At 64.2% G+C, this 57,070-nt stretch carries 51 protein-coding genes and 2 pseudogenes (1 of these 53 cut by a window edge); 35 read left to right on the top strand and 18 right to left on the bottom strand.

Going from position 1 to position 57,070, the window contains the following annotated elements; translation table 11 throughout:
- Window positions 1-360: the beginning of a zinc-binding alcohol dehydrogenase family protein gene (locus tag FOY91_RS00255; RefSeq protein WP_075800947.1), read on the bottom strand. Its footprint begins 657 nt before the window's first position; 360 of the gene's 1,017 nt are visible here — the first part of the coding sequence; it begins with the start codon at window positions 358-360; its stop codon lies off the left edge, out of view.
- Between the two features lie 84 nt (window positions 361-444).
- Complete coding sequence (locus tag FOY91_RS00250; RefSeq protein WP_132884494.1) at window positions 445-1,380, bottom strand: LysR family transcriptional regulator; 936 nt, start codon at window positions 1,378-1,380, stop codon at window positions 445-447.
- A gap of 113 nt (window positions 1,381-1,493) precedes the next feature.
- On the opposite strand from FOY91_RS00250, the gene FOY91_RS00245 reads away from it, so the two are divergent.
- The 6 genes from FOY91_RS00245 (at window position 1,494) to FOY91_RS00220 (ending at window position 4,641) form a co-directional block, all read left to right on the top strand.
- The gene (locus FOY91_RS00245) at window positions 1,494-2,288 is read left to right on the top strand and encodes a type 1 glutamine amidotransferase domain-containing protein (protein WP_145147043.1); all 795 of its coding nucleotides are present in this window, start codon (window positions 1,494-1,496) and stop codon (window positions 2,286-2,288) included.
- Window positions 2,289-2,359: 71 nt separating this feature from the next.
- Complete coding sequence (locus tag FOY91_RS00240) at window positions 2,360-2,656, top strand: putative quinol monooxygenase (protein ID WP_132884492.1); 297 nt, start codon at window positions 2,360-2,362, stop codon at window positions 2,654-2,656.
- 10 nt (window positions 2,657-2,666) lie between these two features.
- Complete coding sequence (locus FOY91_RS00235) at window positions 2,667-2,846, top strand: hypothetical protein (RefSeq protein WP_066781563.1); 180 nt, start codon at window positions 2,667-2,669, stop codon at window positions 2,844-2,846.
- 18 nt (window positions 2,847-2,864) lie between these two features.
- On the top strand, window positions 2,865-3,605 hold the full coding sequence (locus tag FOY91_RS00230) for an SDR family oxidoreductase (RefSeq protein WP_037528221.1): 741 nt from the start codon (window positions 2,865-2,867) through the stop codon (window positions 3,603-3,605).
- A gap of 102 nt (window positions 3,606-3,707) precedes the next feature.
- On the top strand, window positions 3,708-4,337 hold the full coding sequence (locus FOY91_RS22730) for a cupin domain-containing protein (RefSeq protein WP_420822845.1): 630 nt from the start codon (window positions 3,708-3,710) through the stop codon (window positions 4,335-4,337).
- 10 nt (window positions 4,338-4,347) lie between these two features.
- The gene (locus tag FOY91_RS00220; RefSeq protein ID WP_037528225.1) at window positions 4,348-4,641 is read left to right on the top strand and encodes a putative quinol monooxygenase; all 294 of its coding nucleotides are present in this window, start codon (window positions 4,348-4,350) and stop codon (window positions 4,639-4,641) included.
- Window positions 4,642-4,856: 215 nt separating this feature from the next.
- On the opposite strand, the pseudogene FOY91_RS22170 reads toward FOY91_RS00220, so the two are convergent.
- The 4 genes and pseudogenes from FOY91_RS22170 to FOY91_RS00200 form a co-directional block, all read right to left on the bottom strand.
- Window positions 4,857-5,096, bottom strand: a pseudogene (locus tag FOY91_RS22170) (integrase core domain-containing protein); the annotation flags it as partial.
- A gap of 11 nt (window positions 5,097-5,107) precedes the next feature.
- Window positions 5,108-6,217, bottom strand: a complete 1,110-nt coding sequence (locus FOY91_RS00210; protein WP_145147039.1) for an S-(hydroxymethyl)glutathione dehydrogenase/class III alcohol dehydrogenase — start codon at window positions 6,215-6,217, stop codon at window positions 5,108-5,110.
- 418 nt (window positions 6,218-6,635) lie between these two features.
- The gene (locus FOY91_RS00205; RefSeq protein WP_145147037.1) at window positions 6,636-6,926 is read right to left on the bottom strand and encodes a metal/formaldehyde-sensitive transcriptional repressor; all 291 of its coding nucleotides are present in this window, start codon (window positions 6,924-6,926) and stop codon (window positions 6,636-6,638) included.
- 284 nt (window positions 6,927-7,210) lie between these two features.
- Entirely contained in the window at window positions 7,211-8,200 is a 990-nt protein-coding gene (locus FOY91_RS00200) for a zinc-dependent alcohol dehydrogenase family protein (RefSeq protein WP_145147035.1), read from the bottom strand.
- Between the two features lie 96 nt (window positions 8,201-8,296).
- Here FOY91_RS00200 and FOY91_RS00195 point away from each other — a divergent pair, with 96 nt between their 5' ends.
- The 3 genes and pseudogenes from FOY91_RS00195 to FOY91_RS00185 all read left to right on the top strand — a co-directional run bounded on the left by FOY91_RS00195 (window position 8,297) and on the right by FOY91_RS00185 (window position 10,553).
- On the top strand, window positions 8,297-8,917 hold the full coding sequence (locus tag FOY91_RS00195; RefSeq protein ID WP_145147033.1) for a TetR/AcrR family transcriptional regulator: 621 nt from the start codon (window positions 8,297-8,299) through the stop codon (window positions 8,915-8,917).
- A 151-nt stretch (window positions 8,918-9,068) separates the two neighbouring features.
- Window positions 9,069-9,899, top strand: a pseudogene (locus FOY91_RS00190) (aldo/keto reductase).
- 6 nt (window positions 9,900-9,905) lie between these two features.
- Entirely contained in the window at window positions 9,906-10,553 is a 648-nt protein-coding gene (locus FOY91_RS00185) for a TMEM175 family protein (protein WP_145147031.1), read from the top strand.
- Between the two features lie 43 nt (window positions 10,554-10,596).
- Here FOY91_RS00185 and FOY91_RS00180 read toward each other — a convergent pair whose 3' ends face one another.
- From FOY91_RS00180 to FOY91_RS00160, 5 genes are read right to left on the bottom strand one after another with little or no spacing between them, the layout of a single operon-like run.
- Window positions 10,597-12,843 carry a xanthine dehydrogenase family protein molybdopterin-binding subunit gene (locus FOY91_RS00180; protein ID WP_145147029.1) on the bottom strand — a complete coding sequence of 749 codons (2,247 nt, stop codon included), beginning with the start codon at window positions 12,841-12,843 and terminating at the stop codon, window positions 10,597-10,599.
- Between the two features lie 12 nt (window positions 12,844-12,855).
- Window positions 12,856-13,869, bottom strand: coding sequence for an FAD binding domain-containing protein (locus FOY91_RS00175; RefSeq protein ID WP_145147027.1), 1,014 nt, complete (start codon window positions 13,867-13,869; stop codon window positions 12,856-12,858).
- Window positions 13,866-14,378, bottom strand: coding sequence for a (2Fe-2S)-binding protein (locus tag FOY91_RS00170; protein ID WP_145147025.1), 513 nt, complete (start codon window positions 14,376-14,378; stop codon window positions 13,866-13,868). Before FOY91_RS00170 ends, FOY91_RS00175 begins: the two co-directional genes overlap by 4 nt.
- A gap of 23 nt (window positions 14,379-14,401) precedes the next feature.
- Window positions 14,402-15,484, bottom strand: coding sequence for a catalase family protein (locus tag FOY91_RS00165; protein ID WP_145147023.1), 1,083 nt, complete (start codon window positions 15,482-15,484; stop codon window positions 14,402-14,404).
- 8 nt (window positions 15,485-15,492) lie between these two features.
- Complete coding sequence (locus tag FOY91_RS00160) at window positions 15,493-16,599, bottom strand: L-dopachrome tautomerase-related protein (RefSeq protein WP_145147021.1); 1,107 nt, start codon at window positions 16,597-16,599, stop codon at window positions 15,493-15,495.
- 225 nt (window positions 16,600-16,824) lie between these two features.
- Between FOY91_RS00160 and FOY91_RS00155 the strand changes: the two genes are divergently transcribed.
- Window positions 16,825-17,598 (top strand): alpha/beta fold hydrolase, encoded by a 774-nt coding sequence (locus FOY91_RS00155; protein WP_145147019.1) that lies wholly within the window; start codon window positions 16,825-16,827, stop codon window positions 17,596-17,598.
- Between the two features lie 420 nt (window positions 17,599-18,018).
- Here FOY91_RS00155 and FOY91_RS00150 read toward each other — a convergent pair whose 3' ends face one another.
- Both FOY91_RS00150 and FOY91_RS00145 read right to left on the bottom strand, forming a co-directional pair.
- Window positions 18,019-18,231: a helix-turn-helix transcriptional regulator gene (locus tag FOY91_RS00150; protein WP_145147017.1), complete on the bottom strand. Its 213-nt coding sequence runs from the start codon at window positions 18,229-18,231 to the stop codon at window positions 18,019-18,021.
- Between the two features lie 58 nt (window positions 18,232-18,289).
- Window positions 18,290-18,766 (bottom strand): helix-turn-helix domain-containing protein, encoded by a 477-nt coding sequence (locus FOY91_RS00145; protein WP_145147015.1) that lies wholly within the window; start codon window positions 18,764-18,766, stop codon window positions 18,290-18,292.
- A 398-nt stretch (window positions 18,767-19,164) separates the two neighbouring features.
- Here FOY91_RS00145 and FOY91_RS00140 point away from each other — a divergent pair, with 398 nt between their 5' ends.
- From FOY91_RS00140 to FOY91_RS00060, 18 genes are all read left to right on the top strand, one after another.
- Complete coding sequence (locus FOY91_RS00140) at window positions 19,165-19,488, top strand: TrbC/VirB2 family protein (RefSeq protein WP_145147013.1); 324 nt, start codon at window positions 19,165-19,167, stop codon at window positions 19,486-19,488.
- Window positions 19,489-19,517: 29 nt separating this feature from the next.
- Window positions 19,518-19,805, top strand: a complete 288-nt coding sequence (gene traL / locus FOY91_RS00135; RefSeq protein WP_145147011.1) for a type IV conjugative transfer system protein TraL — start codon at window positions 19,518-19,520, stop codon at window positions 19,803-19,805.
- Window positions 19,806-19,816: 11 nt separating this feature from the next.
- Window positions 19,817-20,383 carry a type IV conjugative transfer system protein TraE gene (locus FOY91_RS00130; protein ID WP_145147009.1) on the top strand — a complete coding sequence of 189 codons (567 nt, stop codon included), beginning with the start codon at window positions 19,817-19,819 and terminating at the stop codon, window positions 20,381-20,383.
- Window positions 20,380-21,195 carry a type-F conjugative transfer system secretin TraK gene (locus tag FOY91_RS00125; RefSeq protein ID WP_238995140.1) on the top strand — a complete coding sequence of 272 codons (816 nt, stop codon included), beginning with the start codon at window positions 20,380-20,382 and terminating at the stop codon, window positions 21,193-21,195. Before FOY91_RS00130 ends, FOY91_RS00125 begins: the two co-directional genes overlap by 4 nt.
- Window positions 21,189-22,553 (top strand): TraB/TrbI/VirB10 family type IV secretion system protein, encoded by a 1,365-nt coding sequence (locus FOY91_RS00120; RefSeq protein WP_145147007.1) that lies wholly within the window; start codon window positions 21,189-21,191, stop codon window positions 22,551-22,553. Before FOY91_RS00125 ends, FOY91_RS00120 begins: the two co-directional genes overlap by 7 nt.
- A 71-nt stretch (window positions 22,554-22,624) precedes the next feature.
- The gene (locus tag FOY91_RS00115) at window positions 22,625-23,446 is read left to right on the top strand and encodes a DsbC family protein (RefSeq protein WP_145147088.1); all 822 of its coding nucleotides are present in this window, start codon (window positions 22,625-22,627) and stop codon (window positions 23,444-23,446) included.
- Window positions 23,443-24,360: a hypothetical protein gene (locus FOY91_RS00110; RefSeq protein ID WP_145147004.1), complete on the top strand. Its 918-nt coding sequence runs from the start codon at window positions 23,443-23,445 to the stop codon at window positions 24,358-24,360. Before FOY91_RS00115 ends, FOY91_RS00110 begins: the two co-directional genes overlap by 4 nt.
- A complete protein-coding gene (gene traC / locus FOY91_RS00105; protein WP_145147002.1) occupies window positions 24,357-26,942 on the top strand; it encodes a type IV secretion system protein TraC in 2,586 nt (861 codons plus the stop codon). The genes FOY91_RS00110 and traC overlap by 4 nt, the downstream gene beginning before the upstream one ends.
- On the top strand, window positions 26,929-27,288 hold the full coding sequence (locus FOY91_RS21495; protein WP_162527085.1) for a hypothetical protein: 360 nt from the start codon (window positions 26,929-26,931) through the stop codon (window positions 27,286-27,288). The genes traC and FOY91_RS21495 overlap by 14 nt, the downstream gene beginning before the upstream one ends.
- Window positions 27,285-27,689, top strand: a complete 405-nt coding sequence (locus FOY91_RS21490) for a TrbI F-type domain-containing protein (RefSeq protein ID WP_162527084.1) — start codon at window positions 27,285-27,287, stop codon at window positions 27,687-27,689. The genes FOY91_RS21495 and FOY91_RS21490 overlap by 4 nt, the downstream gene beginning before the upstream one ends.
- Entirely contained in the window at window positions 27,676-28,215 is a 540-nt protein-coding gene (locus FOY91_RS00095) for a S26 family signal peptidase (protein ID WP_145146998.1), read from the top strand. The genes FOY91_RS21490 and FOY91_RS00095 overlap by 14 nt, the downstream gene beginning before the upstream one ends.
- 26 nt (window positions 28,216-28,241) lie before the next feature.
- Entirely contained in the window at window positions 28,242-28,856 is a 615-nt protein-coding gene (gene traW / locus FOY91_RS00090) for a type-F conjugative transfer system protein TraW (RefSeq protein ID WP_238995139.1), read from the top strand.
- Between the two features lie 77 nt (window positions 28,857-28,933).
- Window positions 28,934-29,947 carry a conjugal transfer pilus assembly protein TraU gene (gene traU, locus FOY91_RS00085; RefSeq protein ID WP_203234446.1) on the top strand — a complete coding sequence of 338 codons (1,014 nt, stop codon included), beginning with the start codon at window positions 28,934-28,936 and terminating at the stop codon, window positions 29,945-29,947.
- Window positions 29,947-30,705 (top strand): type-F conjugative transfer system pilin assembly protein TrbC, encoded by a 759-nt coding sequence (gene trbC / locus FOY91_RS00080; RefSeq protein ID WP_145146993.1) that lies wholly within the window; start codon window positions 29,947-29,949, stop codon window positions 30,703-30,705. The genes traU and trbC overlap by 1 nt, the downstream gene beginning before the upstream one ends.
- Window positions 30,702-32,462: a conjugal transfer protein TraN gene (locus FOY91_RS00075; RefSeq protein ID WP_238995138.1), complete on the top strand. Its 1,761-nt coding sequence runs from the start codon at window positions 30,702-30,704 to the stop codon at window positions 32,460-32,462. The genes trbC and FOY91_RS00075 overlap by 4 nt, the downstream gene beginning before the upstream one ends.
- On the top strand, window positions 32,462-33,289 hold the full coding sequence (locus FOY91_RS00070) for a conjugal transfer protein TraF (protein ID WP_145146991.1): 828 nt from the start codon (window positions 32,462-32,464) through the stop codon (window positions 33,287-33,289). Before FOY91_RS00075 ends, FOY91_RS00070 begins: the two co-directional genes overlap by 1 nt.
- A 133-nt stretch (window positions 33,290-33,422) precedes the next feature.
- Entirely contained in the window at window positions 33,423-34,817 is a 1,395-nt protein-coding gene (locus tag FOY91_RS00065; RefSeq protein ID WP_145147081.1) for a conjugal transfer protein TraH, read from the top strand.
- A gap of 64 nt (window positions 34,818-34,881) precedes the next feature.
- Complete coding sequence (locus FOY91_RS00060; protein WP_145146989.1) at window positions 34,882-37,680, top strand: conjugal transfer protein TraG N-terminal domain-containing protein; 2,799 nt, start codon at window positions 34,882-34,884, stop codon at window positions 37,678-37,680.
- A 1-nt stretch (window position 37,681) separates the two neighbouring features.
- Here the strand turns inward: FOY91_RS00060 and FOY91_RS00055 are convergent, their stop codons facing one another.
- Entirely contained in the window at window positions 37,682-37,942 is a 261-nt protein-coding gene (locus tag FOY91_RS00055; protein ID WP_145146987.1) for a hypothetical protein, read from the bottom strand.
- Window positions 37,943-38,313: 371 nt separating this feature from the next.
- Here FOY91_RS00055 and FOY91_RS00050 point away from each other — a divergent pair, with 371 nt between their 5' ends.
- From FOY91_RS00050 to FOY91_RS00020, 7 genes are all read left to right on the top strand, one after another.
- Entirely contained in the window at window positions 38,314-39,423 is a 1,110-nt protein-coding gene (locus FOY91_RS00050; protein WP_145146985.1) for a metallophosphoesterase family protein, read from the top strand.
- A complete protein-coding gene (locus tag FOY91_RS00045) occupies window positions 39,420-42,050 on the top strand; it encodes an AAA family ATPase (protein ID WP_145146983.1) in 2,631 nt (876 codons plus the stop codon). The genes FOY91_RS00050 and FOY91_RS00045 overlap by 4 nt, the downstream gene beginning before the upstream one ends.
- A gap of 46 nt (window positions 42,051-42,096) precedes the next feature.
- A complete protein-coding gene (locus tag FOY91_RS00040) occupies window positions 42,097-43,326 on the top strand; it encodes a hypothetical protein (protein WP_145146981.1) in 1,230 nt (409 codons plus the stop codon).
- Window positions 43,319-45,154 (top strand): ATP-binding protein, encoded by a 1,836-nt coding sequence (locus FOY91_RS00035; protein ID WP_145146979.1) that lies wholly within the window; start codon window positions 43,319-43,321, stop codon window positions 45,152-45,154. Before FOY91_RS00040 ends, FOY91_RS00035 begins: the two co-directional genes overlap by 8 nt.
- 159 nt (window positions 45,155-45,313) lie before the next feature.
- Window positions 45,314-48,739: a DEAD/DEAH box helicase gene (locus FOY91_RS00030; RefSeq protein WP_145146977.1), complete on the top strand. Its 3,426-nt coding sequence runs from the start codon at window positions 45,314-45,316 to the stop codon at window positions 48,737-48,739.
- Entirely contained in the window at window positions 48,736-50,481 is a 1,746-nt protein-coding gene (locus FOY91_RS00025; protein ID WP_203234443.1) for a MarR family transcriptional regulator, read from the top strand. The genes FOY91_RS00030 and FOY91_RS00025 overlap by 4 nt, the downstream gene beginning before the upstream one ends.
- Window positions 50,482-50,776: 295 nt before the next feature.
- Window positions 50,777-51,649 carry a GIY-YIG nuclease family protein gene (locus FOY91_RS00020; RefSeq protein ID WP_203234442.1) on the top strand — a complete coding sequence of 291 codons (873 nt, stop codon included), beginning with the start codon at window positions 50,777-50,779 and terminating at the stop codon, window positions 51,647-51,649.
- Window positions 51,650-51,925: 276 nt separating this feature from the next.
- Here the strand turns inward: FOY91_RS00020 and FOY91_RS00015 are convergent, their stop codons facing one another.
- From FOY91_RS00015 to FOY91_RS21485, 4 genes are all read right to left on the bottom strand, one after another.
- A complete protein-coding gene (locus FOY91_RS00015) occupies window positions 51,926-52,987 on the bottom strand; it encodes a hypothetical protein (protein WP_145146975.1) in 1,062 nt (353 codons plus the stop codon).
- Window positions 52,988-53,276: 289 nt separating this feature from the next.
- Window positions 53,277-53,540 carry a hypothetical protein gene (locus FOY91_RS00010; protein ID WP_145146973.1) on the bottom strand — a complete coding sequence of 88 codons (264 nt, stop codon included), beginning with the start codon at window positions 53,538-53,540 and terminating at the stop codon, window positions 53,277-53,279.
- A 67-nt stretch (window positions 53,541-53,607) separates the two neighbouring features.
- Window positions 53,608-56,754, bottom strand: a complete 3,147-nt coding sequence (locus FOY91_RS00005; protein WP_145146971.1) for a DEAD/DEAH box helicase — start codon at window positions 56,752-56,754, stop codon at window positions 53,608-53,610.
- 71 nt (window positions 56,755-56,825) lie between these two features.
- On the bottom strand, window positions 56,826-57,070 hold a 245-nt coding region (locus FOY91_RS21485; RefSeq protein ID WP_203234441.1), incomplete at its 5' end, for a hypothetical protein.

Raw genomic sequence — 57,070 nt, 5'->3', positions numbered from 1 at the left:
TGCCCAATCGAGGCTGGCCGGCTTCTTCCCGACAATGCGCTCGTCGACCAAGTGCAACTCGGCGTTGGTCCCATCACGGCCGATGCTGCCCGCGTAGAACACCTCGTCGCCCGGTTCGAAGCCGCGCACTTCAGGGCCAACAGCGCGAACGACACCGGCGGCATCCCAACCCAGGACACGCCAATCACCGTGGATCGAACCCGAGCCAGCGCGCACCTTCGTGTCAACCGGGTTTACCGAGACAGCCTTGACCTCGACGAGGAGATCACGGCCGGTAGCGTTGGGATCGGGAAGTTCGATATCGACGAGAGCTTCCGTGCGATCGATCGTTCCGGGCTGCTGGTAGCCGATTGCGCGCATGATAAATCCTATTGTCAGGGGCTGTATAGCGAACTTTGTCGTGTACGGGATACGCACAAGCGACGTCGCGGTTCGGCATCGTCGTCAGGCTGGCGACGGCGTGGCTGCCGCTGCCGTCTTCCCCGTGAGGTCGGTGATGACCGCGCCGATCAGCGCCCGTAGCCAGCGGTGTGCGGGATCATGCCGATAGCGGACGTGCCAAGCCATTTCCACGGGAAAGCTGCCAAGGTCGACCGGAGCCGGCAGGATCTTCAGCCGGGGGTCGTGCATCAGCCGCCTGCAGATGAGCGAGGGCAAGGTGGCGCAATAGTCGGTCACCGCCACCATCTCGGCTACCGCGAAGAAGTTTGTCACGGAGATTGCGACGTCACGCTTCAGCTGCTGCTGCGCCAGCGCCTGGAACAGCCCGGCGCGCATCCGTCCGGGCGGCACGATGTTGACGTGCTTCATCGCCTCGAACTGCTCGCGCGTCATGGCATCGCCGACGCCCGGATGGTCGGCGCGGACGGCGCAGGCGAGCCCTTCGTCCATCAGGTGCTGGACGACGAGGTTGTCGGGCGGATCGACGATGCGGCCCAGTACGAGCGCCGTCGTGCCCGATACGACGCCTGTTTCCACAAGATCGTTGCCGTAGGGCGTCAGACGAAGCTTTATGCCGGGGGCGACCTTCTCCAGGCGCGCCACGACAGCGGGGACGAGGACGAACTCGACATAGCCGTTCGGCGCGATCGTGAAGAGCCGTTCGGCCTGTACGGGGTCGAAGGCCTGCTGACCGAGGACCGCGTTGTCGAGCTGCGCGAGTGCCTCGGCGATCAGCGGTGAGAGTTCAAGCGCGATCGGGGTCGGCTGGATGCCGTAGCGCTCGCGGACGAACAGTTGGTCCTGAAGCATCAGTCGTAGACGCGATAGGGCGTTAGACAGGGCGGGCTGTGTCATGCCCATGCGCTCGGCGGCCCGCGTGACGCTGCGCTCCTCCATCAACGCGACGAAGATCGGCAGCAGGTTCAGATCGTAGCGCATGCAGTCATCCTGTTAGCGTTATATCTGAAATCAAAAAGATAAACTTCTGGAATATGTCAACGAGGCCCATTTCCCATCCATCGGCGACGGACGCCGCGAACATGGAGGTTCAGATGAGCAAGGGACAGGTTCTCGTTCTTGGATCGAACGCGACGCAGATCGGTCTGCGTGGCGGCGGTACCGCGACGGTCGGTCAGTATCTCAACGAGACGGCGGTCCCCGCGCTGGCTCTGCTCGACGCCGGCTATGACATTGTTCTCGCCACGCCCAATGGGGCCAAGCCGCACATCGACGCCGTCTCCTTTTCGGTTGATCATTTTGGCGGCGATCAGACGGCATTCCAGCGCGCCAAGGACTTTTTTGCCAGCCACCCGGCGATGAACGACGTCCGCAGCTTGCGCTCTGTCGTCGAGGGCGGCCTGGACGGCTTTGTCGGAGTGTTCGTGCCGGGCGGCCACGCTCCCGTCGTCGACCTGATGCAGGACCACGACGCGGGCACGATCCTCCGTCACTTCCACACGGCGGCCAAGCCGACCGCGCTCCTCTGCCACGGACCGGTAGCCGTTGTCGCTACGCTCGACGATGCTCCGGCCTTCCGCAAGGCGCTGGAGGAAGGCGATGACGCCGGGGCGGCCGACCTGGCGCGAGACTGGATCTACTCGGGCTACCGCATGACCGTCTTCTCGGCGAGCGAGGAGAAGATCGCCGAGGAGCAAGTGCTGAAGGGCGAGCTCTTCTTCGACATGGAAAAGGCGCTGCGCTCGGCCGGTGGCGACGTCTCGGTCACTGACAAGAACTTCGCTTCGAATGTCGTCGTGGACCGGGAGCTGATCACGGGCCAGAATCCGGCGTCGGACCAGGCCATGGCCGACGCTTTGATCGAAGCCCTCGATCGCGCCGCTGCGTGAGTACCAGGATGACGGGCGGGGCGCTCAGGATGCGCCCCGCTTCGCATATAACCATGACAAGGAACGGTGCCATGACAGCCAACGTGAAGATCGTCGCCGTGCTCACCGCCCGTGCGGATACCGTCGACCGCCTGCACGCTCTGCTCGACGCCATGTTAAAGCCGAGCCGTGCGGAGCCGGGCAATTTGCGCTACGATCTCTGGCAGGACCAGAGCGATCCGAACCGCTTCGTCCTCGACGAGCTGTACGCGGACTCGGATGCGGTTGCCGCCCACCGCGCGACGCCCCACTTCCAGAACTACCTCTCTCAGATCGGCGATCTGGCCGAGCGCGGCGCGTTCGTCCTCAACCCCGTCTCCGCGACCTGAAGGTGCTGCCATGGGCAAGCTTAAAGAATGGGTGGGGTCGGCGCTGCTGGCACAACCGTTCTATGTAGAGGAGCTGCGGATGATCGGCCTGTTGGCACCTGCGCTTCGCCTGGGCCTTATTGGCCTCGTTTATCCACGCGGCGGCTACCGCTGGCGCGGGGCCGCGATCCAGCGGAAAATCAACATCTGAAATCAAGGACACACAGTCATGACCAAAGGTATCGAAGGCAAGGTTGTTCTCATCACCGGCGGCAGCACCGGTATCGGCGCGGAAACCGCGCGGCTTCTCGCTGAACGCGGCGCCAAGGTGGCCATCGCCGCCCGTCGCAAGGACAGGCTCGACGAGGTTGTCGCGGACATCGCCTCAAGCGGCGGCACGGCACGTAGCTACGCGCTCGACGTCACCGACAAGTCGGCGGTCCAGTCCGTCGTCGCCGCGATCATCGCCGACTTCGGTCGCCTCGACGTGCTGATCAACAACGCCGGGCTGATGCCGATCCGTCCGATGGCCGAGGTCAACACCGACGAGTGGGACCAGATGATCGACGTCAATCTGAAGGGTACGCTTTACGGCATCGCGGCGGCCCTTCCCGGCTTTCTCGAGCAGGGCAGCGGCCACATCATCAACCTGAGCTCGGTTGCGGGCATCAAGGTCTTCGCACCAGGCGGCACGGTCTACTCCGGCACCAAGTTCGCCGTCAGCGCGATCAGCGAGGGCCTTCGCCAGGAGGTGGGCGAAAAGGTCCGTGTCACGTCTATCGAGCCCGGAGCCGTCGAAAGCGACTTGAAGTTCACGACGTCGGGCACGGCTGCCGAGACGGTACTCGACTTCTATAAACAGGCCATCCCTGCGGCGTCGGTGGCGCGTGCTATCGCGTTCGCTGTCGAACAGCCTGATGACGTCGACATCAACGCGATCGTCATCCGGCCGACCGCACAGCAGTTCTGACGATGGAGAGGAGGCGGAGCGGTGTGTGCTCCGCCTTCGTTACGTCAGTCAATCACACCGCCGTTCAGCTAAAATTGCGGCGTAGCGACAAACGTGCTGACGATGGTGTATCTCACACTTCAAATTAGTCCTTGGTCGGCGCAGCGAGCCTTCCGGAAAGCAGCCCATTTCATGCCGAACGCGAACCCTATCGATGGGGCGGCTCAACCCGATACTGACGCTGGCTTCCGCCAGCGTCCGCATGGACATGATAGCGCCAAGGACGCTCCTTCCCCATCAACGCCGTCCGAGGGTCCTGCAGTGGGCAGCCCCCCTTGGAGCGATCCGGGAGCAGCGCCAGAGCTTGCAGGTAACAAGCCGGCCGGCGGGGTGGATGCTGACCATCCGCACCTGTTTCATCTGGCCGAAGCGCCTGCCAATGTATTTGACGGCGGGGGTCTGCAAGGCGGACACGAGCACAATTGGCCAATCCTGAAGGGGCAGCAGGGGGCGTGCTACATCGCTCGCCTAGCGCCTGGCGGCATACGCGAACCGCATTGTCACCCCTACGCTTGGGAGATGAACTTCGTCCTTCAGGGTCGCGTTCGCTGGACCGTCGTGGGGCCGAACTCGGCGCAAGACGGTCCATTTGAGGCCACGAAGGGAGACATGATCTTCGCGCGTGCCCGCTGTGCAACGTTTGCACCCTCTCGTTCGTTATTTAGACAACTAATACCTAGTCATTTATCTTGAGGAGTTGGTCATGCCCAAACTTGCGCTGTACGTGCCACTGAAGGCCAAGCCCGGAAAGGAGAGCGAAGTCGCGGATTTCTTGACCTCGGCGCTACCGCTCGTTCAAGCCGAACCCGGTACCCTGACTTGGTATGCGATCCAGGAAGGCCCCGGTGCGTACGCGATCTTCGATACGTTCGACACAGAGCAAGATCGGCAGGCGCATCTTGACGGCAAGGTTGCCGCCGCACTCATGGACAAGGCCGATGAGCTGTTCTCCGAACCGCCGCAGATCCATAAGTTCACTCTACTGGCAGCTAAATAGCAAAGTGCTCGACACCGTTTCGTCGGGCTTGGCTGAACGGTGAGATACGCCTGCCATTCGGGATGAACGGGCCGGCTTTGGACTTCAATCAGAAGGACCACGACAGGCCATCCGCTGTAGTGGATGGCCTGTCTTTTGCGTTTTATCCTGCTTTTGATGCTGCTGCTGATGACGTGCTCCCGGTTGTTACCGCTCAGACGTAGAGTCCACATGGTTCATGGCTGGTGGTTGAGGACATACCAACTTGGTCCGGGGCATGCCGGACCAAGTTGGTCGGCGATCTGGGTGTGGGTACGCCCGCCGAGTTGTGAGGCCGACCTGACGGTGTTGTAGTCCTGCCGCCAGGCAGCCAGCACGGCCTTGGCGTGAGCCAGCGAGGTGAACAGCGTATCGTTGAGGCATTCGTCGCGCAGGCGGCCGTTGAAGCTCTCAACGAAAGCGTTCTGGGTCGGCTTGGATCGGCCGGTCAGTAGTGGATAACCGTGCGGATCGACTTTCCTTCGAGCATCAGTTCAAACGCCTCGTTGATTTCCTCTAAACCCATGGTGTGGGTAACGAACGGGGCCAGATCTATATCGCCTCTCATGGCGTCCTCGACCATGCCGGGGAGCTGTGTACGTCCCTTGACGCCGCCGAAAGCGGACCCCTTCCAGACGCGGCCCGTAACGAGCTGGAATGGACGGGTGGAGATCTCTTCGCCCGCGCCGGCAACGCCAATCACGATCGACTGACCCCAGCCACGGTGCGCTGATTCAAGCGCGGCGCGCATGACGTGGACGTTGCCGATGCACTCGAAGGTATGATCGATGCCCCAGCCCGTCATCTCGATCAGCACTTGCTGGATGGGCTTGTCATGGTCCTTGGGGTTGATGCACTCGGTCGCACCGAACTGGCGTGCCAGCTCGAACTTGGACGGATTGGTGTCGATGGCGATGATGCGACCCGCCTTCGCCTGGCGCGCACCCTGAATGGCCGCGAGGCCGATGCCGCCCAGGCCGAACACGGCGACCGAGTCTCCGGGCTGGACCTTGGCGGTATTGTGGACTGCGCCGATGCCGGTCGTGACGCCGCAGCCGAGCAGGCAGACATGTTCGGGGTTTGCCTCAGGATTGATCTTGGCGAGCGAGACTTCGGCGACGACAGTATATTCACTGAAGGTTGAACAGCCCATGTAATGGTAGAGGGGCTGGCCATTGTACGAAAAGCGGGTGGTGCCATCGGGCATCAAGCCCTTGCCCTGCGTTTCGCGGACAGCGACGCACAGGTTGGTCTTGCCCGACGCGCAGAAATCGCACTTGCCGCACTCGGCGGTGTAGAGCGGAATCACGTGATCGCCCGGCCTGACGCTCGTGACGTCCTCACCGACCTCGACAACGATGCCCGCACCCTCGTGGCCTAGAACCACCGGGAAAACGCCCTCCGGATCATTACCCGCCAGCGTGTACGCATCGGTGTGGCACACGCCGGTGTGCGTCACCCGGATGAGCACTTCGCCCTTCCGGGGTGGGGCGACATCAATCTCGACGATTTCGAGTGGCTTGCCTGCCTCGAAGGCTACAGCGGCGCGAGATTTCATGTTGGGATACCCTCGTTGATTGAAGCCGATTGCCGGTGCAAGGCCGTTGCGCCATCAGAAATTCGTCGACGCTCTCATACTGGCAGGGAGTATTTTTAATATACTCCCTGCCAGTATTCAAGAGGTGTCCAAGTGAGGATGTCAAACCAGAGAAGGCATGTGGGGGTGGCTTCGCTTCGCAGGCCTCCACCTCTGTGTCGCCCACAGCCTGCGACCTGCCCATCGATCTTGAAGGGTCCATCGATCCTGACGCCCTGAAAAACGCCGGAGAAGACGCTCGTGCTCGCTACGCCGACAACAAAATCGAGGGACAGAACGCCAAAAGGCTGCACTCTGGTGAACGGCACCGGGTAGCAAGACACGAGGCTTTTGCTCTAACCGCGGAAGAGCGGGGGCAAGAAGAAGATCGCTGATGTCGTTACTTAAGATATGTACGCAGAATCTTCATTACGCCCTCCACCTTGTCATCGTGATCGCCGTTCTCGCTTTTGACGGCCGGAACTGCACCGGCACCGAATGTTTCCCTAAGGTGACTCTCCATCACTTCTGCCATCAGTCCATTTGTCGCGCCTCGCATGGCGACAATTTGCTGCAGCAGAGGAGTGCAATCGGCCCCGGCTTCGATCGCGCGTTCCAAAGCGTCCGCCTGGCCCTTGATACGCCGCAAGCGTGTGATGGCTCGCTTCTTGTCCTCTGGTGAATGTGGCATCGCGCTTTCTCAAGAAATCGCTTCAGCATACTATACAGGGGGGGAGTTTCAATCCTGTCCAGAGACTGGCGCTTCTATAATAAGGCGAGGTTCCCCGGCCATTTTCAAAATGCGCCCCCTCTGATCGGGCAGGCATAGCCGCCATGTTACCCTGAGACAGGTCTGGCACGCGGAGGAGGAGCGGTCATGCTTTCAAGACTGCGCCACAGCGACGGCATGGGCGCTGAGGGTCCGATCCTGTGTCCGGGAGGGGGAGCCATCGCTCGCTCCCCCAGGTTTGCCGGTCAGACCGTAACGACGACCTTGCCGATCTGGTCATTCGATTCGAGGAAGCGGTGTGCGTCTTGGATGGCGTCGAGCGAGAAGGTGCGCGCGATCCGCGGCTTGAGCGCGCCCGATTCCAGTCCCGCCACAATGAACGCCTTGGCGCGATCGAGGGCGGCGTCGTCCGAGACGATCTCGCTGTAGAGATAACCCTTGAGCGTGAGGCTCTTGCCCAGCACGGAGAACAACGGGAACGGCGTCGGCTCGCCGCTGAGCGCGCCATATTCAAGCAGAATGCCGCCGCGCGCCATGCTCGCGGTCAGCGGCTCGAACGACGGGCCTCCGACCGGGTCGAGCACCACGCGCGCACCTGCACCATCGGTTATCTCCATCACCTTTGCTACCAGATCCTCTTCCCCGGTCGCGACGACATGATGTGCACCGGCATCAAGCAGGGCTTGGCGCTTGGTGCCGGTACGCGTCGTCGCGATCACCGTCGCGCCGACCATCCGCGCAATCTGGAAGGCAGCAAGACCGACGCTGCTGGAAGCAGCGGTGACGATGACGAAATCGCCCTCGCCGAGCTTCGCCTGCTCCACCAGCGCACCCCAAGCGGTGACATACTGCATCCACACGGCCGCCGCTTCCTCGAACGAAAGCGCCGCCGGATGCTTGACGACGAGGCGGGCAGGCACGTTGGCGACCTCGCCATAGGTGCCCCAGCGCGCGATATCGAGCGGGGGGATGAGGCTGACGGCTTCGCCTTCCGCAAACCCGGTCACGTCCGCGCCGACCGTGCCGACAATACCGGCAGCCTCGTAGCCGAGGCGGCTCGGGAACTCGGCTTCCTGAAGGTAGGCATGGTTGCGGAACATCACTTCGGCGCGGTTTATGCCTATCGCCTTGACAGCGATCTGCACCTCGTCGGCCGCGGGCGCGGGCACTGCCACATCTTCAATCTTGAGGACGCTGGCGTCGCCATATTCGTGGATCCGAACGATGCGGCTCATGGACCATTCCTTGATTATTGAACGATCGTTCTGTATCGATGTCAGCGACGAGGTTCAAGCTATTATTTATCGATCATTCCATATCGGGCATCAGACATGACAGACACGAAAGCTCGTCGTGGCGCAGGCCGCCCTCGAGAGTTCAACACTGACGCTGCGCTCGACAAGGCGGTACGGCTGTTCTGGCAGCGCGGCTACGAGGCGACGTCGATGGCCGATCTGGTGGCAGAGACTGGCGTCGCCGCCGCCAGTCTCTATGCGGCGTTTGACAACAAGGCGGGGCTGTTCGCGGCGGTGATCGAGCGCTACGCTGCGACGTTCAGCGTCCACCTCTATGAACCCATCAACGATCCGGCGTTGTCCACCTTCGAAGCCGTCAAAGGCCTGCTGGAACGAGCGGCGTCATCGTTCTCGGAACCTGGAACGCCGGCCGGCTGCTTCATGTATTCGGCAGCGGCAGCCGTGTCGCCGGCGTCCGCCGCCATCGAATGCCTGCTGCGCGACAAGCGTATCGCGGCGGAGGCCCTCCTGATCGAGCGTTTACATCGGGGCGCCGCGCAGGGCGAGCTTGCGGCCGATACTGATCCGGCCGTCCTAGGCAAATTCATCAATACGGTCATGGAAGGCATGTCCGTTCAAGCGCGCGACGGCGCTACGATCAACGAACTTCTCTCCATCGCCGAAATGGCACTCGATCGATGGCCGGCTGCGGTTTGATCGTCCAGGCGAGATCCCAGCAGCCTGTTTTTCAACAGCCACGGACGGTTGTGACACCGCCTCAAATGATGCCACGTTTGTACGTAGCGGTGACCGACATATCGGCGTACCTTCAACGAGTAGCCGAGAATATTAAAGGGAGCGAAAGCATATGAGATGCGTGACGCTACCGGGCGGGGACGTCGTTCCTTCGATGGGTCAGGGCACCTGGAAGATGGGCGAGCGTGCCGAGCGGCGATCCGATGAGATTGCCGCACTACGCGCAGGTGTCGATTTGGGCATGACGCTGATCGATACCGCCGAAATGTACGGCGATGGTGCGGCGGAAACGCTGATTTGTGAGGCACTAGGCAACCTCCGCGACCAGTTGTTCCTCGTCAGCAAGGCATATCCATAGAACGCATCGCGCTCCCGCCTTGCCGGTGCGTGCGAGGCAAGCCTGAAGCGGCTCGGCACCGATCGGCTCGACCTCTACCTGCTCCACTGGCGGGGATCTGTGCCGCTTGCCGAGACCGTGGAGGCAATGGAGGCGCTGAAATCGGCAGGAAAGATTCGGCATTGGGGTGTCAGCAACCTCGATACCGACGATATGGACGAGCTTGTCGCTGCCGGTGGGGATGGCTGCGTGACCGATCAGGTCCTCTACAATCTCGTCCGTCGAGGCCCCGAGCTGGACCTGTTGCCGTGGCTCACCGATCATAAAGTGCCAGTGATGGCGTATAGTCCCGTCGAGCAGGGACGGCTCTCAAGCCATCCCGCTCTCGAAAAGATCGCAGCCGAGGTCGGTGCAACCTCTGCCCAAGTGGCACTCTCCTGGACGTTGCGGCACGATGGCCTCATCGCCATCCCGAAGGCGAGTTCGATCGCACATGTGCGGGAGAACCGCGCGGCCGCAGATATCGTCCTCTCCGACGCCGACCTTGCGACACTCGACGCGGCATTTCCCCGGCCACGCGACCGCCGCCCGCTCGAAATGCTCTAGCGTCAGATGGCGATATTCTCTCTCGAAGGAAGCGAACGCAAATCGGATCGCCTCGAGGCTTTCATGGACGCGGTGCTTGCGATCGCGATCACCCTTCCGGTGGTGGAACTGCACGCACCGAAGCCTGAGGAGGGCGACCTCGCAGCGGCCTATCTGAAGCTGGCACCCGAATACGCCGCTTACGGCTTGAGCGTAATCCTCATCGGCCTCTATTGGATTCACAGCCATTTCAGCGGCAAGCTGCTGGAGAAAACCGACCACGGCTACAATCTGCTGAGCATCGGCTTTCTGGCTGCCGTCAGTATCACTCCATTTCCCGCGCGTCCGTTGGTCGAACACTTCGCCGGAGATACGCAGAGCTCAACCGCCGCCCTATGGTATCTGGGCATAGCAGCGACACCAGCGACCTGGTGGTTTCTTCGGTGGGTATACGCCACCGCCAGATGCCTCCCCGACCGGAGGCTGACCGAGGCTTATCTTCGCCGCCTGACCATCAAATATGGCCTGACCGCCGCTGCCTATTGGGCGGCATTCGGCTTGGCATTCTGGAATTGGCGTGCTGGACTAATCGCCGCGGGGATCGTGACGTTGAGCTACATCGTTCCGCCAGCAAAGCCCACCTACAAGCCAGGCTCAGAACCGAAGAATGACTGAAGCCGGCTGTTCGCCCGACACGGCGGATGCCGACTTTGGCTAATCAATCCAAGATTTTATCGATCGTGATCGGCAAAGACCGCACCCGCTTACCAGTCGCGTGATAGATCGCGTTGGCGATCGCAGCAGCGGTGCCGACGATGCCGATCTCGCCTAGGCCTTTCACTCCGAGCGGGGTCACTTCGGGGTCGGGTTCATCGACGAAGATCACTTGGATATCGTGGATGTCGGCGTGCACGGGCACATGATATTCGCCGAAATTGTGGTTCATCCAGCGACCTAGCCGGTGGTCGGGGAAGGTCTCCTCGTGGAGCGCCATGCCCATGCCCATCACTACGCCGCCCAGGATTTGGCTGCGCGCGGTTTTTGGGTTGATGATGCGGCCAGCGGCGACCGCGTCGACAATGCGTGTGACGCGGATCACGCCCAATTCCTCGTCGACCTTCACCTCTGCGAAGATTGCGCTGTGGGTGTTCTTTGACTTGTGCATACCCTTCCACATGTCGCCGAACCCGGGCGCCGCTGTCTCCTCCTCCTCGATCTGCGTCAGGTCCGCGGCACGCATCGCGTCGCCGAACGGCACCCGGACGGTCGGCGCGTCCTTCAACACGATACAGCCATCCTCGAACAGCACGTCGTCTATTGTCGCCTCGCCAAGCGGTGCACCGGCGATCTTGCCGGCTGCCTTCAACAGCTTCTTGCCGACCGCCTGGCACGCCAGCTGCACAGCCGCGCCGGACGACGCCGCGCCCCACGACCCGCCTTCGACCGGGGCGGTCGGCAGGTCGGAGTCGCCCAGCTTGGCGGTGATCTGCTCAGGGGGCAGGCCGAGCGTATCGGCGGCGACCAGGGTCATGACCGTGTAGCTGCCGGTGCCGATGTCCGACGTCGCGCAAGCCACTTCCAGGTGTCCGTTGGCCGTGAGCTTGGCGCTGGCGGACGTCTTCGAGAATTGCGCGTCCCACATGCCGGTCGCGCAACCCCAGCCGACCAGCTCCTTGCCGTCGCGCATCGACCGCGCCTCGGCCGAGCGCTTGCTCCATCCAAATGCCTCGGCACCCTCCTGAAATGCCTCGCGTAGCGCCTTGCTGGTGTACGGCGTGCCATTCATCGCATCGATCGGCGAATAGTTGATGAGGCGGAATTCGAGCGGATCGACCTTGGCTTCATAGGCCATCTCATCGATCGCGATCTCGAACAGCGTCATGCCGGTTGCCGCGCCCGGCGCGCGCATGTCCGCCGAGGTCGCGGTATCGACCTGCGCGACAGTATATTCAGCGTCAGCGTTCGGGCAGTCGTAGTTCATCAATCCCCAGGTGACGACATTCTCCATATTGTCCTCGTAGCGCGAGGTGGAGGTGGTCGCCTCGTTGCGGATCGCGGTGAGCTTGCCGGTGGTCTCCGCGCCCAGCGCGATGCTCTGGATCGCCTGGGGGCGGTAGGCGTGGCTGAACATCTGATTGCGCGTCATCGTGACGCGCACCGAGCGTTCCAGCATCTTGGCGGCAAGCACCGCCAGGAACACCTGATGTTGCGGCCGGAGGCCCGAGCCGAAGGCGCCGCCGACATATGGGTTGAGGACGCGCACCTTCTTCTTGGAGAAGCCGAAGACGCTGGCAAGGTAGCCCTGCACGACCTGAGACCCCTGGGTCTTGTCGTGAACGGTGATGCTGCCGTCGTCGTGCCACTCGACGGTGGATCCGAACATCTCCATCGGATTGTGGTGCTCCGGCGGGAGCCGGTAGTCGCCAGACACCTTGAGCGGGGCGTCCGCGAACGCCTGCGCCGCGTCCCCACGGTCCTTGGGCGCCATGTAGCCGCTGCGCTTTTTCTTCGGCACGTACTTCTCGCCGACCGCAACCTCGAAGTCGGTATTGTGCGCCTCCGCCTCGTAGGCGACCTCGACCAGGCTGGCAGCGTAGCGCGCTGCCTCGAACGTCTCGGCCATGACCAGCGCGATCGGCTGCTGGCTGAACTGGATGCGGTCATCGTAGAGTGGCCGGAACGGCGAGCCCGGAATCTTCAGCTCGTCTTGGTAGCTGTGGTCGGTCCAGGCAACATGCGGCCGGTTCAGGTGCGTGATGACTTCGACGACGCCGGGTACGGCGCGCGCCGCCTCTTCGTCGATACTGACGATCCGCCCCTTGGCGATCGCGGCCTCGACGATGTAGCCGTACAGCAGGTTCTCCACCGGATGCTCGGCGGCGTAGCGCGCCGTGCCGGTGACTTTCTCAACCCCGTCGACGCGGTTGATCGCGCTTCCGATCCCGATTTTCGCTGCGGTAGCCATGATGTCTGTTCCTTAAGCGACGCGCTTGTCGGTCTGCGATTGCGGGGTGGCCTCGGCGGCCTGCTTCAGCGCACGGACGATGCCCTTGCGCGCGAGCGGGATCTTGAAGTCGTTCTCGCCCTGACCGACCGCCCCGGCGAGGAGGGCGTCGGCGAAGGTGCCGAACGCCTGCGGCGACGGGTGCTGGCCCTTCAGCAGCTTCTCGGCTTCCGTGCTGCGCCATGGCTTGTGTGCGACACCGCCGAGCGCCACCCGCGCTTCAGCGATCGTGCCGTCTTCGACCCGCATCGCGACGGCTATCGACACCAGCGCGAAGGCATAGGACAGACGATCGCGCAGCTTCAGGTAGGTGTAGGTCTGGGTGAAATCCTCGGCCGGCAGGTCGATGCCCGTCACCAATTCGCCTGGCTTCAGAGTGTTGTCGCGCCACGGCTCGTCGCCGGGTAGCCGATGATAATCGGCAATCGGGATCGCGCGGTCGCCTTCCGGACCGGTCACCTGGACGGTTGCGTCGAGCACCGCCAGCGCGACGCACATGTCCGACGGGTGCGTGGCGATGCACTGGTCGCTCGCGCCCAGGATTGCGTGGATGCGATTGACCCCACCGATCGCACCGCAGCCCGAACCCGGCTCGCGCTTGTTGCAGGGCGTGGCGACGTCATAGAAGTAATAGCAGCGCGTGCGCTGGTTGAGGTTGCCGCCATTGGTCGCGGCATTGCGCAACTGGGGGCTGGCGCCGGCGAGGATCGCGGAGGACAGCAAGGGATAGCGTTGCTCGACCCGCGCATCCCAAGCGGTTTCGGCGTTCGGCACGAGCGCGCCCAACCTCAGCCCGCCGCCGTCCAGCTCCTCGATCGCGTTCAGCGGCAGGCGGTTGATGTCGATCACCGTCGTCGGTCGATCGACGTTCTCCTTCATCAGGTCGATCAGGTTCGTGCCGCCCGCCAGGAAGCGGACCTGCTCACCTGCACCTGCCTGCACCGCTTCGGCAACGCTGGCAGGACGGGCATAATCGAAGCGGTTCATGCCTGCTCTCCGATCACGTCGAGCACCGCATCGACGATGTTCGAGTAGGCGCCGCACCGGCACAGATTGCCGCTCATCAGCTCACGGACCTCGTCGCGGGTCTTGGCCTTGCCCTCGTTGATGAGGCCTTGCGCCGAGCAGATCTGGCCTGGAGTGCAATAACCGCACTGGAACGCGTCGTGGTTGCAGAAGGCGGATTGCAGCGGATGGAGGTCGCCAGGCTGGCCCAACCCCTCGATCGTCGTGATGTCCGCCCCGTCCAGCGTCACAGCCAGCTTGAGGCACGAGTTGATGCGGCGCTCGTCGATCAGCACGGTACATGCGCCGCACTGGCCGTGGTCGCAGCCCTTCTTGGTGCCGATCAGGTCTTCGCCTTCCCGCAGCAGATCAAGCAACGTCGTCCAAGGCTCGATCGCGCGGGTGCGCGTCTCACCGTTGATCGTCAACGTGGTTGGCACCGTGCCGATCGGCACGGCGGCGTAGGTGGCGGTATTGACGGCTGTCGGCATGATCGACGCCTTTCTGCTTCGGGTCAGGCCGGGATGGCGGTGATGTCGGCGGTGTTTTCCTCGGCAACCCCGTTCTCGCGGTGGCGAAAGGCGGACAGCGCGCGATAGACCTGAAGCCGTGCGCGCATCACCGACCCTAGGGGCCGGTGCGCGGCCAGGCTGTGGGCCGGGCGGAAGGTCATTACCTCATCGAAATAGCGGGCGCGTGCCGTGCTGTAGGCTTCCTGCGCAGGGATGCGGATCGTGGCCACGGTGCGATACTGGCTGTCCTGCGACGGCCACTCGACCGAGGCGTCCTCGATCGGCTGCGTCTCCGCGTTTGCCCAGAGTTGGACCCTAAGCTCGAAGACCGCCTCGTGGCCGCGGAAATAATCGATCGCGGCGCGGCGGAAGCCGTCCTCGTCCTCATGCGGGTCGAGTTGCCACTCGCTGAGCGCGTCCTGCGCCTGCGACGCCGGCACGGCGCCGAGCTTGGCGACGTAGTCGCCGTAGCGCACCGGTGCCTGGCTGAAATAGTCGTCGCCGATCGGATGGCTGAACGGGTGGCCGAAGAAATCGGCCTTGGCATAGGCGGTGTTGAACAGGCCCAGCACCTTGTTGAAGTTGCGCGCCATCGACGACACCGCGCTCTTCACACCCTCGGGCATCGGCGTCGCCGCCCCGATCTTCTTGGCGTCGCTGAGAAAGCCCGACGCGGTCCCCGACGGGAATGTCCGTCCCGTGGCAAACACGAAGTCCTGCGTCGGCGCGTCATGACCGGGCAGTTTTTCGCCATCAACGCCGAACACCTTGATCGCCATGCCCCGGTGGGTGGAGACGCGGTCGCCCAGCGTCTCGCCCGGCCCCTGCGCGAAGCGGATCGCGACGTCGTAGGTGCCTGCCGCGGCGAACAGCCCCTGTGCCAGTTCCGGCGGAAGGTCGTCGGCGATCGTCAGCGTGCCGACGACGCAGGCCGAACTCTTGGCATGGCTGGCGCGCACGGCATGCTGCTCGCGCTTCTCGACCACCTCGCTTTGCTGGGTCATGCCCTGGATGATGCCGTCGATCGTTTCCTGTTCGTCGGGTTCGGGCGTCTCGATGTCGTCGCGGTAGCGCAGGTAGGTCATGGCGGTCCTCAACGGGTCGGAGCGAACGAGAACAGCTGGGTGCGGATCGACGGCGGCGCGCCCGGCGTGAACCATGGCGTGTCCTGGATGTGGCTCGCGGTGACGTAGATCGTCCCGTCGGATCCCTCGCTGAACGTATCGGGCCAGCGCAGCCGCTTATCGGTTAGCACGATCTCGGTGGACGAGCCGGCGAGCCGTCTGATCGAATAATCGGTCGGCGAGGTGATGTAGAGCGTTCCTGCCTTGCTCATCCACAGGCCGTCAGCGACGGCGGTGGTGGCGACGGTCTTCACCGCATCCGCGCGGTCGCGCTCGCTGACATCAGCGCGCAGCTTGTCGGTGGCGATCGAATAGAGCGTCTTGCCGGTCAGCGCCTGCCAGTAGAGCGTCTGCCCGTCGTTCGAGATCGCGATGCCGTCGGCGGCGAACGCGGGCTGCCGCCCATCGGGTCGGACCAATGGCTTGCCTTCGATCGCGACGGTGACGCTCTTGTCGATCTGGGTCGACGGATGGCCGTCGAGGGCGCGGAAGCTCTTCCCGCTGGTCAGGTCGACGACGATGATCGCGCCGCGCGTGCCGCTGTCGGTGATGTATCCGGTCCGACCGTCGGACGAGAAGCGGATATCGTTGAGGTAGGTGCCCTGCAATGCGACATCGCCCGGCACCGCAATGACCTTAGTCACCTTGTTCGTCTTGAGGTTTATGCGGACGAGCTTCGGCGCGCCCTCTAGGATCTTCTCGTTGCCCGGCGCGCCCGGGTCGACCACCCAGAGGTTCCCATGACCGTCGGGAACGATCGACTGAACGCAGACGAAGTGTTCGCCGACCGGCATCTCGTTGGCCCTGGCGTTGCGCCAGCTGTTCCACTTGGCGTCGGGATAGGGCCGGAGCGTCCCGTCGGGCATCACCTCGGCAACGGAGATCGGCGCGTCGTCGGTCCAGCGTGGGAAGTTGACGAAGCGGCGCCCGTCGGCAGTGACGGCGACGCCGGTGACCTGATGGTCAAAGCGCGCCACCTGCGTCAGCGCGGCGCTGCGTCCAGCCTGGGCATAGGCAGCCCCCGCCAGCGCCATAGTGAGGGCTCCTAGCCCGATCAGAACACCACGCTTCCGCATCGAACCTGCTCCCGTTCACCAAGCGCAACCCGTCAATTGCTGGTTAACGACCACGCCTCGTGCTTGGATCCGAAAAAAGGCACAGAAAAAAGTAGGTTAGGTAGAAACTTCATGAGCGCAGCTCGTCCACGGCTTAGCACGAGCCGTCGACAGCTGAAGCTGATGGGCTTCGACACCCTTACGCCCCCTCGATCGTTGACCGAATGCGAACGGGACGGAGTCTTCATGCATCAGATCACTCGTGGCAGCGGAAAGCCCCTGCTACTCATCCATGGCGTGGGCAGCAGCTGGCGTGCCTGGCGGCCGATCCTGGATGATCTCGCCGTGGAAAGATCGGTTATCGCCATCGATCTGCCGGGCCATGGAGCGACACCGGCCGAAGAAGATAGCGGCACATTCTATGGACTGGTCGGCAGCGTAGAGCGCTATCTCGTCGCGAACGACCTTGTCGGCGTCGATGTCGTGGGTAGCTCGATGGGCGCCCGGATCGTGCTGGAACTGGGGCGCCGGGGGAAGGTCGGCAACGTCGTCGCCCTCGATCCGGGCGGCTTCTGGCGTGGTTGGGAGCGTTCCTTCTTCCACACCACGATCGGCTTGTCCGCACGGTTGCTGCGCGCGCTGCGATCGCGCTTGCCGGCGCTCAGCCGCAGCGGCGCGGCGCGCATGGCGCTGCTGGCCCAGCTATCGGCGAAGCCCGCGGCGCTGTCGCCCGAGCTGGTATGCACCGAACTGACCAGCATCATCGACACGCCGACCTTCGATGCGCTGGTCCGTGACCTTGCCAACGGTCCGGAACAGCGGGGTCCCGCGGCTGATCCGACGCAGCGCATCGTCATCGGTTGGGGCAGACAAGACCGGCTCTGCCTGCCCCGTCAGGCCAACCGCGCGCAAGCGGCGTTCCCGTCAGCGACGTTGCACTGGTTTGCGCACAGCGGTCACTTTCCGATGTGGGACATGCCGGGGGAAACGACTACGGTCATCCTGCGGGCTACGAACTAAGACTGTCGGTCGTTTCCACGGAAAGGCTACTGGACGACGGACCCGAGACGACCAGTTTTGGAATTCCGGACCGATCTCCGCACGATCGGGAGCCTCAGAAGCCGCCGTGCCGCAGCCGGTGTCATAACCGAACGGTTGTGACACCCGTGCCGGCGGCTTTCGACCGTTCCAATCCTGAAAGCTGACTGGCAGGAAAGTCCCCAATGCCGGTCGTTTTCGACGGCGCCGGTGAGCAAGCGCCGATGGCAGCATCGAGGATCGGCCAGTTTGGCGACTGAAGCCGAGTGTATTGCGCAGAGCGGGCCAAACAGTTGTCCGAGGGACTGCCCGAGGCGTGCACTTGAGAGAGAGAGAGCGATCGCTACAGGAGCCCAGCAACTGCTGCATGAACAATTCGCTCTGCGAACGCGCCATTGCGCCTCAGTCTCTAGCTTGGTCCGTCAGCTTGCCCTCAATCCAGCTGTCGATTTCGCCCTCGGACCACGCAATCGCGCGAGGGCCCAACTTCCGCGCTTTCGGGAATGATCCGAGTTCCATCAGCCGGTAAATGGTTGAGCGACCGAGGCCGACCCGCTGTCTGACTTCGGGCAGCCTGATGAGGCGTTCCGAGGATCGGGAGAGATGAGCTTGCATCAAGCTGTCCTTCGTTGAAGCTACCGCGACCTCTCCCCAGTGGTCGGCTGCTAGTGGGTTAGGCGGTACGTCCGGGCGAGAAGTCGCCAAGACGCTGTTCTCGTTCGATCAGGTCGTGGATGTGGTGGGCAATCCGCTGCGCGACAAAGCGCGCGGCCTGCGTTCCCCAACGGGGGTCGACCCGATCGCTGGTTTCGCCAATTTCCGCGGCGAGCGCATCGGGGAGAGCGGCCACCATCATTTCCAAGAAGCCACCGAGTCCTGAGCGTGCCCAATCGGTCGCGAGATCCTGACGATCGAACAGTGCCAGCGTCAGTGTGCCGCGGGCCGGCAGCCCGGCTTCGTGCAGGATCGTCGCCGCTTCTTCTAGACTCATGTGTCGGGAGCCCTTCAGCGTACGGCTTAATTGATCCTTGGAGAGCCCGACGCGGGAAACGAGGTCGCGCTGGCTCACGCCGCTCTCGTCCACGAGATCGGCGACCACGGCATGCAGCGGCGCCGAGGTAAAAGGTGGAGGGTCGGCATTGGCGGGCACGAAATATCTCCAATTATCGAGTCGTACCGCACGCTAGCGCCAACATGGCCTGTAGGAAAACAAAACAGGAACATCCTAGCGAAGCGTAGGGGTGTGGGTCGGACTACGATGGCGTGGACGACCAACGAATCGAGCCGCAAGTGAGCCGAATCAGGGAAGATGCGGAAGTTGCGACAGCTGTCGCGACGCCGGCTGCTGAGGTGATCGACCGCCGCGACCCCAGTCGCGGAAAGTAGGAAGATTCCAAGGCCAGCTGCGATGGCGATCGCAAAATCCGCGACGACAGCGGTGATATGTTCTCTTCATGTTCCTTTCTGTTGAGGTGGCCCGGCGAGTGGCGCTTGGTGAGTGGGCGGTCGGCGTTCGGCCGCACCGACACTCCCACGGAGACGCTCTCGATGCACAGCCTCAAGCTCCCGCTGGCCCGCGCCAAACTCGGTCGTGCCAGTGACTATGTCCTGCCCGCGGTGGGGCTCATGCTCTGCGCAACCGCCGCCTATGCCGGCGCAGATGCGACCTTCAGCCCGGCGCTGACCAAGTTCACCGACTTTCTTGAGGGTTCGGGCGGCAAGATCATCGCCGTGCTCAGTCTCGCCGGCGGCATCATCGGCATGGCGTCGGGTCGGTTCAGCCTTGGCCAGGTGGCGCTGCCCGTCGGCGTCGGCATCGGTGTCGGCACCGGCGTGCCGATCGTCACCTCCACGGTCACCGCGCTCATCTGAGCGCGGGAAAAGAGGGCGGGGCGGCAGCCATGTCTGACAAGTATATCGTTCCCAGGCGTCTCGATGATCCCGAGCTCATCGGCCTTTGGACCCTTGATGAATTCATGGGGCTGGCGATCCCGTTCGCCTGGGGCATTCTCACCCAGCATATCCTGATTGGCATCATACTCTCCTGCGGAGCGTGGTTTGCGCTGCGCAAGGCAAAAGCTGGCCGAGCCAGCTCGTGGGTGATCCATGCCGCCTATTGGTATCTGGGTGCGACCTTTGTCAGGCTGAAAGCCACTCCGCCCTCCCATTGCCGCCTGCTGGCCGGCTGAGGGAGGACGATATGCTCGCCGACATTGCGCACCAGCGCAGCCAGTCCTTGTTGCGGCAGCGCAAGGTGCTGCTGCTCGCCGCCGCCGCCTCGTTCGTCATCAACCTCGCCCTGTTCTCAGCGCTCTCGTCGAAGGACCGGGAGATCATCCTGCAGCCGATCGCGACGCGTCCGCTGACGATCAGCTCGTCGGGCGTCGAGGCCGATTATCTGGAGCTGGTGACGCGCGACGTCGCGCTGATGCTGCTCAATCGATCGCCCGCCGGCCTCGACTATTGGATGGAGCAGATCCTGAAGCTCGCCGATCCGTCGGCGCACGGGGCGCTCAAGGCCGAACTCGTCAAGATCGTCACCGAGCAGCGCGGTTCCGATGTCAGCCAAGCCTTCGTGATCAACGGCATGACCGTCGATCCGAAGGGCCTGACGTCGGAAGTCGAGGGTGACCTCAAGACCTTCGTCGGCGGCCAGGTGATTGCCAGCGAAACCAAGCGGTTCCGCTTCGGCTGGAGCTACGCCGGCCTTCGCCTCTCCCTCACGAGCTTTGCGCTCGTCCATTCGCCCAAGGAGGCACGTCCGTGATCTGCATCCCACCCACATGGCTGCTTGCGGCCGGCGCGACCTCGGTCGTGGCTGGCGCGTCGCGGCCGATCGATCTGGGACTGAAGCCGCTTGGTTTCGCGCTGATCGGCGCGGCCCTGGTGCTCGGCGCCACGCCTGCCTGGGCGGACCAGTACCGGCACGCGGCCGACAATGCCCGCGTCGACTGTGTCGTGTCCTCGCGCGACCTGACCCGCATCGCGCTGGTCGGCGACGGGTTTGCCAGCGTCAGCAAGGTGTCGACCGGCTACCCCTATAACGACTTCACGGTCACCAACGAGCCGATCCGTGGCGACATCTACCTGTCCGTTCCGGACGGGTTCGCCGCGCAACGCTTAAGCTTCTTCGCTACCTCGAAGAAGGGCTACGTCTATAAGTTCGCTTGCACGATCGGCGGCGACGAGGCCGAGCAGATCTTCGTCACCAATCCGGCGCTCGGTCTCGAGAAGGCTGGCGAATGGGAAGCGAGGTCCGGCCCGCGCGAGACCGCGGTGCGGCTCATCCAGGCGATGGCCACGTCCGCGACCGTGGACGGCTACCAGCTGCGGCAGGTCGCCGCCGCACCCACGCGCATCGGTGACCTCAGTGTTCGCTTGATCGCCGAGTATCGCGGCGCGGCGCTCGTCGGGAAGGTGCTCCGCATCGATAACCGCGGGACGAAGCCGGCGTCCGTTCGCGCGAGGGATATCGCCCCCTCGGGCACGTTGGCGCTCAGCGTCGCGACGCCCGAGCTGGCACCCGGCGCGGCTACCAGCGTATGGCTCGTCGGCGTGGCGGGAGAGGGGGCATGGTGAGCTCCACCCAGCCGCACCTGCCGGTCGAGAACCGCGACGGCGACGTGCCAGCCGGCGGCGCGCTCGGCGCGCTCAATGCCAAGACCGCGCGGCGTCAAAAGCTGATCCTGCTGGGCGGCGGCGGGACCGTCGCGCTGCTCGGCGCCTGGTTTGTGCTCGGCGGCTCACCGGATGGCGGCATCGCCAATCCCGACGCACCGCAGCGGATCGAGACCGACGGCATCGTCAATCGCGATCTGAGCCAGAAGGAGTTCGTCGCGATCTATGGCAATCGGCTCGACGCGCAGGCGCGCCAGCTGAAGGCACTCGAGGACGGCCGTACCAACCCGAGCGAGCTGCAAGCCAAGCTCGAAGCGCTCGCGGCCGAAAACCAAGCGATGCGGACCGATGGCGCGCGCACCATCGACGCGCTCTCGGCCGAGAATGCCGGGCTGCGCGCAGAGGCGAGCCGCGCCGCGCAGACTCCACCGGCGACCACGCCCGCACCGGCTTACGGGCCCGGCGGCAGCTATTCCGCACAGGGCTCGTCGGTACCGTCCGGCTCGCCATTGTCGCCCGATCTCGCAGCCACGCCGGGAAGCGAGGCTGCGCCGCCTGAGCGTCAGGTGAAGACATTGTCCTTCGGCACAGGTGCCCCCGAGAGCGCAGGTGCGACCAAGACGGGGCTTCGGTCCGGTCGTCCCGGTGCCCCGGCGATCGAGGTGGAGGACAGTCCCGAATATCTGCCGCCGAACAGCTACGCTCCGGCGCGGGTCATCGTTGGCGTCGATGCCTCGGCAGGCGTCACGAGCCAGACCGATCCGCTCCCGGTCGTCCTGCGGATCACCGGACCGGCACGCTCGGTCGTCAACAACGGCAAGCTGCTGACGACCCGCATCCAGGGCTGTGTCGTCAACGGTGCGGCCCGCGGCGATCTCTCGGCCGAGAAGGTCTATGTGAAGCTTGCCAAAATGACCTGCGACCAGCCCGGCGGCCGGGTCGCGGTGAGCGAGGTCAAGGGCTTCATCAGCTTTGCCGGCAAGACCGGCGTGCGCGGTCGCGTCGTCAGCCGCGAGGGCAGCCTTGTCAGCCAAGCGCTGATCGCCGGTATCGTTGGCGGGTTTGGCCGGGGCTTCTCGGCCAATGCGAACAGCGTCTTCTCCGGGATCACGCAAGGTGCCGACGGCACGCGCGAGAAGCTGTCGCCCGGCGACATCGTCACCGGCGGGCTCGGCCAAGGTGCCGGTGACGCTGCCGACACGGTCTCCAAATATCTGATCGAGCGAGCTGAGCAATACCAGCCGGTCATCGAGATGCCGACCGGCATCGATGTCGAAATCGTCTTTCTGGACGGCGTTTACGTGAGGAACACGCAATGACTTCTTCTGTCTTTTATCGAGCACTGCAGCTCGATCGCTGGCACCGGCGCGAAGGTCGCGGCTTCTGGGCCATGTTGTCGCTCGCGTCGCTCGGCGTCGGCGCTAGCACCGGCATGCTGGTCAACGCGGTCTCCGCGCAGGCAACGGTGCCCAGCATCGACGCCGGCAAAGAAGCAAAGGCGGTGCTCGCCGCGCTTGCCAAGCGCCTGCCGAAGACCGTGATCAATGCGGTCAACTGCGGTGGGCTCGGCGGGATCTGCGAGGTCGTCGCGGGCACCACGCTGTTCTACGTCGATCGCGGCGCGCGCTATCTGATGATCGGCCGAGTCTACGACATGGAGACCCGGGCGGACCTGACCGCCACCCGGCTGCTCGCGCTCAATCCCGACCTGCTCGTCGCCGGCGCGGCGCGCCAGAAGGCAGAAGCCGACGAGACCGCGCCGCCTCAGGCACCCGCGACGCCAGCCAAGGTGAACCTCGGTGAGCTGCCCGCCGCCGGCGCGATCCACTGGGGACCCGCAAACGGACCCAAGATCGTCGTGCTCAGCGACTTCGCCTGCAGCTATTGTCGCCGGCTGACCGACGAGCTGCGCGCGGTCGGTGCGCGGGTCGAGGAGCGGCCGATCTCGATCTTCGGCGCCGCCAGCCGGGAAGCGGCCGAGCGTGTGCTCTGTTCGAAGGATCCGGCGCGTGCCCTGCACGCCGCCTATGAGCAGAAGGCGCTGCCCGCTGCCGAGAAGTGCGACACCAGCGGCCTCGACGCCAATGAGGCGTTCGCCAAACGGCACGGTTTCGGCGGCACTCCCGTCATCATTCGCGCCGATGGCGCGGTACTCGAAGGCTTCCGCCCGGCGGCACAGCTCAAGGCGTTCGTCGCCGGGGGTGCGGCATGATCCGCACCGCACTCCGTCGCGATCGCCACGTCCGCCTCGTTGCTCGAGCAGGGCTGTGCGGCACGACGCTCGCAGCGCTTCTGGCGAGCACCGGCTGCGCCACGCTGGGCGGGAATGTCAGCGGTGATTTTGCTTGCCGGGCACCCGACGGCACATGTTCGCCGATGTCGGCGATCGATGCCCGCGCCGTCCAGACGATGGTCGGCTCAGGAGACGCCGAGGCCGATCGCGAGCCCCGCGCCCGACAGCAGCCCTTCCGGTCACCGCAAGGTTCGGGACCCATCGGTCGCACCGGCGAGCGGACGCTTCGGGTCGTGTTCCCGGCGCATGTCGATCGCGCCGGCGTGCTCCACGACGAAGCCACCGCGCATGTCGTCGTCGAGGATGCCGCCTGGACCATGAAGCCGGTCGGCCCCTCAAGCGAGGCAGCGTCCGACGGCACCACCGCCACCCCCAGTTTCGAGATCTCGCGCAGTTCCGCCCCTTCCTCCCTGCGCGAGGTGATTGCTGGAGCATCCGCTCCGGCAATCGAGGGGCTTGAGTCACTCCCCGCTCAAGCCCCTCACCCTATCACTGCGGTCGATGCGCTCCCCCAGACCGGCATCATTGCAGGACCGACGTCGGAGGCACTTGCTGCGGCTAAGGCCGGGCGCCGCATCGCCCGGCCCGCGACGATCGATCTGAGCAAGGTGCCCCTCGAGCGTTCGCAGACCCTGCCGGTGAGCGAGAGCATGGGTCCGGGAGCAACTTCGACCAAGTCGAAGCCATCGGCTGGCATTGCCGGAGCCATCGCGGCGGGGCGCGTCCGCGCCCTCGCCAAGCCCGCGATGGAGCAGTTGGGCCGACCACAGGCCGAGCCGGACCTCGATGGGGTGTTCACGCCCGCGACCAGTCCAAAGGACGCGCCGAAATGAACCTGTCCTTTCGCACCCTCTATGACACGCTGTCGCGCGGGCTGTTCGGAGACGCCGATGCGCAGGAAGCGGCGCGTCCGGTGATCGGTCTCGACATGCTGTCGAGTTTCCTGCCGTACCGCGTCTACGAGCCCGCCACCCGGCTGTACCTCAACGCGCGATCGATGGGCTTCGTGCTCAACGTGGCACCACTGGTCGGCGCGGACGAGCGGACCGGCGACCTGCTCGGCCAGTTCTTCTCTGAGGGCCTGCCGGCGGGTGCCTGCGTCCAGATCGTCCACTGGGCTTCCCCACGTATCGGCCGCAACATCGCGCCATGGTTCCTGCCGCGCTATGCGCGGGGCGGGGTCTATGAAGCGATCGCGCGGCGTCGCGCGGCGTGCCTCTACGACCTCGTCTGGACCAGCGGCTCGGCAAGCGCTCCTTTCCATGCACGCCACCATCAGGTCCTGATCTCCGTCGGTGTTCCGGCGGGAAGCGCCACCACCAAGGAAGATCTGGTCGCTGTCCGCGAAAGCCTGACGGGCGTGCTGCGCTCGCTCGATGTGCCGGTAGCCAATGTCGATCCTGTCCAGCTGATCGCGTTTCTCGACGACCTGACCTCGCCGACGACCGCTCCCCAGGACGATGCCATCGACTACAACCCGCTCGACCCGATCGCCGATCAGGCCATCCGTCGCGACATCGAGCTGGTCGTCGAGGAGAGCCGGCTGTGCCTGCGCACCGAGCGTTTTCGGCCGACGGGTGCCACGGATGAAGGCGCGCCCGAGATCGGGGAGATCTATCTCGACCGTTTCGACGTCCGGCATTTCGGCGTGCGCAACATGCCGACGCGCTGGGCGCCGTGGGAATGCGCTCGCCTGATCGGCGATCTTTTCACCGACAAGCTGCGCATGCCCTGTCCGGCAGCGACGATGCTCTGCCTCGTCTATCCCGACCAGGAAGCCGCCTCGGCGCGCGCCGGCATGAAGTTCCTCCGGACGACCTCGCTTAGCGAGGGCCGCTCCGCACGCTATCTACCGAAGCTGCGCGAGCAGGCGGCCGAGTGGCGCGAGGTTCAGGCGCAGATGCAGGAAGGCCGCCGGCTGGTGCGCGCCTTCTACGGGGTCACCGCCTTCTCGCCCGAAGGGCAGGGCGACCGCAATGAGCGCACGATCAAGTCGCTCTACAAGGCAGCCGGGTGGGACCTTGCCGACGAGCGCTACCTGCAGATCCAGGGGCTGCTCGCGGCCATGCCGATGACCCTGGGTGACGGGCTCGGCACCGACATGGAGCGGTGCAAGCGCATGCGCACCATGCTCTCGACGACAGCGGCCAACATCGCGCCGGTCCAAGGCGAGTATCTCGGGGGCAACGTCCCGCATCTCCTTTTTGTCGGACGGCGGGGTCAGCCCTTCTTCTGGTCGCCGTTCGAGAACGGTGCTGGCAACCACAATGTCGCGATCCTCGGCAAGTCTGGATCGGGCAAGTCGGTGCTGCTGCAGGAGATGTGCGCGGCCCTGTGCGGGGCCGGTGCCAAGGTCGTCGTGATCGACGACGGCCGCAGCTTCATGAACTCGTGCCGGCTCCAGGGCGGCGCGTTCATCGAGTTCACGCTGGCCTCGGGCTTCTGCCTCAACCCCTTCTCGATGATCGATGCCGACAGGGTCGCCGAGGACGAGGACTACCGCCTCGACTGCATGGCGATGCTGAAAAGCATCGTCGGGCAGATGGCACGGTTCATCGACCGGCTGACCGACACCGAGCGCGGCCTGATCGACCAGGCGGTGAACCATGTGTGGGAAGCGGCCGGACACGCAGGCTCGATAGACGGCGTCGCGCGAGCGCTCACCGACACCGGCAACCCGGACGCCGCCAACCTGGCGATCGCGATGGGACCGTTCCTCTCGGGCGGCACCTATGGCGGGTTCTTCAATGGGCAGGCGACGCTCAAGCTCGAAGCGGACTTTACCGTGTTCGAGATGTCGGACCTCGCGACGCGAGAAGAGCTGCGCTCGGTCGTGCTGACCGCGATCATGTTCATGACCAGCCAGGCGATGACCCGCAGTCCCCGCTCGGTGAAGAAGCTGCTCCTGATCGATGAGGCGTGGAGCATGCTCAAGGGCGGCTCGATGTCCGAGTTCGTCGAGACCTATGCCCGCACCGCGCGAAAATATGGCGGCGCGCTGGCGACCGCGACGCAGTCGCTCAACGACTTCTACAAATCGGGCGGCGCGACCGCCGCACTCGAGAACAGCGACTGGATGCTGGTCCTCCAGCAGAAGCCCGAGACCATCGCCGACTTCCGCAAGTCCGAGCGGCTCGACATGGATGACCGCACCGAAAGCCTGATCCGCTCGCTGAAGCGCAGCGGCTCGGAATATTCGGAGGTCTTTATCCGCGGCCCCGAGGTCCAGGCGCTCGGCCGGCTGGTGCTCGATCCTTATTCGGCGACGCTCTTCTCGTCCTCGCCAGACACCTATGCCGCCATCGAGCGCCGCATGGCGGCGGGCGACACGATCGAACAGGCGCTCGATGCCGTGGCGTTCCCGGATGCACCTCAGGCCCCGAACACGAAGGAGGCGCAGCATGCGCGCGCCTGATCCCCGGCCTCTGGGTAGCCATAGGGTGCGGCTGCGGCGGTTCCTCGCCGATGCATGCCACCTGGTCCTGAGCACCACGCTCTGGCTCGGCGGGACGCTGCTTGTCACGCTCGGCACGATCCTGGCGGTGGTGATCCTTGCTGCCGACGCGCGGCTGTCGATCCTGTTCGCGCACCTCGGCAATCTCGCGACCCACTATCTCGCCGCCGACGCCGCACGCCGCGCCGAGTTCGATCTCCAGCTTGTCGGCCTGACCGGCGCGCTAGCGCTGCTGTTCCTCGTCGCGCGGCTGCCTGCCTTTGCCGCCCGCATGCGGCGCGAGCTTTCCCGGAAGGACGAGCAATGAGCCACGCCAATACCTCGGCACCCGCGCGGCGCACGATCGCCGGCTGGCCCCTGGCCCACGTGCTGGGGACCATCCTCCTGCTTGCTGGCCTGCTCTGGGCGGCCTGGGCGACGCGCCTGCTGCTCGACATCTCGAAGCGGCAGATCGTTTCGGTCAGCCTGTCGACGCTGGTCGGCGACTTCGTCGCTGCCGAAAGCCGCAACGGCGGCACGCCCGAGCAGACCGCGAGCCGCACCGCTGCCTATCTCGCCGCCATCAACCGGTCGGTCAGTGCGCTGGGTGCCGACGGCACCACCGTCCTCGTCACCGAGGCGACACTCGGTAAGAGCGTGCCCGATCGCACAAGCCAAGTCCGTGCGGAGGTCAAGCGCGCGCTGGAGGGCGGTCATGACCCTCGCTGAGACGCAGTCCCCGACCGCCTTCTGGAGCCCGGCCCGGCGCAGGCGCTATCTGGTCTATGCCGCCGTTGGCATTGGCTTGGTGAGCTTGAGTCAGCTTGCCCGCTGGAGCGACGACCACGCGCTGCTGGTCAATGCCACGACCAGCCTGCCGAACTGGGCGTTCATGATCGATCGGCAGCGGGTGCCGGTCCGCGGCGACTTCATTTTCTTCGAGCCGCCGCCTGGCCCCTTGCTCGCCCGTCATTTCGGCGCTCGCCCGCAGCCGTTCGGCAAGATCGTCTATGGCGTCGCCGGCGACCGGGTCGAGCAGCATGGCCGGCTGTTCTCGGTCAACTCTCGACCGGTGGCGCTGGCCAAGCCGGCGACGCGGTTCGGCGAGCCGCTCGCGCTGGGTCCGACCGGCATCATCCCACGCGGCTGCTATTTCGTCGGCACGCCCCACCGCGACAGCTTCGACAGCCGCTACGCCGCGATCGGCTGGGTCTGCCGTCCGCGCATCATCGGCGTGGGGAGGGCGATCCTGTGAAGCGGCTCGTTGTCCTTTCGGGCGCGGTGATCCTGTCGGCGGTGCCGCATGCCGCCTTGGCGCGCGACTATGGTCAGCAGGGCGCGGTGTTTCCGGTGATCGAGACCGATCTGCTGACTGTCATCCAGAACAAGCTCGCCACGATGCAGGCGTCGGGCGCGCTCGATCGCGCGAACAAGGAACTGGCAGCTCGCACCGAGGCGCGCGTCAAGCGGCCCCCGCCGGTCAAGGGGATCGTCGTCGCGAGCCAGTCGAGAAGCTGGATCCACGACCCCACCATCACCGTCGAGCAGGATCTTCGCGATGCAAAGGGCCGCGTGGTCGTGGCGCGCGGAACTCGCGTGAACCCTCTCGATACCGTCCCACTGCGCCAGCGGCTCGTATTCCTTGATGGCGATGATCCCGCGCAGGTCGCCTGGGCGATGGGCAGGACAACCGCGCTCAACGCCAAGCTCATTCTCGTGCGCGGCTCGCCGTTCGCACTGATGAAGGCCGAGCAGCGCCGCTTCTACTTCGACCAGGCAGGAACGCTCACGACCAAGTTCGGCGTGCGCGCCGTGCCGGCGGTGATCGAGCAGGCCGGGCGCGCGCTCAAGGTCAGCGAGATCGCCATCCCCAAAGCAAAGGAGGGCGGCAAGTGACCGCACATACTCCAGATCCGCCAGCGTGGCTCGTGGCGGCGCGCCAGCGCCACCGGCAGCGAATCCGCCGCACCCGGCTGACGCTCCTGCTGCTCGCCGCAGTGCTCGCGCTGGCTGCGCTCCTGCTCGCGTCGCCCGCGCGTGCCGCCGGTACGCCCGGGCGCTGCACCGGCCGCTTCGTCAATCCGATCACCGACATCTGCTGGAGCTGCCTGTTTCCGATGTCGGTCGGCGGCCTCAAGATCTGGCCGTCGATCGCGGGGCGACCCGACACCGACAACCCGAACCTGCCAGTCTGCAATTGCGGGATCAGGCCCGGCATCGCGATGGGCTTCTGGGAGCCGGTCCGGCTCGCCGACGTCAGTATGAAGCCCTGGTGCTTCGTCAATCTCGGCGGGCTGAAGCTGGATCCGGGATTCGACATCGGCTTCAAGACGATCGCCGGTCCGAGCGCGGTCGGCGGCAAGGCACAGAACACCAGCGGCTGGCATGTCCACTGGTACGCCTATCCGCTGATCTACTGGATGGAGATCGTCACCGAATTCCTGTGCCTTGAGACCGGCTCGATCGACATCCTGTACCTGACCGAGATCGATCCGCTGTGGCAGGACAGCGAACTCACCGCCCTGATCAACCCCGAGGCGGTGCTGTTCGCCAACCCGCTCGCACTCGCTGCCTGTGCTGCCGACTGCATCGCCGCGACCGCCAAGCTGCCGACCGATCCGCTGTTCTGGTGCGCCGGTTGCCAGGGGACGATGTACCCGCTGAACGGCAATATCGGCGCCTCGATCGGCCATGTGCAGGCGTCGCGGCTCGCACTCGCTCGCTTCGCGTACAAGCTCCACCGCGAACTCGTCGCCTGGGGCACGATGGGCTCCAAGGGCCTGTGCGGCAAATATCTCATGCCGGTGATGCGCAAGCAGCAATACCGGTTCCAGGCCACCAATCCCAATCCACAGACTGGCGGGCGCTACGCCTGCGCGCCGATCGGCGCGTCCACAACCCTCATGTCGGCCGGCCAGGTCTATCCCGCGATCGGAGAAGATATGGGCTATCTCGTCTGGCGCAAACGCAATTGCTGCGTGCTGTGATGCGCCGCCTTCCTCTTGTGATCGGCGCCGCGATGGCCGCCACCGGTCTTACCCTTGGCCTCGCCAGCGGCGGCGGCGCGCAGACCGTCGACGGGCTCGATCTCGCCAAGGTGCGCGAGCGCGCCAAGCTCTCGCCCGAAGATGCCGAAGCGTTCGGCAGCGTCATCGCGAGTCGCGGCGAGGCCGTGAAGGCGCAAGCCGCGGCAAGCGCAGAAGCCGCCCGGGCGAACGCCGCCAGGCATGCGCGCAACGCCGTCGCCAGCGCACGGCCGACCGACACGTTCGACTTCGATGCGATGCTCGCGGCAGCAGGCCGCGAGGCCGCAACAAGTGAAGACGGGCCGCGGCTGGTTGCGTTCGCCAGTCTGTCGATGCCTGCCGCCTCGCTGCGCCAGATGATCGACGAGGTCGGCCGCGCCGGGGGCGTCGTCGTCTTCCGCGGCTTCCCGGGGAATTCGGTCAAGCAGTTCACGGGCGCGCTGGCCAAGGTCGTACCGGCGAGCGGCAGCAATGCCGTCGGGATCGACCCGCGCCTGTTCCGCGCCTTCGCGGTCACAACGGTGCCGACCTATGTCGTCACCTCGACCGACTTCGACCTGTGCGACGGTTTTGACTGCCGCACCCAGGTGCCGCCGCACGACCGCATGTCCGGCAATGTCAGCCTTGGCCACGCGCTCGAGACCTTCGCGCAAGGCTCCGGACCGGGGGCCGGGATCGCCAACCTCTATCGGGCTCGCCTGGAAGGAGCACAGCGATGAGCCTCTTCAGCATGAAGCCACGCGGCATCGCGCTACTTGTGATGCTGTTCAGCGCTGGGCTGGCTGGCAGCGGTGCGCTCGGTCAGGCCGCCGATCCGGGACAAGCCCGCACCGACGGCAAGGCGTTTGCGGCCGAGATCGCGACACGAGCGCAAGACGCCGCTCAGCAGGCGCCGACGGCTGAAACCCTGCCGAACTTCAACGCATCACCTTCGCAGTCGTCGCTGTTCGACGATCCCGACGCGCTGGCGCGCGCCGCGGGAGCAGCCGCAACCAGCCACGAAGGCTATCAGGCGGTGCGCTCCTCAGTCGATCGACGGGCACGCATCGCGCCTGCCGACATCGAGGCGACGATTGCGCGTGGCCAGGCCGTGGCCGCCGATCCGAACGGTTACGTCAGCGGCATGGGTGTCGGTGGCGGGCAGGGGAGCTGTCGCGAGCTGCCACCGGGCAGCGGCGCCAGCGGCAGCTATGAGGCGACCTGCAACGATGGACTGGCGCTCGAGCAGAAGACCGAACGCTGCACCATCCCGCTGAATGTCTCGGTCACGAGCACGACGAGCCATCTTTATTATTGCAGCAGCTTCAATGCCGGCTTCAACCGAGCGGACGATTGCGCGCTGTTCGAGCCCTACATGGGCGGCACCTGCCGCCACGTCGGTTCGCATCCCGGCCGCTGCCTTCAGGGCTACACCCGCAATGCGCAGCAATATTGCACCGAGCCCGGCGAGCCGATCGATGAGATCGTCTGCGACGCGCTCGTGCCTGGTGCGACGCTCATCTCGACCAGCAGTCAGAACAGGATCTCCGAGGCGCGTGACGAACGAGCCTGCGCTGCCCTCAGCGCCGATGCGGGCTGCGTGGCGCAGGCGGAGACCTGCACCTCGAGCGATCCGGTGACGCGGACCGTGAACGGTGTCGCTGTCACGCGACCCTGCTGGGCCTGGGAGAAGAGCTATCAATGCTCGCGCGCGGTCCCGGCCCAGGATTGCGGGAGCCTCGACGCCAACCCGGCCTGCAGCTTCGCACGCCGCGAGTGCCTCAGCGAGGACGAGCCCTGCTCGACCTGGGAGCGCATCTATCGCTGCGCGATCCCCGACCAGGTCGGCCCCGACAAGCAGTATATCTGCGACGGCGACATCTACTGCATCAACGGCGACTGCGAGACGATCGACCGCCAGCCGAACGCCGAGTTCAAGGATGCCGCGGTCGCGCTCAACGCCGCGGCGCAGGCGGGACGCGAGTTCGATCCTGATACACTCAGCCTGTTCAAGGGGACGCGCAACACCTGCAAGAGCGCGGTGTTCGGCGTGCTCAACTGCTGCAAGGGCAAGGCGTTTCCGCTGATCCCCGGGAGCCAGTTGCTCGTGGCGCTTGGCTGCAGCCGCGAGGAGATCCTGCTCCATCAGCGCGATGCGACGGGCTTGTGCCACTATGTCGGCAGCTATTGCTCGAGCAGCGTGCTCGGCGTGTGCGTCACCAAGCGCAAGGCCTATTGCTGCTTCGAGTCCAAGCTCAGCCGCATCCTGCAGGAGCAGGGTCGTCCGCAGATCGGCAAGCCATGGGGCTCACCGAAACGTGAGACTTGCCTCGGCTTCACGGTCGACGAGTTCGCTCGGCTCGACCTGTCGGCCATGGATTTCTCCGAAGTCTATGCCGAGTTCCAGGACGCCGCGCGCCTCCCTGAAGAGCTGAGCACGGTCGCCGCGGTCCAGCAGAAGATCACCGACTTCTACACGCTGAATGGACCCCGCTGATGAGGAGATTTGCCCATCCACTCGCCGCCACGGCGATGATCCTGGCGTCGGCCTTGCCGATCGCCCGGGACGCTATCGCCGCGGCGCCTGCCCAGACGACCTCGGCTGCGCAGCAAGGTGATCGCTTCTACTGCGAGGACCGCCGGCTCGGGACCTGGTTCTACTGCGACCGGCCGAAGCCGGCCGAGCCGGACGCCACGCTACCGTCGGCCCCGGCGCCCTCGGCTGCGGAGCAACTTGAGGCGGTCACGACCGAGCTGCGCGAACTCAAGGCGCGCGCGATCCTCGATCCCAGCCCGGCGAACGTCACCGCCTATATCCGCTTCCAACGCGCGCAGCTCGACCGCGCCTCGCTCTTCGGAGACGTGTGGCAGCGCGCGATCTGGCAGACGCCCGAACTCGACTACACGCTCCAGAGGCCGGTCGGCACCGTTGCCAAGCGTCAGTGGCTCGACACCCGCAAGGCCGAACGCGACCGCACGCTCAGCCAGCTCGGCAAGCGCTACGGGCTGTTCTACTTCTTCGCGCAGAGCTGCGGCGCGTGCGCGGTCATGTCGCCGATCGTGAAGGCGGTCGCCGACACCCACGGCATCACGGTGCGCGCGATCTCGACCGACGGCGGCCCATCCGAGACCTTCCCCCGCTACACCGTTGAGACCAACCAACGCGCCGCGATGGGACTGACCTCGCAGGTAACACCTGCTGTCGTGCTGTTCGACAGCGCCACCCGCACCCCCATTCCGATCGGCTACGGCGTCATCGCCGCCGACGAGCTGATGGACCGCATCTTCGCGCTCACCCAGAGAAAGGCCGGCAGTGATTATTGAACCCTCGTCGCCACGCCCGCGGCGTGGCCAACCCCAGCGCGTCATGGCTGTAGTGAAGCGCCTCGTCAGACGCGCGAGCGTGAGCGTCGCGGCACTCGGCTGCAGCCTCGGAGTCGTCGGCGCGCTCGTGCCGATGATCGTGCCGGTGGCGCCCGCGAGCGCTCAGGTTGCCAAGGCGATGGACGATTTCGTCCGCGACGCAGGCGGGGCCGCCAACGTCACCGGGCCCAGCGCCTTTCAGGGCCAGTCAGCCGGCTATTACAGCCTGGGCAACGTCTGGACGCGCTTTCCGCAGAAGACGACCAACCTCGGCAATCTCCAGCTGCCCTCCGCCCGCGCGGGCTGCGGCGGCATCGACCTGTTCGCCGGCTCCTTCTCGTTCATCAACGCGAGCGAGATCGTCGCGATGCTGAAGGCGGTGGCGAACAATGCGGTCGGCTTCGCCTTCAAGCTGGCGATCGACACCGTCTGCCCGGAATGCTCGAAGGTCATGGATGAGTTTGCGCAGAAAGCGCAGATGATGAACGCGCTCAACATCTCTAGCTGTGAGGCCGCGCAGGCGCTGGTGGGGTCGGTCTGGCCCAAGGGCGATCTCGCCGACAAGGCGATCTGCGAGGCGATCGGCAACTCCGACGGCATCTTCTCGGACTATGCGGCCGCCAAGCATGGCTGCGGCAACAAGGGCGAGCGCCGCTCCACCATCGATGGCGCCGATCCCGCAAAGTGGGATGCTGTCAATTCGGCGGTCCCGCGCAACTACACCTGGCATGTGCTCAAGGGTTCGAAGTTCTTCAACGCTGCCGGCAGCTTCGACCGCGAGCTGGCCGAATATGTGATGACCATGGTCGGCACGATCATCTACGTGCCGCCGACCGACAGTGACCCAGGGCGGTTCCAGCCGCTGACGGGCGACACCACCTCGACGCTCGTCACTGCGCTGCTCGACGGCACCAGCGCGAACGCGGTCCAGGTCTATGCCTGCGACACCGAGGACCAGTGCCTCAGCCCGACACTGAAGCCACTCGATGTGCCGACGGTGAAGGCGATCCGCCCGCGGGTGACCGCGCTCATCGATGGCATGGTCGATGCGATCCGCACCGACAGCGCGATCACGCCCGAGCAGAAGGAGCTTCTGCAAATCGCCTCGGTGCCGCTGTACAAGATCCTCACGGTGCAGGCGGCTTATGCCCGCGGGCTCTCGACCGACGATCGCTCGACCCTGGCCGAGATCGCCTCGATCGATCTGCTTTACGCCATCCTCGACCAGTTGGTGAGCGAGGTCGGCAAGTCTAAGGCGAGCTTCATCGCTGCCGACGAAGCCAAGCTGACCGCCTGGAGTGCGCAGATTAACACCGCGCGGACGACGCTCGCGGACCGGCAGCAGACCACGCAAGCGCGGATCACCGCGATCATGGCAATCATTCAGAAGACGCAGTTCCTCGAGAACGTGCTCGCCAACTCGATGTCGCCCGGCATGGCGGCGGCGCTCGACTGGTCGCGCGGCGTGAGCGCGCGTGGGCTGAACTAGGCGTGCCGCCGGTCGCCTGTGCGGAGCGCCGGCGACCCACCAACCTCCAAGATGAGCACGGGCAATGGCGACGGTTGAACTCTTCACGATCGGTGGCGGCGAGTATGTCGTGAACGTGCTGAACGCCGTCGCGGCCTGGACGGGCGATGGCGGCTACAAGAGCCTGCTCCAGGTCTGCATGGTCATGGGGCTGGGCTATTCGGTGCTGATCGTCGCCTTCAACGCCGACTGGCGCGCCTGGCTTAACTGGTTCCTGCAGGCGACGCTCATGTACATGGTGCTGATGGTGCCGCGGCTGGACGTCCATGTCACCGACCGCATCAATCCGAGCCTCGCGCCGGCGCAGGTCGCGAACGTGCCGCTGGGGCTGGCGATGATGGCGAGCTTCACCAGCCAAGTCGGAGATTATCTGGTCAGCTCGGCCGAGCTCGTGTTCGGGCTCCCCGGCGACCTCGATTACAGCCGCAACGGCATGATCTACGGCTCGCGGTTGCTCGAGGCGACGCAGAACCTGCGCATCAACGATCCCGAGTTCGGCGCCAATCTCGATGAGCATTTCCGCCAATGCGTGTTCTACGACGTCCTGCTCGGCCGCTACTCGATGGAGACGCTGAGCAAGGCGCCGGATATCTGGGGTGCGATCGGTCCTGGCAGTCAGGCGCGGGCGCAACGCTTCCTGACGCGAGATGCCGGCGGGGCGGTCACCTCCTCGATCGAAACCTGCCGCGACGGTTACGCGGCCCTCAGCACGCAGTGGGCCGGCATGACCGACGATCTGGGCCGCGTCTTCGGCAGGCAGCTCTACCCCAGGCAGAGCGCCGATCTCGCCAAGGCCAAGCTGTTTGCCGACCTGCCGGTCGCCTACCGCTATCTGACCGGCGTCTCCGCCTCCGCCAGCGAGATCCTCAAGCAGACGCTGACGATCAACGCCATGAGCCAGGCAATGCACTCGGCCGCAGGTGCAACCGGCACCGGCAGCGTTGATGTCTATGCGCAGACCCGCGCAGAGATTCAGACCAAGCGGACCTACGGCTCGATCGCCCATTCGGCGATGAAGTGGGTGCCGGTGCTCAACATCGTTCTGACCGTGGTCTTTTACGCGCTGTTCCCCGTGCTTTTTCCGCTGTTCCTGATGCCGAAGAGCGGCCCGCTGGCGCTGCGCGGCTATGTCACCGGCTTCTTCTATCTGGCGGCCTGGGGGCCGCTGTACGTGATCCTGCACATGGTCTTGATGTTCAAGGGAGCGTCCGAGGTCGCCGGGGCAGGGGCCGGCAACGGGCTGACCTTGGCGAGCTTCGCGGGCATGAGCGAGGCCAATGACGACATCGGTATGCTCGCCGGCTATCTGGTTGCCTCGATCCCGTTCCTCGCCGGCGGCATCGCCAAGGGTGCGATGGCGATTTCGAGCCAGGCGACCAGCTACCTCAATCCTTCGCAGAACGCCGCCGAGGAAGCTGCTCGCGAGGCGTCGACCGGCAACATCGGCGTGGGCAATGCCAGCTTCGACAACCAGACGATCCAGACGCGCCAGCACGACCAGTGGAACCAGGCGCCGAGCTTTACCTACGGGGCGGCGCAGACCCGCGCGTTCAATGACACCGGCACGCTCGCGACGAGCTTTGCGGCCAACGATCTGCTCGACGTCCCCGTCTCCAAGCTCCCATTCAGCCCGCAGGTGACGCAGTCGGTAGCGACCGAGGCGTCGCGTGTCGCCAGCGAGACCCGTACCCGAGGTGAGACGCTGTCGAACCAGGCAAGCGAGAGCGTCAGCAACGCCGTCAACCGCTTCAACGAGTTCCGCCACGCAGTGAGCAACGATCAGTCGATAGCCAACAGCTACGGCGCAGAGGACCGGTCAAACATCAGCAGCAGCTTCAACGAGGTCGATCAGGCATCTCGCATGCTCCAGAGCCGGTTCGGGCTTCGCGCGGAAGTGGCAGACTCTATTGCGACAGAGAAGTTCGTGAGCGGCTCGGCAGGGATCGATGGCGGGATCGGTATGAACCTCGGAGTTGCGAAGATGGGCGCCTCTGCGAACGCCAGAGGCGGCGCGTCGAAGCGGTGGACGGACAGCGATACGGCAACAGTTTCTCGCGAAGGCGGTCGCATCGCGGACGCACTTGAACAGTGGTCAACCAATCGTGGTTGGTCCGAAAACCGTGATACGTTCGATCGGTCAGTTGCAACGAGCTCTCGGTCAGACGTATCCAGCAGCGCAGCAGGGATCAGCTCTAGCGTTTCGGAGGCGAAGAGCTTCAGTCGGGAAGCTCGCCGGTTTTATGAGGAGGCCAATCGGCTTGAGACCCGCTGGTCGGCGCGTGAGGGCGAGGGAGTTAGCGGCTCTCTCAACACCAGCGACGCGTTTCTTGCATTCGCACGAGCCGAAATCGCCGGCACGCCCCTTGTCTATCGTGACTTCGACCCGGCCAACGCTACACATTGGCACAGTGCCGATCCTCAGGTTGCGTTCGAACGCGACCTGCTGATGTCGAAGTACGTCGAGCAGGTCGGAACCAACATGCGCGCGGAAATAGAGGAGCGGCTGGCGGCTCCTGATGCGAGCGGGTTGGACCGACCGGCAGTGTCAAGCGAACAGGATGTTCGCTTGCGCGGCGCCGCTGAGGCGGGATCTGTGCCGACGTTGGCCAATGCCGCCGAAGGCGGAGCGCTGCGCGAGCGCTCGGGTGCAATCCGGAGCGAAGTCTCCAATGCCCAAGGAAGAGGCGCTGACATTATTGAGCGGAAGCGCCGTAGTCGAGATGCGGATACGACCCACGCGGCTGCTGCTCCGTCAACAGACGGGGCCGAACGAGCTCGGGAGTGGAGTAAGTCAGTACCGCTCTCGCCGTTTAAGCGTGATTAGACTACTGTGAGAACAGATAAAGCCAGACAGCAGCGATAATTCCGAGCCCGATAACGAAGAACGCCCGCGCTATCGGATCGGCCCAGCTTTTCCGCAGTAGGTAGGCGGTGGAGCGGTCTTCATGCCAAGCGCGGCTGTATTCGCGAATGCCGTCGAACCCGTCCTCGCTCGCTGCACGGCGCTGCCAAGCGGCTTCGTTCTCCAACGCGCGCAGACGATCAGCATGCGCATGGACATGAGCGTCAATTACGGGATCAGACATCGCCGTGAGCCTCGTTAATATACTCAACATATCTGATGCGCCTCCTTGTCGCGAGTGGAATTCGATCCTCTCCGCTCGCTCTGCTCTTCCGCTGGGGTGCCAGCGGCGGGCAAGTTGATGAGCTGCAACGGCTCTAAAGCCTCGACGCACTCAGTGCGCGATGACGGCAGGTGCCAGAGATCGCAGGTCCGCGTCGGACGCAGGAGCGCCAGCACGGGCGTTCTGGTGGAGAGCGGAGCGGCCGCTTCCGGGAACCGAGACGGCGTGGGTAGACCCTTGTTTACGTGACTGGCTAGTGTGTCCAGCGACGGTGGATAGCCGCGGACGCCGGCAGATATCCTCAACCAGTCCGTCCGGGCTATAGGAAGCCAATGAAGATCATTCATTCCGCCGACTGGCAGCTCGGCAAACCTTATGGCCGTTTCGAACCCGAGGTCCGCGCTGCCCTGAGCGAGGCGCGTTTTGACGTGATCGACAGGATCGGCCGGCTCGCATCTGACAACAACGCCTCGCATGTTTTCGTGGCCGGCGACGTCTTCGACACCGAGGGCCCGGAGGATCGCACGATCGTGCAGGCGATTTCGCGGATGTCTCGACACGCGTGTCGCTGGTGGCTGCTCCCCGGCAATCACGATTTCGCGCGTAATGGCGGCCTGTGGGACCGCGTTCGCCGGCGGGTAGGGGGAGGGATCACCATTCTCTCCGATCCTGAGCCACTGGAGCTTGAACCCGGAGCCTGGCTGTTGCCGGCGCCGCTGGTCCACCGCCACAATCTCGACGACCCGACGGACCTGTTCGATACAATGGAAACGCCAGGCGCCCGTTTGCGCATCGGCGTGGCCCACGGCTCGATCCGCGATTTCGGATCGCGTGGCGAAACCAAGAACCAGATCGCGCCCGATCGCGCAAAACGCTCGACGCTCGATTATCTCGCGCTCGGCGACTGGCACGGTGCGCTCAAGGTCGATGCGCGGACCTGGTATTCCGGTACACCTGAAACCGACAGCTTCCAGCGTGACGACCCCGGGCACGCGCTCGTGGTTGACATTGAGGCGGGCCGGGAGCCGGTAGTAGTGCCGGCCCGAACCGGCCGATTCCAGTGGCTCGTGCGCGATTGGACCGTCAACGACCGTGCCGCCTTCGACGCCGAATGCGACCAGCTTCTCGCCGTGATCGACGCACCCAATACATTGCTCCAACTGTCGCTCGCCGGCATCACCGGGCTTAGCGATCGGATCGCGATGCTCGGTCGCCTCGAAAACGACATCAGCCATCGTCTGCGGCATCTCGTCGTGCGCGCCGACGATCTCGTTGGTCGGCCGAGCGAAGAGGATCTGGCAGCGCTCGCAGTTGAGGGCATGCTCGGCGCCGCTGCGGCCAAACTCAACGTCAAGATTGAAGTGGGGGGGCAGGACGGACCGGTAGCTAAACGGGCGCTTGAACGGCTCTTTGTTGAATACAGCCGGGAGGAGCAGCCATGACGCTCGTCATTCGGCGGATCGCGGTCGATGGCTTCCGAAAGTTTCGAGCCCCTTTCGCGGTCGAGGGTCTCACCGAAGGCTTGAACATCGTCATCGAACCCAACGAAACCGGCAAATCGACGCTTCTGGAGGCGTTGCGTGCAGCCTTCTTCGTTCGCCACAACACGCGCAACCAGCTCGCCCAATCGTACGCTCCCTATGGCGAGGCGGTAGCTCCCGAGATCAAGGTTGGTTTCGACGTCGACGGCGCCCCGTGGTCGATCACCAAACGATTCCTGAGGAGTCCGGCGCTCGAAATCACCAGCCCGCAAGGCCGCGCGCAGGGCGACGATGCCGAAGCGCGGCTGAATGCTCTGCTCGGCTCGGTCCGCGACACCAGCCGCGGCGGCGACGTTTCGACGTACGGCGCGCTCGGGCTGCTCTGGGTGGCCCAGACCGAGGCGCTTGCGGTCGCCAACCCTGGTCAAATCGTGCGTGATACGATCGCATCGACCCTTGAGGCGGAGGTAGGCTCGATCATGGGTGGCGAGGCTTATCGCCGGGTCCGCCAAAGGGTCGACGCGCAATTCAATCTGTACTGGTCGCCGACCGGACAGAAGCGCGGGCGGCAAAACGAGGCGCGCGAACGGGCGGAGGCTGCCGAGACGGCGGCGCGTGAGGCCAATGAGCGCCTTGCTGCACTCGAACGGAGTTTCGCCGAGCTCGACGCCGCCCGTGGGCGGCTAAAGATCATCCAGCGTGAGATCGCTGATGATACCGATGTGCAGACCCGGAAGGATCTGGTCGGTTCGTTGGAAATCGCCCGGGCGGCCGAGCAGATCCTCTCGACCCGCAAGGCTGAGCAGGAGGCAGCTACCGCGAAGCTGAAGGGGCTTGAGGATCTGAAAGAGCGGCACGAGACCGCCGTCGTCGCGCGCGAGACTGCCGCCACCGCGCTGACCTCGGCGCGGGGATCGCGCGCCGCCGTTGCGGAAGCGCTCGCCAGCGCCAGAGACAAGGCGGCGGCCGCGCGCGCGGACCTCGAAGCGTCGCGAACCGAGCGGCAAGCTGCTCGCGCGGCGTTGGTGGTTGGCGAGCAAAAGTTGCGGCAGACTCGTCGGCAGGCTGCGACCGCCGCCGCCCGGCGCCGTCATGATGAATTGCTTGAGCTCGAGCAGCAGTACCGGGACGCGAAAACGCTGGCCGCCACCGCAATCGGGCAGGACTCGATTGCCGAGTTTGAGGCCAACGATCGCGCGGTCGGCCAGGCACAGGCAGTCGTCGCAACCGGCGCCACGCGGCTCACATTGTCGGGCTCAACGGATGGCATCATCATTGACGGCGAGCCGATGAAGGCTGGCGAGCGCACGTTGACCCGCGAGGCGCGTATCACGATCGGCGGGGCCGAGTTGATTGTAAGCCCGCCCCCTGCTGCTGCGAGCGCCGAGGAAACTCTGACATCGGCGCTCCGCAAGCGAAAGGTGGCTCTGGACGAACTTGGGATTGCCGATCTTGCGGCGGCACGCGCACGAAACGAGGCGGCACGCGACGCGGCTGCTGAACTCCGCACGATTGCGGCGCGGATCGAAGCCGTCACGCCGGCCGATGAGTTCATCCAACTTGCTGCCGGAGCCGAGGCGCTCAAGCTGCTCGTCACCGAGCTGCAGGATGAACTCGGCGATAGCGACGCTGCCCTCCCGGACATCGCCGGCCTGACACAGGCGCTCGATGCTGCCGATACGAAGCTTGCTCGCGCTGATGGAACACACGACAGCGCGATCGAGGCGCTGCGGCGGGTCGAGGGCGAGGACGCGCCGCTCGCCACTCTCGAAGCGGGGGCGGTAAGCGACCAGGCAAGTGCCGTAAGCGTTGTTGAGGCGATCGAGGCAAGGCCAGAGTGGGCCACGATCGAGGCGGCTCTTGCACGAGCCCGCGAAACCGCCGCGGAGGCGGCGGTGAAGCTCGACGACGCGACGCGCGACGCTTCCGCGCATGATGTGGCCGCGATCAAACGCAGGATCGACATCATCGACGCGCGCGTGCGCACCACTGCGGAAACGCGAACCAAACTCGAGACGAACATCGCGCGCCTCGAAGGCACGATCGAGAGCGAGGGCGGGTTAGGCCTCGCCGATCGCGCGGCGGCGGCGCAAGACGAAAAGGAAGCGGCTGATGCCGCGCTCCAGCGCGTGACTGAGGAAGCGGACACGCTCAAGCTCCTTCGGGAGACGCTCGAAACCGCACGCAACGAGACCTCGGCGAAATTTGTAGGTCCCGTCGCCAAGCGAGCAAAGCGGTATATCGCGCAGCTCTTGCCGGACTGCGATCTGACCTTTTCGGACGATCTCACACTCGAAACAGTGGTGCGTGGCGGTGTCGACGAGAATTGCGCCACCCTATCGCGCGGCACGCAGGAGCAACTCGCGGTTCTGACGCGGATCGCGTTTGCGGACCTGCTGCTGGAGCAGGGCAAGCCGGTATCGCTGATCCTCGATGATCCGCTCGTCTATTCCGACGATGGCCGTCTCGACACCATGATTGAGATCCTTACCGAGGCTGCAACTCGCATGCAGATCATCCTTCTGACGTGTCGCGATCGCGCGTTCCGGCACGTACCCGGCAACCGGCTCGTTATGGCAGCGCCCTGATACTCCCGCCACTGTACGATCTCTGGACTGGGATTGCTTGACGCAGATGCGGCCGCAGATCACTCTGGCCGAGAAGGGTGGGGGCGTGGCCAGAACTGCGGAATATTCGATTAAGGGCTACCTCTACCAATTTCTCCGATACCTTTCGGAGATCCTGGTGGCTGGAACCGGCACCAAGGTAACCATCGAAGGTGCGATCGAGGACATCGACGTGGCAACGGCTGGCTTCACGACCGCCGTGCAATGCAAATATCATGAGCAGGCCGACAAGTTCACGCTCGGCAAGATCTATAAACCCATCCTGCTCATGCTTGAGCATTTCTCGCAAGACGCGAGCCAAACGCCCAAGATCTATTATCGACTCTTTTGCCATTTTCCTGACCAGAGTGGTAGCAGGACGCTGACCAAGCCGGAGCTGGAAACGGTTCTCGGGACCGGGTCGGATCCGCTTAAAACGATCATAAAACGTATCGTGGCTGGCGTTGATCACGACGAGTTTCTTAAGCGGCTAACCATCGAGTTCGGGCCAACGACGGACGCTCTCCAGCGGACCGTTCTGGACGAACTGCGCGGCAAGGGGTTTTCGGCCGAGGACGTTGAGGCGATCATCTATCCCAACGCGATTCAACGCATCGTCGATCTAGCTACCCAAGCCAGCGTGACAGATCGGACCGTCGATCCGTCGCTTTTCCTCGGCGCTCTTCACGACGTTCGGAAGGTGACCTTCACGCGCTGGACCCGAGAGCTTGCGACACGCGCCCAGATCTTCAAGCGGCTTCGCGAAGACCTCAAGCCATCGCTCGGACAAAATGCGCGCGGTCGCACCTTCGTCCTTGCCCCGGCTGCGATCGAGAAGTTCGACGATGACATCGTCCGCTTCATCAAGAAGTTCGTCGAGCGCTACTGCTGCAAGTACCTGCACTCAAACCCTCCGTTGTTCATGATCGTCGGAGAGTATGACGTCAGCAGTTTGGAAACACGCCTCCATGATGCCGGTCTTCGCTGCGCCAACGGGCTGGTAGGCAGCGCGTTTCGGGCCAAGGATCTATTCCGGCGCCCGATGGTCAAGAAATCCCCGTTCGCCATCGAGTTCAGCGTGCGCCTTGCCGGCCGGGACAGTGTGACGGAGGAACCGCCAAAGCGGCCGGACGAGCTCTTCCTCGTCAACGTCGCGGATGACCCTTGGGCTCACCATGACATAGATGTTCACCGCTTCGAAATCGAGCGGCTCTCTGATCTCGAATATGCTCTGCAGCTAAGGACCACATATGCCTGATCTTGGAAACCCAATCGGCAGTGTGACCGATAGCTCACCGTCGCTGGTGCGCATCGAAATCAGCAGCGCCGAAGATTTCGAGAAATACAAAACCAAACTCGGCGTAGGACAGTATCTACTGATCGCCTCGGGCAATAATCTCTATCTGCTCGCCACGATCACCGCCGTTCGCGCCTCCCACATTGATCGCTCGAGGCCCGGCGTGGCCGATGACGGCGACAGCGGCGACGTCGATTCCGTCGCGTTCCGCTTCCAGATCGACACTCAGCCGATCGGCACGCTTTCGGAGGAAGGCGAATTTGCCCGCGGAACGCCGGCCCTTCCGGTGCCAACCGAATATGCCTACGTGACGCCGCCGGCGGTCCTCGGCGATATTTTCTCCAAACAAATCCGGTCGCCCTTCTCGTTCGGCACACTCAGTGTCGCGCCTGACGTGAAGTTCGAGGTTGATGGCGACCGCTTCTTCAGCAAACACGTCGCGGTGGTCGGATCGACCGGCTCAGGCAAATCATGCGCCGTTGCCAAGATCCTGCAGACCGTCGTTGGCATCGAGGAGAAAGCGAACGCGAACAAGGCCGCGCAGAAAAATGCGCATATCGTGATCTTCGATATCCATGCCGAATATGCTGCGGCTTTCAGGCTCGCCGAAGCCGAGAACTTTACGCTGAACCTGCTCGACGTCGATACGCTCCGGCTGCCGTACTGGCTGATGAACGCCCAGGAGCTCGAGGAGATGTTCATCGAGAGCCACGAGCTCAACTCGCACAACCAAGTGTCGCAATTCCGGCACGCCGTCGTGCGTAATAAATGCCGCCACAATCCAGGGTTGGAGAACCTTTCCTTCGACACGCCCGTCTACTTCTCGATTGACGAGGTCGTAACCTACCTTGAAAACATGAACGCCGAAGTGATTGGCAAGCTGGTCGGGGAGGGAAAGCCGAAGCTTGCCAACGAGACGTTAGTCGTAGATCGCGACAGTTGCTATTTCGACGCCCTCCAGTCTTTTGTCGTCGCGTCGACCGCGACGGCCACGAAAGCCAGCAACGGTCCCTTCCATGGAGAATTCGACCGGCTCATTCTACGGCTGCGTACGCGGCTTGCCGACCCTCGGCTGCGCTTCTTATTCTATCCCGTGAAAGACGACGGCGCTTTGCTCGTTACGAGCGATTTCGCGGATGTCGTGCGCCAATTCATCGGCTATCTTACGCAGTCTAACGTCTCGATCGTCGATCTGAGTGGCATACCGTTCGAGGTTTTGAGCATTGTCGTTAGCCTGATATCGCGGATGATCTTCGACTTTGGCTTTCACTATTCGAAAAATCGTCATGTTGGCGGCAACGTCAGCGACATACCGATCATGGTGGTATGTGAGGAAGCCCATAATTACGTGCCCCGATCGGGTGGAGCACAATATGACTCGTCGCGCAAATCGATCGAGCGGATCGCGAAGGAGGGGCGCAAATATGGCGTCACGCTGATGGTCGTGAGTCAGCGGCCGTCGGAAGTCTCGGAGACCATATTCTCCCAATGTTCGAACTTCATTTCGCTGCGGCTGACCAACGCTGTCGATCAGAGTTACATCAAGTCTCTCCTTCCCGACCTATCCGCCGGGATCGGAGACCTGCTTCCCAACCTCGGTCAAGGTGAGTTCCTCATCGTCGGTGACGCGCCGCTTATGCCGACGGTCGGTCGCTTTGCGCTGCCGGTTCCAGAACCGCACTCGCGCAGCGTCAACTATCTGCAGGAATGGAACTCCGATTGGCGCGAGGTCAATTTCGACGATGTCATTGACCGCTGGCGTGGCAAGGTGCTTGCGGCCAGCGTCTAGTACACTCGGAGGAGAGGGCGCTGGTGTCGCTTTATTCCTATGATCTGCTTCGGCCGGCGGGATCACACGGCCAATCCTGACGCGATAAGCGGACAGGTCAACAGCGGCTTCGCGTCAATGTAGCCCGTACGCTGCTGCGTGCGGGGCAGGAGGGGATAAATGGCAAAGCAAGCGAAGGCCGTCAGCGCTAGCCTCGACGACCGGTTCAGATTTGCCGATGACTCTTTTCCTGGCGTGGGGGGTGTCTGGCAGTCCCAGTTACGGATCGGCATCGGTGTGGACGATGGCGAAGGCTATCTGCTCCGCCTGTTCAAAAAGACCGGCACGCCGCTTGATGACGATCTCCGTCGTCTGATCGCGCGGGGCCTGCGCCGCGTCCGCCGGCTCCTCTCATCGCGTCGTTCTCGCAACCTGCTGGTCGAGGTGCGTGGCGTCGTCGAGGATCGCCATGAGTTCGCAATCCTGATGCTCGATCCAGGGACTCCGGTCTCCAGTCCCGCGCGCGTGCGGGCAAAGCAGGGTCTCTTCCTCTCTGGTGCCGGACGCAAGACTTTCTGGCGCAACATCGCCCGCATCGCCGAAGCATTGGCTGACTGCCACGATGCAGGTATCGTCCACGGCGCGGTCAGCGAGCATGTCTTCTTTTCGCACGGCGATGATCGGGAGGATTATCGCCTAGGTGGATATGAGACCTGCGTCCACATCAGCGACGGCGATCTTGGTGGTGCGCATCATCCGCTGCGGTCATCCGGCGCGATCTCATTCCGCCAAGACTGGATGGATCTCGGCCGGGCAGCAGCGTCGATCCTCGGCATAACGGCGGATAGCGGACCATCCTTAATCTCGATCGAGCGCCGGATGCTCGACAGGCTTGCCAACCCGCCGCAATATCAACTGTTCGACGGTGGCATCGTACTACGCGACTTGCGAGAAGTCATCGCAGAGCTCGACCGTGTGGGATCCAGTTCGGAAGGCGAAATGGTTCTCTATCCGACGTCGGACGTATTGCGCGGCGATCTGCCGCAGCTCACGTCCGGGACAATCACGGCGAACGATACAGCCGCCGTGCTTCGTTTCGTTGAGGAGGATATGCTGCGCCCGGACGCCCGCGCCGACTTTTCGGGCCGGGGTATTGTAAAGGTTTTCACAGATCTTGCGGTCTATGGCGTCAAAATCGTCGATAACCGGTTCGGAATGCTCGTTTCCGCAGAGAAGAGACGTCCCGCAGACCGAATCTACGACGCAGTCGAGCTGAAACACCGGCTGCACCTGTCGCGCACGCGGCAGACCGCTGAGGACCGGGTCCGGAAACTTGGTCCGGGGGCGATACCGTGGACAGATTCAAATGATCCCGCTGCGACGCAAAACGCGCTGCGAGACGTAACGCCCTGGTACGCGCTGATCGTTCTGGAAGCCTTCACCTGGCTCAGGGACCAGTTCCGAATTTATCCTATCGAGATCCTTCCCGCTTCGCCGGGCGATGAGGAAAACCTCGTCTGGGTCGTGCCGCGAACGGAATCGGATCGAGACCAGCGTCGCGTGCGGATGGGGATGCGCACTGCGGAAGAGGCATTTCGGCGCGATTTGCGGGATGATGACGGCAAAGCCGCGTGGACGCTCACCCCGTCTGACAAACTCGCTGGAGGGCGGGACCGGCTTCCAGACGTCCTTTATCTCGGCAGCAGCCTCTATCGGGGTCGACAGGCCTACGCCTTTGCCTCCAAGCAGCCCATCACAGCCCGGCAAGGGAATTATCTTCGCCCTCGGCCCGAGTCAGGATCTGAACGCGCGATCCGTCGCCGGCTGCAGAACATAGTCGCCGCTAGAACCAATGTGGACCTTCTACGAGCGCTGGACGATCCGGCTCAGGTTGGCTTCGACGAGATGCTCCGTGACATTGCGGCTCCCGGTGAGGCGCCGGCTGATCTAGACGATACAAAGGCACGCGCATGGCAGTCGATCGCATCTGGCAAATCCATCAACGTCGTTGTTGGACCGCCTGGCGTGGGCAAGACCTTCCTGATCTCGCAGCTGGTCAGGAATATTCTGTCGATCACGCGCGACGCACGCATACTCATTTCGGCCCAGAACCACGAGACGCTCGTCCAGATGGAGGCGGAGCTCAGGTCTGGCCTCTCGGAGACCACGTCTATTGTAGTGCGTGTCGAAAAGCCGGGCGACGACGATAAGCTGAGCGCATTACGCCAGGCGTCGGCTGCTTTGCTGCGATCTACGACTTCGCTTGCGCCCGATATTGCCGCTCTGCTCGCAAGCCAGCATAATCAGATCACGCAAGCTCTGAAACCCGTCGACGTAGCGGAGCGGGTGGTGGCCGACCGGGTCTTTCGTGATACCGACAACCTGTTGTTGCGCTCGTCCGATGTAACGCTTGCGACAACATCCTCCTATGTCATCGAGGAAATGATCGCAGATGGCGAGCAATTCGACTGGGTGATCATCGAAGAGGCGGCGCGGGCAAGCGGCGCGGAACTAATCGGCGCGCTCCTGCTTGGCAATCGTCGTGTCATGATCGGGGATCATCGTCAGCTTTCGCCGTTCGACGTGGTTGATCGCCGGAAATTCTACGATGTCGCGGTCGCGTCCGAGCTGCTCGCCGATGCAAAGGAACAGTTGGCGACGATATCCGACTTACCCGCTGAAGTGGAGGCTACGCTCGAGCTCATCAAATCCGACCAGCCGCTCCTCGAGGACGTTCTCGCGACAGCGGCGCGGCTTGAAGAAGCGTTTCGCTCGATCGCAGAACGCGAGGAAGACCGGGAGAAAACTTCGGGACGGCCTAGCTCGATCGCCAATATTTTGCTCGAGCAAAGCCGTATGCACCCGGCGATCAGCGACCTAGTCTCAAAGACATTCTATGACGGAAAGCTTGTCCCTTCGGAGCGCGTGAAGGCAAGGCCCGTGACGATCACAACGGGCCCGCCTTTCGTCACAGCGCCGATTGTCCTCGTCAATTTGCCAGCGCTCAGTAAAACCAGTAAACGGTCGTTCGAGCGGCAGGTCAAACGGTCCTACACCAATAAGACCGAAGCGGCGGCGTTGCTGGCGGCGATACAGCATCTGCATCCGTTGGCCGGTGAAAGCGGGCAGTCACCCACCCTTGTCATTCTGTCGCCCTATCTTGCGCAAGTCGGTCATTTCGAGAGCCTGTTCAAGCGTCAAATAGATTCGGAGAGCGGTACCTTATTCGGCTTCGACAGCCCGCGCAGGGACGGGAAGTTCGTATACACCAGCGATAGCTTCCAGGGTGGGGAAGCCGATGTCGTGGTCGCCAGCCTAGTACGAAACAATGCACTGGTCGGGACGCGGGCTCTGGGTTTCATCCGAAATCCTCAGCGCATGAACGTGCTGCTGAGCCGTGCCCGGCAGAAACTGGTGCTCGCGACGAGCCGCCAGTTCATCGAGGATGCCATCGAGGGAGTGGATCCAGACCATTCAGGCGGCGAGCTGGAGTTTCTTCGGACCATGTTCGGCGAGGTCGATCGCCTGGCGGCGACCGTGTTCGACGGCGTCGGTCATGGCGCCGCCATCATCAACACGGACGAGAACGGGAGGCTGCGCTTGTGAAGATCTTCCTTCCCGCCTGGCATTACCATGCTCGCGCAGTCGTCCAGCGGACCTGGGGCTGGAGCCCGGTCGAAGAGATGGTGCTTCTTACGCTCGATCATTCGCCAGGCACGATCGCGCAGCTGTCGAGTTCGCTGCAAATCCCGCGTCAAGTCGCGAGTTCAACCGTAGCACGGCTGATGCAGTTCGGCTTGGTAGAAGTCCGTATGGCGCCAACACCGGTCCTGACGACCAGCGCCGTCGGACATGCTTTCCTCCGCTCCGACCGCGCGCTGCCGGAGCGAACCACAGACCGCGAGGTCGGCATCAGCATCGTTTATGAAAAGGTCGGCCAATCGATTCTTCGCAATCGCGACGTGAAGACGATCCCGCTGACCAGATTACCTAGTTCCGCGCAGGCGGTCGGCTTTCCTGCCAGCGACCTGCCGGAAACGGACGACACGATGGCAGGCAGGGTCGCGAGCTATATGGCACGTTCGCTCCGCGCGGGAGAATGGCTGCGCGGTGTCCAGGCGATTAGCTCGGTGATCGAGCAACGATATCTAGAGTTGAATCTCGATGACGTTCGAAATGGCGTGTTCCCGGAAGGTACGACCGATCTTCTCGTCGAGGCACTCAAAACGACCATCAAGACCGGCGTCTTGCCGCAAGTGTCGATCCCGCCGCCCGATAGCCCGCCCTCCGCCAGAATCGCGTTCGAATCCGACCAGCTCATCGTCGGCGCCGAGGAGCATCTGAAGGCGTTCGAGCGTCTGGTGGCGGCGGCGCGATCCGATGTCTTTCTTCTCTCCACCTTTGTTGCCGAACAGGCGGACGCAAAGGGCCAAGAGCATCGGGAGCGCATCTGGCGCGCATTGGAGGAGGCCATCAGTCGCGGCGTAAGGTGCCATCTATTCTACGGCACGGTCCTCGATGACAAGGCAAAGAATGCGATTGCCATGCAGGAACTCAGCAAGCGCCTTTCAGCTGTGCGCGCCGCGGCTGGGTTCGTCTTGGTGCAGCGTGATTCGGTAAGAAGTCACGTCAAGATAGCTGCCGCGGATGATGGCCGTGGCGGCGCAGCGGTCCTCTTTGGGTCGTGCAACTGGCTTCAGTCGCCTTTTTCATCGGTTGAGATGTCTGTGGAACTGCGCGACAACCACGGGGCTGCAATCGGTCTCGACGTCTTGCGGTCGATTGTTTCGAACCTAGCCAGCGCCTCGCGCTCGGCTGAGGTGCTGCATTTCATGGCGTCCGACCTCCGCCGACGCGGGTCGTTCCTAGCGCCGGCTGCGCAAGCGGTCGAAGGTTCACGGGCTGAGCTGACAGTCGTCTATGCGGACGATCATGAGCAGTTGCTGCGGGCCGCAGCGCATTCTGCGAAGCACCGGTTCGTCTGCTGCACCAACAAGGTCGGCGCGAATATGGTGCCTGCGCTGTTCAACCCGGCGGAGGTGGCCGGCCGCCGCATTGAGGATGCTAGGGTCTATTTCTCTCGCTACACCGGTCCTACTAAACGCCGACATGTCGTCAAGCATCGCGAGCGCCTGCATGACATCGTCGAGCTGATCCCTTCGCGCGAGCCGCAGCTTCATGCGAAGTTTTTAGCTTGGGACGATGATGATGTGATTATCAGTAGTATGAACTGGGGATCGCAATCGGGTCTTTCAGGTAATCGGCTTGACGAAATCGGCCTGCATTTGAAGGGCCCGGGACTGGCCATCGCTTTGCTTGAGAGGTTCAAAGCGCTTTTGAAGGATTAATCGATCTTTTTGTGTGTGGATGCGGCGCATCTAGTAGAAGACGCGGCCGCTACCAACGGGTGTCCAAGCGGTGTTATAAGAGACAGGCAATGGAGCCAACTAACGCGTGATAATGCCCATCATCGAGGGAGATCCGGTATGGCGGATTGGCCGCCGCACCTCCGGGCGCAGGCGAGATTTCTCCAATTGCGGCTGTGCCGCCTGCTCGGCTGCCGAGCAGCCGGCGGCTGGATAGACCGTGGCTGGCCCGGTCTCGATCGATAGGGCGTGGTGGGAGCATCTGACTCCAACTTCGATGCACAAGCTGCGCGGCGAGCTCGAGCGGCGGCTGCGAGCTTGGTGCGAGACAGACTACGGCAAGTTTTGGTTGACCAGCGCGCTGGAGCCCGCTGGGGTGATCCGCATCAACGCCGGTGACGCCATCCCAGACTTCCACATGGTCGCGATGAGCAATGGGCCTCAGTTTGTCGCGCCGCAGGAACGGATCCGCCAGGGACATCGAAACGTCTCGGCGGGCACGGGCGAATACAGGTCTGGCAAGCCGCAAGAAGCCGAAGAGCTCATACTTTCACCTGTGATTCGTCTCGACCTCGTGACAGACCCTGCTTTGATGGCTGCGGCGCGCAGCCTCGACATCGATATGCCATCCTCGAACGTGACCGAGCCGAGCATTCTCTTCTCGGCACCTGCGCACATCCTGATTGCGCCGACTGGCTGGCCGAAGAAGTCATACGTGCTCTACCAGCACATCTTTGGTGAGGGCGGCTCCTACCCCGTCGATGGCTATTTCTACGTCGGCATAACCACGAGGAGCTGGAAGACTCGCTGGGCCGAGCATCGGCGCGCGATGCGCAAGGGCAGCCATTTGCTTTTCCATCGCAAGCTGAGGGAGGAACTTGCGGCTAGAAGGGTGACCTACATTCACCACAAGGTGATGGTCGTCACGACAGATATAGAGGCTCTATACGAGGCGGAGGAAGCGCTGGTGCGCGGGCATTGGACGGACACGCGGCGGCTCAACATGATCCCGGGCGGTCGGGCCGGCTACCGCTACCTGCGGCGCGGCGGCCTAGTAGGCTCTGGTTGGGAAGATCTGCCCGACGAACGAGACCAGGCCGTGTCCAATTGGTTGGACAAAAATCCTGACTGTCCTCTCCCAGCAACTTGAATCGCAGTGCGGCTGAACATCGACGTCAACTGGTCCCGCGGCCAGCCGCAACCATCCCTCCTCCTTTCATTCTGATATGCCGGTCAGAAAACGACCGTAGTGTAGGCTCGATACGAGGCCTGACGTTCGCCATAAAGCTCGGCAACGACAGAAAGTCTCAGCCCACCTCGTTTCAAAGCGCATAGATTCCCGTCCCGGAAAAGGCCGACATCAATATGGAAGGATGATCGCTTCTGGGACGCGCTGATTCGCTCGTGAATGTCCGCAATTTGGTGGCTACCCGCCAATCTCGACGCGGCTCAGGTCGAACAAGCTAAGACCGTCGGGGGCGGCAATGCCTTGACCGGAAATCCAGGGCTCCGAAATTGTCTGACCAGCTCGTAGTGCGTCTACCGACAAGCCGAAGAGCATCGCTGGGGCCACCGACTTACTCGCCGCGTTCAGGGCGGCGAGATCGCCGCCATCGAGGATGGGGCGGATCCCGAACGGCGTGATCAGCGCCGCTGCATAAACGCCCTCGTGCGGTTTAGTGGCGGGACGCTCGATCGGGTGCAGTAGGTCATCCTCGTGACTGGCGCTGACCTTGGTTGGCATGCCGTCGCGGTCCGGACTGGCCTTCACGCGCACCAGCACGCCGCCGGTTCGCCGCGCAGATCCGAGCAGCCCGACACGCCCCAGTCTAAGCGCGATGTTGGCGATCCGTCGACGCCTGATCCCGTCGGCGTGCTTTTCGCTCTCGCCCTTGGAAAACGTCCCGCCGTCGCTTGGCGGATCCCAGAGCAGCGACACGGACTCCCGTCGGCGGCTGTCGGTGGACCATAGGTTGGCAGCGACCCAGTTCCTCGTCGCCACCGCCCTTCCTGAGCGGTCCAGGACCTCGACGCGTCCGAACTGCTTTTTGCCTTCGGTTACGCAGGTCGGCTGACCGGTCATGAACGCGGGCTCCTTGCCCGTCAGACTGCCCTTCGCCTCACACAGGCAGTAGCTGCCCGACGCGGGGTCCCACGCGATCCAGTCGGGTATGTCGCCCTTCGCGGTCCGACGTATGGTGACGCCGTTCGGTAGCCGCGTGACGTTCGTTCGCAGAGGCACGAAGTCGGTGAACCCGAGCCGACTCGCGAGCAGAGCTCTTGAGAAGTAGCGGCCATAGAGCGCCGAGTAGGCGCGCCTCAGCTCGGCGCTCTCTCCGAGATCGCCGCCCCATCGAAGACGTACGTTATCGGCTGAGCTGAGGTGGGCAGAGAAAAGCCGCAGCCACGCTGGCACCAGCGGTCCGCCCTGCATTGTCTCGTCGGCCGCGGCGAGCGCCGCCCACCAGAGGCTGAATGGTTGGTGCACGGTCCTGTCGTGTGGAATCGAGGGTTCGACCGTGCGGATGTGAGTCCAGCGGAAGGGCATGGCAGGCGGGTAACACGAAAGTCCGGCGGGGTTCAGGCTTTTGACGAGGCCATCGGGCCGTCACATAGAATGGCGCACTCGAAGGGAGATCCTTCTGGTTGAGTTCCGCGAATAGTCCGGGTCGCCCGTGACCCCTTGGTTGTCGGTACCCGCTCGGACGGCTACTCGAGCAGGAACAGCTCCTCCGGTCGGTTGCCCGGTCCGCGCAGCGGGTCGAGTTCGCCCCTAGTCAGGGACGGCGTGTTGGCTCGTTGCCTCTCGTCGTGATTTGCTTCCGGTGGAGGAACAACGTCTGGAGGAGCAGGTCGGTCTCGCCGTCGGCGTCGGTCACGCTGTGCGATGCGCCGTCGAAGCGGGCGCCGGCACCCCCAACGCGGTCGCAGAACCACTCTACGAAGCGGCCGTCGACGTGGAACTCCTCCATGAGCAGCAGGTCGACGTCGCGCTCCTGCACGTTCGCCAAATAGGCGCCAAAGCCGGGGGGCGCGCTCACGGGCCGACACAATCGTGCTGGCCGGCGCTGACCGCCGCAGGGGCGCGGGATGGACGGCATTCGTCGCTCATGCTGCAGGCCGCAACTCGTCGATGTCGAACTCGCGCACGCCGATCTCGCCGGTCCCGTTCAGCATGTCCCCAGCCAGGGCGCGCTTGCGCTCCAGCAGCTCGTCGAGCTTCACGTCGAAGGTCTTGAAGTCGTCGGCAGCCACCGTCGGATAGTAGACGAAGACGTCGCGGGTCTGCCCGATCCGGTAGGCGCGGTCCGTAGCCTGGTCCTCCTTCGCGGGGTTCCAGGTCCGCGTGAAGTGGACCACGTGGTTCGCGGCCTGCATGTTCACCCCGAACCCAACCGCCACCGGCGACAGGATGATCACGCCGAAACCCGGCCGCTCCTGGAACGCCCGGATGCGCTTCTGACGACTGTCCGCTGCGCCGGCGGCGGCCGTCGTCTCCCCGTTGATGACGTCCACGGCAATGCCGAACGCGTCCCGTATGTAGTGCCGCAGCAGGCGCTGGATCGCCTTGAACTCGCAGAAGACGATGACCTTCTCATCCCGCTTGCGTATCGCCGCAAGGGTCGCGATCAGCCAATCGAGCTTGGGCGACCGGGCGCGATAGGCCTCAACGGCGTCGTACGCCTCCGCGCCGTCGGCGCCGCCGGGCTCCGAGCAGATCAGGCGCAAGCGATGGAGCAGGCCGAGGTGCGCGCCAGCCTTGTCCGCCCGTGCGCGGAAGCCTTCGATGGCGCCGACGTAGAGTCCGCGCTGGGAGACGCTCATCGGCAGCCGCCGGCTTGCGCGATCGACGACCTTGGCCTTCAGGTCGGCGGCGACCTCGGACTTCATGCGGCGCAGCAGCTGTGGCTCGATGATGGCGCGCAGCTCCTCGACCTTCGCGCGTTCGGCATCACCGTCCGCCTCTATGGGGCGGCGGTAGTCGGCGCCGAACTCGTTCAGCGCGCCGAGAAGGCCCGGCTGCACGAAGTCGAAGAGGCACCAGAGGTCCACGAGGCTGTTCTCGACCGGTGTGCCGGTGCAGGCGATCCTGAATGTGGCCTGCTGCTTTTTCGCAGCGCGGGTCATGGCCGCGTTCGGGTTCTTGATCTTCTGCGCCTCGTCGCAGACCATGATCGACCATCGCTCACGGGCGAAGGAGAACTCGAGGTCGCGCAACGTCTCGTATGTCGTGAGAACGACATCCGCGTCGCCTCGCCAGTCGGGCTTCAGGAACCGGACCAGTCCCTCGCGGCGCAGCTGCTCGTCGACCGACGACCGATCGACCCTCATGCCGGCCAGGCCCTCGCCATATGCGGTCAGCACCTTCAGCGACCCGGGCAGCAGGAACTTCTCGGCCTCCTCGCGCCAGTTCTCCAGAAGCGTCAGCGGCGCGACTACGAGCGCCGGCGGCATGTCGGGATCGTCCTGCCGGGCGCGAGCGATGAGGGAAAGGATCTGCACGGTCTTGCCGAGCCCCATGTCGTCGGCGAGCAGTGCCCCCCGGCACTGGTCGGGCGCCAACGCAAGGAGGTGCTGCAGCCACGCCAGGCCGGCGAGCTGGTGCTGCTTCAGCTCCATCTCCGGGCGCAGCGCCGCCGGCAGCGACGGTGCCGCACGGGGCGCCGCCAGCGCGGCAAGTCGCTCCTCCCTGTAATCGACCTGCTCGATGTTGCCCTTCAGTATCAGCGTCGGCCGCTTCCGGCCCGCGGGCGGCCGCGAGGGATCGAACGTGCCCGCCTGCGCCTCCGCACCGACCTGATCAAAGGTGGACAGTATCGCCTCCGCCTCGCGCACGGGCATGGGCGACGGGCAACCGCCGACCGACACGGTTTCGCTTCCGGTGCGGCGCGCCTCTTCTAGATCGGCGCGGAGCTGACCAGCAACCTCCGGCGTCAGTGGGACCGTCGCGGACTCGCCCGTCTCGGGGTCGCTCCAGCCGATGAGCGGCACAATGTTGTTGGGGAACCAGCCCTCGTCATCCTTCTTCCGCGATACCTGCGCCGAGTAGAACGAGGTCTCCTGGCCGATGCCGCCGACGCGGTCCGAGTAGCCGGAGAGGTCGTAGACCTGGCCGTGGCTGATCAGCGACGCGGCGTGACGCTCCACCGCGCGCCGCAGCGCGGCGCAGTGAAGGGCGCTGTCGCCATCCAGCTCGAACTCGTAGTCGTCCCAGGCGCAAAGCTGCAGTCCCCGAGCAAGGTGCCCCTCGACCTGCTCCACAAATTCGAGGACGTCGTGCTCCTCCAGCATCACATTGCGCGTCTCTAGCCGCTCGCCGGAGCCGAAGGTGACCAGGATCCCGAGCGCGCCCTCGCCATGCGTCTCCGGGACGATCGCCGCGAAGCGGTCGAACGAGATGCCCGCCTGTTCCTTGGCCTCCTCGAACTGGTCGGTGTCGACTACCTCCGCGGCGTCGGGACCGAGCGCCGCGACTGGGTTGACGAGGAACGCCTGCGCACGCTCGCCCGCAACGCGACGGCCGGGCATCCGCTTGATCTCGCGGAGCACCGTCGCGACCTCGGGCGACACGATCACCTGCACGACGCCTTCGGGAGTTACGAGATCGTACCGGTCGCGGACCTTGGTCGATGCATCGAACGCACCGAGCCAGTGACTTGGCGCCCCCTCGAACCAGGGCTGGACTTCGACCAGCCCGAGACCCTCTTCGCGCCGCAGGGAGAGCTGGAGCCGGTCCGGCGTGAGAACCACCGTGCGGTAGAGGAAGTCGTCCAGCATCGCGCCCGCGGCGAGGGCGTCCCGGCGGATGCCTCCCCAGGCACCCCGCTGCGCAGTCTCGCCACGATCCTCCGGCGGGCGGCGGCCGAAGGTCCGGACGCGGTCGACCAGCCGCCAGACCCCGGGGGGAAGGAGATGCGGAATGCCGTCAAGCTCGAGCGCGCCGCCGCGGAGCCGCGCGTTGTGGATCGTGCGCCGGTCACCGTCGAGCCATCCGTCGACGGCGACGGAGAACGTGGCGTCGGTCAGCGAGCCGCGGCTGACGAGGCGGGGAGAGGCCTCGATCCGCGGGGGCAGGCCAAGCACCTCCAGCTCGTCCCTGCGCTCGGGGTCCCCCAGCAGGCCGTAGAGCCGGTCCCAGGCGATGAGGTGGCCGCCCTCCACGACCGCGGCGATGCCCTCATCGCAGAACTCCTCGACGAGCGCGGCCACGGCCGCGGACCGCGCGGTCCCGTCGACTCCCGTCACCACCACCACGCCGGCATCCTCCACGCGAAACCGCTCAGTCGGAGTGGCCGTCGGCACCACGTTCGGCTTGCGCCTCCAGATCACGACTTGAGATACCAGGCGCCGCGCCGTTCGGACCACACGAACCCTCGGGTTCGCAGATCGGCGGACGCGGGCCCCCGCTCGGGGGCGTAGGCCCAGAGCGAGCCGCCCTTGTCGCGTAGGTCCACGGACTTGATGGAGTGCGCCGCGAACAGGGCGAGCACGTCCGGTGCCCCTGCGATGCTGCGGTCGACGGGGGTTGGGGCACGCACCCAAGACGGCGCGGCGACCGCCGGCGGTACCA

Source organism: Alterirhizorhabdus solaris, assembly GCF_007785815.1.
Taxonomy (GTDB): Bacteria; Pseudomonadota; Alphaproteobacteria; order Sphingomonadales; family Sphingomonadaceae; genus Alterirhizorhabdus; species Alterirhizorhabdus solaris.
Note: the sequence above shows the minus strand (reverse complement) of the source record. Positions and strands in the feature narration are given on the sequence as shown.

What these genes read in the sequence shown, in the direction of transcription:
- FOY91_RS00250 (WP_132884494.1), bottom strand. Translation starts at nt 1,380, where the DNA reads ATGCGCTACGATCTGAACCTGCTGCCGATCTTCGTCGCGTTGATGGAG.
- FOY91_RS00245 (WP_145147043.1), top strand. Translation starts at nt 1,494, where the DNA reads ATGAGCAAGGGACAGGTTCTCGTTCTTGGATCGAACGCGACGCAGATC.
- FOY91_RS00240 (WP_132884492.1), top strand. Translation starts at nt 2,360, where the DNA reads ATGACAGCCAACGTGAAGATCGTCGCCGTGCTCACCGCCCGTGCGGAT.
- FOY91_RS00235 (WP_066781563.1), top strand. Translation starts at nt 2,667, where the DNA reads ATGGGCAAGCTTAAAGAATGGGTGGGGTCGGCGCTGCTGGCACAACCG.
- FOY91_RS00230 (WP_037528221.1), top strand. Translation starts at nt 2,865, where the DNA reads ATGACCAAAGGTATCGAAGGCAAGGTTGTTCTCATCACCGGCGGCAGC.
- FOY91_RS22730 (WP_420822845.1), top strand. Translation starts at nt 3,708, where the DNA reads ATGGTGTATCTCACACTTCAAATTAGTCCTTGGTCGGCGCAGCGAGCC.
- FOY91_RS00220 (WP_037528225.1), top strand. Translation starts at nt 4,348, where the DNA reads ATGCCCAAACTTGCGCTGTACGTGCCACTGAAGGCCAAGCCCGGAAAG.
- FOY91_RS00210 (WP_145147039.1), bottom strand. Translation starts at nt 6,217, where the DNA reads ATGAAATCTCGCGCCGCTGTAGCCTTCGAGGCAGGCAAGCCACTCGAA.
- FOY91_RS00205 (WP_145147037.1), bottom strand. Translation starts at nt 6,926, where the DNA reads ATGCCACATTCACCAGAGGACAAGAAGCGAGCCATCACACGCTTGCGG.
- FOY91_RS00200 (WP_145147035.1), bottom strand. Translation starts at nt 8,200, where the DNA reads ATGAGCCGCATCGTTCGGATCCACGAATATGGCGACGCCAGCGTCCTC.
- FOY91_RS00195 (WP_145147033.1), top strand. Translation starts at nt 8,297, where the DNA reads ATGACAGACACGAAAGCTCGTCGTGGCGCAGGCCGCCCTCGAGAGTTC.
- FOY91_RS00185 (WP_145147031.1), top strand. Translation starts at nt 9,906, where the DNA reads ATGGCGATATTCTCTCTCGAAGGAAGCGAACGCAAATCGGATCGCCTC.
- FOY91_RS00180 (WP_145147029.1), bottom strand. Translation starts at nt 12,843, where the DNA reads ATGGCTACCGCAGCGAAAATCGGGATCGGAAGCGCGATCAACCGCGTC.
- FOY91_RS00175 (WP_145147027.1), bottom strand. Translation starts at nt 13,869, where the DNA reads ATGAACCGCTTCGATTATGCCCGTCCTGCCAGCGTTGCCGAAGCGGTG.
- FOY91_RS00170 (WP_145147025.1), bottom strand. Translation starts at nt 14,378, where the DNA reads ATGCCGACAGCCGTCAATACCGCCACCTACGCCGCCGTGCCGATCGGC.
- FOY91_RS00165 (WP_145147023.1), bottom strand. Translation starts at nt 15,484, where the DNA reads ATGACCTACCTGCGCTACCGCGACGACATCGAGACGCCCGAACCCGAC.
- FOY91_RS00160 (WP_145147021.1), bottom strand. Translation starts at nt 16,599, where the DNA reads ATGCGGAAGCGTGGTGTTCTGATCGGGCTAGGAGCCCTCACTATGGCG.
- FOY91_RS00155 (WP_145147019.1), top strand. Translation starts at nt 16,825, where the DNA reads ATGCATCAGATCACTCGTGGCAGCGGAAAGCCCCTGCTACTCATCCAT.
- FOY91_RS00150 (WP_145147017.1), bottom strand. Translation starts at nt 18,231, where the DNA reads ATGCAAGCTCATCTCTCCCGATCCTCGGAACGCCTCATCAGGCTGCCC.
- FOY91_RS00140 (WP_145147013.1), top strand. Translation starts at nt 19,165, where the DNA reads ATGCACAGCCTCAAGCTCCCGCTGGCCCGCGCCAAACTCGGTCGTGCC.
- traL (WP_145147011.1), top strand. Translation starts at nt 19,518, where the DNA reads ATGTCTGACAAGTATATCGTTCCCAGGCGTCTCGATGATCCCGAGCTC.
- FOY91_RS00130 (WP_145147009.1), top strand. Translation starts at nt 19,817, where the DNA reads ATGCTCGCCGACATTGCGCACCAGCGCAGCCAGTCCTTGTTGCGGCAG.
- FOY91_RS00120 (WP_145147007.1), top strand. Translation starts at nt 21,189, where the DNA reads ATGGTGAGCTCCACCCAGCCGCACCTGCCGGTCGAGAACCGCGACGGC.
- FOY91_RS00115 (WP_145147088.1), top strand. Translation starts at nt 22,625, where the DNA reads ATGTTGTCGCTCGCGTCGCTCGGCGTCGGCGCTAGCACCGGCATGCTG.
- FOY91_RS00110 (WP_145147004.1), top strand. Translation starts at nt 23,443, where the DNA reads ATGATCCGCACCGCACTCCGTCGCGATCGCCACGTCCGCCTCGTTGCT.
- traC (WP_145147002.1), top strand. Translation starts at nt 24,357, where the DNA reads ATGAACCTGTCCTTTCGCACCCTCTATGACACGCTGTCGCGCGGGCTG.
- FOY91_RS21495 (WP_162527085.1), top strand. Translation starts at nt 26,929, where the DNA reads ATGCGCGCGCCTGATCCCCGGCCTCTGGGTAGCCATAGGGTGCGGCTG.
- FOY91_RS21490 (WP_162527084.1), top strand. Translation starts at nt 27,285, where the DNA reads ATGAGCCACGCCAATACCTCGGCACCCGCGCGGCGCACGATCGCCGGC.
- FOY91_RS00095 (WP_145146998.1), top strand. Translation starts at nt 27,676, where the DNA reads ATGACCCTCGCTGAGACGCAGTCCCCGACCGCCTTCTGGAGCCCGGCC.
- trbC (WP_145146993.1), top strand. Translation starts at nt 29,947, where the DNA reads ATGCGCCGCCTTCCTCTTGTGATCGGCGCCGCGATGGCCGCCACCGGT.
- FOY91_RS00075 (WP_238995138.1), top strand. Translation starts at nt 30,702, where the DNA reads ATGAGCCTCTTCAGCATGAAGCCACGCGGCATCGCGCTACTTGTGATG.
- FOY91_RS00070 (WP_145146991.1), top strand. Translation starts at nt 32,462, where the DNA reads ATGAGGAGATTTGCCCATCCACTCGCCGCCACGGCGATGATCCTGGCG.
- FOY91_RS00065 (WP_145147081.1), top strand. Translation starts at nt 33,423, where the DNA reads ATGATCGTGCCGGTGGCGCCCGCGAGCGCTCAGGTTGCCAAGGCGATG.
- FOY91_RS00060 (WP_145146989.1), top strand. Translation starts at nt 34,882, where the DNA reads ATGGCGACGGTTGAACTCTTCACGATCGGTGGCGGCGAGTATGTCGTG.
- FOY91_RS00055 (WP_145146987.1), bottom strand. Translation starts at nt 37,942, where the DNA reads ATGTCTGATCCCGTAATTGACGCTCATGTCCATGCGCATGCTGATCGT.
- FOY91_RS00050 (WP_145146985.1), top strand. Translation starts at nt 38,314, where the DNA reads ATGAAGATCATTCATTCCGCCGACTGGCAGCTCGGCAAACCTTATGGC.
- FOY91_RS00045 (WP_145146983.1), top strand. Translation starts at nt 39,420, where the DNA reads ATGACGCTCGTCATTCGGCGGATCGCGGTCGATGGCTTCCGAAAGTTT.
- FOY91_RS00040 (WP_145146981.1), top strand. Translation starts at nt 42,097, where the DNA reads ATGCGGCCGCAGATCACTCTGGCCGAGAAGGGTGGGGGCGTGGCCAGA.
- FOY91_RS00035 (WP_145146979.1), top strand. Translation starts at nt 43,319, where the DNA reads ATGCCTGATCTTGGAAACCCAATCGGCAGTGTGACCGATAGCTCACCG.
- FOY91_RS00030 (WP_145146977.1), top strand. Translation starts at nt 45,314, where the DNA reads ATGGCAAAGCAAGCGAAGGCCGTCAGCGCTAGCCTCGACGACCGGTTC.
- FOY91_RS00020 (WP_203234442.1), top strand. Translation starts at nt 50,777, where the DNA reads ATGCACAAGCTGCGCGGCGAGCTCGAGCGGCGGCTGCGAGCTTGGTGC.